Raw genomic sequence first — 57,671 nt, 5'->3', positions numbered from 1 at the left:
TATTATTGCAGCTTTTGCTACATCTTTATAAGGTATTCCTAAACTTTCAGCCATTAAGAAGGAAGCAGCACCCATAATAGGAGGCATTAATTGTCCTCCAGTAGAAGCAGATGCCTCAACAGCTCCTGCAAACTCTGGTCTGTATCTTAAAGATTTCATCATAGGTATTGTAAAGCTTCCAGTACCAACAGTATTAGAAACAGAACTTCCTGATACAGTACCAAACATAGCACTTGTAAGTACTGCTACTTTAGCAGGGCCTCCGTCAAAACCTCCGGCTATAGCATTACATATATCTATAAAAAATTGACCTATTCCGGTTTTATCAAGCAATGCCCCAAAGAATATAAATAAAAATATAAATGTTGCTGAAGCACCAATAGGAGTACCCATTATACCTTCAGTATTATAAAATAAATGTGATACTATTCTTTGAATGGAATATCCTCTATGATTAAGAAATCCCGGTGCATAAGCTCCGAACAATGCATATACAATAAATACTATTGATATTATAAGTATAGGAAGTCCTACTATTCTTCTGCATGCTTCAAATACAAGAAGTATTCCTACTATACCAATAATAATATCAGTTCCTGTATATATTCCAGCACGTCTAACTAAAGAATCAAAATTAACTGTAATATATCCCCAAGAAGCAGCACCCACTATGCCTAAAATTACATCATACCAAGGAAGTTTGTCATTAGGCATATCTTTTTTCATAGGAAATAGTAAATATGCAAGAAGCATAACAAATGCTAAATGTGTAGCTCTTACAACTTGAGCTGTAATTGTTCCTGTAAGTATTGAATATAATTGAAATAAACAAAATAAAACAGATATTGCGATTATTAAATATTTTTTCCAGTCTTTATATCTTCTATATCTCGATTCGCTGTCATATTTGCTCATATAATCGTCAATTTCTTCAGCTGTAATCATATGTATATCATTCTTGTTTTTCATATTGCCACCTATATGTTATTCTTGATAAAAATGATTTAATATATTCAAATATAGATATTCTTTTATACTCTATTTTTACATTTGTTTGAGGTTTAAAAAAATTATCTAATTCGATTATTTTCTCATCTGTCATAATAGTATGATTAGCAGTAACTCCAATAAATAAATATAAATTTTCTATTATTCTATTCATATTATTGATTTCCATATAATCATCAATAATGACAAAATTTTCATTGTCTTCAGGTTCCGGAATTCCAGCACCATAAGAAACAAATCTAGTTTTCTCTAAAATTATATTATTGTCTTTATCTATAATATAATAATCTCGTACTTTACTTTTATTTACAGAATGATCATACGAAATTATAAATTTTTTATTTTTTATATTGAGTATCATATTAACTTTATTGTTTTTAACATTATTTAATACTAATCTTGGAAATAATGGTATAAATAATAAAGCAATAATAATTATAACAGTTGTAACTACGATAATCTTTTTCAGCATGTTATTGATTTCTTTATTAATTATATAAGCGTATTCATATTGTTTTTTGATTTTATTATATGAATACGCCTAATTTTTTATTTTTATTATTGTCCTATACTGTATCCTAATTCTTGATAATATTTTATAGCACCTGGGTGGAATGGTATAGATATTCCTTTAGGTGCATTATCAATATCTAATTCTTCACCTTTAGAATGTGCAATAGACAAGTCAGCTTTTTTATCGAATAATGTTTTCATTAAATTATAAACAACATCTTCTGGTATATTGTTATTAACAGCAATAGAAGCTTTTACTGCTATGGCTGCAGTGTCAGTTGTAACACCATTATATGTATTAGCTGGTATTGTAATTTCTATATAATATTTATATTTGTTAAGTAATTCATCTACTTGTATTTTATCTAATGATATTAAAACTATATCTTTTGATAAAGATAATTCCTGTAAAGCTGCATTAGGTATTCCAGCAACTATGAAACAAGCATCTAATGTGCCGTTTTGTAAACCGTCGCTTGATTCTTTAAATGAAAGATTTGCTTTGTTTATATCATTAAAAGATAAGCCGTAAGTTTCTAAAATTTGTTTAGCATTAAATTCAACACCGCTTCCAGCATCACCAACAGATACTCTTTTTCCTTTCATATCAGCTATTGATTTAATTCCGCTTTCTTTTGAAGCAGCTATTTGTACTATTTCAGGGTATAAAGTAAGCATTGCAGAAAAATTTGTTAGTACTTCATTAGCAAATATATCAGTACCATTATAAGCATAGTCCATAACATCATTTTGTACAAATGCTAAATCTGCTTCATGTCTGTTTAAAAGTCTTAAATTTTCAGCAGAAGCTCCAGTTGATTGTGCGGTAACATTCATTCCTTCTATATTGGCATTCCATATACTTGCTATACTTCCTCCGAATGAGTAATAAGTACCGCTTGTACCGCCAGTAGCAAAAACATAATTATAGTTGTTGCTTTTTTTACATCCAATTATCAGTAAAGAAACAGCAATAATCGATATAATTATCTTTCTCATAATAATACTCCTTTTATTTTTTAATAAAAACTATTATGTTTATATTGATAATACACTTTATAGAATTAAAAGTCAATATTACTGTTTATAATATAGTATAAAGTTAGAATATTATAATTTTTTCTTATTATGATATTGACATTATTTTTAATTTATGATATATATTACTTGTTAGTAATTAATACTATTAAAAAGGAGAGTAATAATTATGCCTAGTTTTGCAAATCCATTTAACGCAAATGTAAATAGAAAAGTAACTAAAGAAGAATTAATACAAGCTATAAGATTAGATATTGCCGGAGAATTAGAAGCTATATATTTATACGATGCTCATGTTATGGCTACTGATGATCCTGTGGCAAAAGCAGTATTATCTGATATAAGAGATGAAGAAAAAGCACATGTTGGGGAGCTTATGGCTTTACTTAGACATTTAGACCCTAAAGAAGCAGAACATTTTGAGTCCGGACAATTAGAAGTTAAAGAGATGATGGAGGAACTTGGAATAAAAGAACCTAATTTATCAGGTCTTACGGTTGGAAGTTTGAAAAAAGACTGATAAAGCAATAATAAAATATTAAAGGAGGAATATATGGATTATTTAGCTAGAGAAAGTTCGCCTTTTGAAGAAAGTTTTTGGCAGAATATAGATAAAGTTGTTGTTGAGACAGCAAGCAGAACACTTATAGGAAGAAGATTCTTATCTATTTATGGGCCTTTGGGTGCTGGGGCTATAAGCGTTCAATATGATAAAAGCGACAGAGAGGAAGTTTTTGAAGATGGTTTCGTAAAGACTTCAGGAAGAAAATCTGTTGAGCTTCCTCAAATTTATCAAGATTTTACATTATTATGGAGAGATTTAGAAAACAATATTTCTAATAAATTGCCTTTAGATTTATCTATTGTATCTCAGGCAGCTCAGACATTGGCTAATAAAGAAGATAATTTAATATTCAATGGAAATGATTTTCTTGAATTAAAAGGCATACTCAATGCTGAAGGAGTACAAAAGTTAAAAATCTCTGATTGGGGACAAGGCGAGAATCCTTATACTGATATAGTAAAAGCTATAAATATGATTAGAGAGAAGGGTATTGTTGGAAGATTTGTACTATGTTTAAGCCAGTCATTATATTTTGATTTACAGAGAATACAGCAAGGCACTGGAATGACAGAGGCACAAAGAATATCCAGTATGATTGGAAATCTTTATAATGTACCTGTTATACAAGGAAAGAAAGCAGCATTGATTTGTTCAGAGCCTCAATATATGGATTTGGCTGTTGGAATAGATATGTCTACTGCATATTTAGAACAAAAAGATTTAAATCATAGCTTTAGAATAATGGAAACTATTATACCTAGAATAAAAGATTCTAATGCAATAGTGGTTTTAGAATAATTTTATAATAATTTCATAATAATAACTCTTTAAAAAATTATAAACCTGCAGGTTATACAAAATCTGCAGGTTTTTTATTTATATTTTATTATTCTTTCTATTATTATTCCTATTAATACAGTTGTTAATCCCAATATAATGAAGAATATCCAAGTATTCATTCTAAAATAAAAATATTCAAAGTATCTTATATACATATTTAGAATAATAAAAAATATTGAGTATTTTACTATAGAATATTTTTTTAATTTGCAGCCTATTATTAGAGTTATGATATTTGATAATAAGAATAATATGCTATATATAATAACATACGGATTTCCATACTCTTTAAGAATTATTGCATAATTATAATTACCAAATGATGACATAAATGCCAATATAATATTCAAATATAATAATCCTATAGTATAGTAAATAGAAGAAAATCTAAAATATTTTGAGCCTAATTTTTTATTGATGTCAGTTATTCCTATTAAAAATATTAATATACTAATAGAAATAAATCTTATATAATTATTAATTTGTAAATCCAGTTCAGCTATTTCAAAGCCTTCAAATCCATACCAAGTAATTATTGATATTATTGCTATAGATAATACAGCATAATTTCTCTTTATATATGCTATTATGAAAAATATTATTATACTTATTAAAGAAAGAATTATAAAATTCTCTCTACTATTTGTTATTATATAAGAAATAGTAAATATATCCGCAGATAAAAATATTGATGAAATGGCTATTATAGCAGAAGAAGTTTTTGGTAAATATATTTCTTTTCTTTTTAAAATTTCATCTATTATAAAGCCTGATAAGAAAAATACAGTAAATAAAAATGCTATAAAATATAGAGAAAAAATATAAAAACTGAAAAAAGATATAAAGCCAATAGATACCATGGCAATGCCTGTTATCATTATAGCTTTTATTATTGGCTGCCAATTTATATAATCATCTCTATACATTTTTGACAGAGTTTCAAATTGTTCATTGGTGATAAGATTATCTTTATTCCACTTTTTTAATTCTTTTAATAAAAATCTGTTTTTACTGCTCATAATATTTGATTATTAATAATTTTTGAATATTTCTTTTCTTATGTATTTTACATTGTCTAATGTGTATCTAGTATAATCATTATTGCCGTCTGGTGATTTCATTGTTCTTAATAATCTAATATACTTAATAAAATTTTTGAAATTATCTTTTAAATTTTCAGGAACAATTTTTTTTATATCTTCTTCTATATCACTATTAAAATTTTCGTTATTTTCCAACATTATCATATCGCATAATTCATTCTTTTTATTTAAGAAACTTTCTAAATCATTATTTTCTAAATATGAAATAAGCTCGTCTAATTTATTTGCCATTAATTTTAAATTTTGTTCACTCATAATATACCCCGATTTTTTATAATTATAATTATACTTTAATATTATAATAAAATAATTGCAATACTACATGGTTATAAAATATTTAAGTAAAATATATTTACAAATAAGGTGTTTTTTTGATTTTTTAAGCTATATTATGTGTTATATGTAGCGTTATATCTATAGTTTTTTATATTGTTAGTAAACTAATTGTAAATTTAATGTAAATATTATTGACAAAATTGATATTTGTACTATACTTATAATTGTAAAGATAATTTACGGTAGCTGATAGAAAAAAGGAGATAAACTATGACTAAAAAATTATTTATTTTGATAATAACTTTAATTTCTGCTTCAAGTCTTTTTGCTGATTGGATAGTTCCTGTTTCATCATTACCTCAAAAATCAAGAAATTTCATAGCTCAGATATATCCTGATGCACAGATATGGGAAATAGAAAGAGATGATGGAAAATTTGAAGTGAAATTATCAAATGGAGTTCAAATAGATTTTTTACAGAATGGACAATGGAGTAGTATAGATGGAGAATATACTGCAGTTCCTTTCAATGCTTTACCTGAAAATGTGGCAAATACAATAAGAAATGTATATCCTCAAACTATGATAATAGATGTAGAAAAAGAGTGGGGCAATTATAAAGTAAAATTAAATAATTTCATGGAATTATTTATATCATCTCATGGACAATTAATGGGACAGAAATATGATGATTAATGGTTTTGATTGGGCAATTATTTTATGAGAAATACTAAATAAAAAAAGAGAGAGCTATTTTTTAGTTCTCTCTTCTTTTTTTATTAATGAAAATTATTATTAAATTTTTTAATAAAGTTTATAAATAATAATATTATTTATTGTCAGGCTTTAATGAAGCTTTTAAATTTGATAAAAATTCTTCTTCGTCCATAGACATTTCTTCAGGCAAATTCTTACTCATTTCCTCCAAAAATACTGAAGGTGTGCATTCAACCTTTCTTCCCATTTTTGTTCTGCTTCTGCAGTATGTTAAAGTTAAATGTTTTTTAGCCCTAGTCATAGCTACATAACAAAGTCTTCTTTCTTCTTCAAGTCCATTTTCATCTAAACTTTTTTGATGAGGCATTATACCATCTTCCATACCGCATATATAAACATAAGGGAATTCTAATCCTTTTGCAGCATGTATACTCATAAGCATTATACCTTTCTTTTTATCCTCATCATCATTTTGTTCTTCTATGCTCATAAGTAATATTCTATCTAAATAATTTTTTAATGTAGCATTCTTATTTGATTTTTCATATTCAAGTATGCCGTTCATAAGAGATTCAACGTTCTCCATTTTTTTGGCACCTTGTTCTTTTGTATCGCTTGAATTTAATACTTCATTATGATATGCAATAACATCTAAAAACTTATTTATATTCTCATAGAGTTTAGGACGTTCTAAATCATTTTTATCAACCGTAAATAAATTATGATAATGTTCTATAACCTCAAGAAAATCTTTTATACCAGCTTTGGCCTTTGGAGAAATTTCATCTATACTTTCATAGTTAAGCAAAGTTTGATATAAAGATACTCCGTTTTTTATACTTGTTTCATTTAAATTGTTTATGGCAACTGCTCCGATTCCTCTTTTAGGTATATTTATAACTCTAAGCAAAGAAACTTCATCTTCAGGATTAACGAATAAATTTAAATAAGCTAGTATATCTTTAATTTCCTTTCTTTCATAAAACTGAAAAGCACCTACTACAGTATAAGGCAAACCTCTAAGTCTGAAAGCTTCTTCAAAGAGTCTTGATTGAGCATTCATTCTAAAAAGTACTGCAAAATCTTCATAATTTAATCTTTTGCTTATAGAATAATTTATTATAGAGTCAGCTACAAATTGAGCTTCTTCTCTTTCATCTTCGCAAGGCATTATAACAGGAGGTATTCCTTCTTCTCCTTCGGCAACAACTTGTTTATTTTTCCTTTGTGTATTATTACTTATTACAGAATGAGCAGCTTCAAGTATAGCTTTTGTACTTCTGTAATTTTTTGTAAGAGTTACTATTTTAGCATCTGGATATTCATTTTCAAATGATAATATATTTGATACATCGGCACCTCTAAATGCATATATACTTTGGTCGTCATCTCCTACAACGGCGATATTTCTGTATTTTGAAGCAAGCAAACTTGTTAATTTATACTGAGCAAAATTTGTATCTTGATATTCGTCTACCATTATATATCTGAATCTTTCCTGATATTTTTCAAGAACATCTGGAAATTCTATATATAAATCTATTGTAAGATTGATAAGGTCATTAAAATCAACTGCATTATATCCTTTTAAATAATGCTGATAAACTTCATATACTCTTTTGGCTATTTTTTCTAAATCGTCATGAGGTTCTACTTCATAAGGCTTCATCAAGTTATTTTTAAATCTGTCTATATACCAAGCAAATAAATTTTCATCATAATTTAGAGTATTGATTTTTATTTCTCTTAAAATATTTCTTATTAAAGTACGGCTGTCTGATGAAGAATATATACTAAAATTATTTTTATATCCTAATTTGTCAATATCTCCTTTCAATACTCTTACACAGAAAGAGTGGAAAGTACTTACTACTAATTGTTTTGGTTTTTCTTTTAATAGTTTTGTTATACGTTCACGCATTTCAGCAGCAGCTTTATTTGTAAAAGTAACGGCTAATATCTGACTAGGTAGAATGCCATGTTTTATTAAATATGCAATTCTCTCTGTTATTACTCTAGTTTTTCCAGAACCTGCACCAGCCAATGCAAGTAATGGGCCGTTTATATGTTCTACTGCCTGTCTTTGTTCTTCATTTAACATTAATGCCATAGTTTAAATACCTCTCATTTTGAAGAGTTATTATATATCATATTAAAATAATGTAAAATTTTTAATATTGAAATTTATTTATTAGCTTATACACTTAAATAAGCATTATTTATATAGGTATATTATTATTTTTTATAAAATTATTATATATAGTAAAAATAATGTATTAAAAATCAAAATAGATTTGCAAAAATATTTGAAAATGATACTATAATAAATACTACTTATCAAAAGCAAATGTATGAGGATATAAAATGAATATAGAAAATATCAATGATATAAGAAAAAAAGTAAAAACTGTAAAAATCGGCGATGTATTAATAGGAGGAAATAATCCTATAAGTATTCAATCTATGACAAATACTGATACTAGAAATGTAAAAGATACAGTTAATCAGATAAAATCTCTTGAAGATGCTGGTGTTGATATAGTAAGGCTTGCAGTTTTAGACATTGATGCGGCAAAAGCTATTAAAGAAATAAAAAAACAAACTAGAGTTCCTTTGATTGCTGATATACATTTTGATCATCGTTTAGCTTTAGAGAGTATGGAAAGCGGAATTGATTCTTTAAGACTTAATCCCGGTAATATAAAAGATAAAGAAAAGGTAAAAGAAGTTATAAAAGAAGCTAAAAATAGAAATCTTACTATACGTGTTGGAGTAAATGGCGGAAGTTTGGACAGAAGTATATATAAAGAAGTAACTCCAGAAAACATGGTTAAAAGTGCTGCTGAACATATAAAATTAATGGAAGATTTAGATTTTACTAATATAAAAGTTTCTTTAAAATCTTCTGACATAAAAACTACAATAGATGCTAATATATTATTTAGAGAAAAATTTAACTATCCTATACATTTAGGTGTAACAGAAGCTGGAACTTTAAGAAGCTCCCTTATAAAAAGTACAAGTGCTTTATCATATTTAATAATGCAAGGAATAGGGGATACTATAAGATATTCTATAACAGGCGATCCAGTTGAAGAAGTTATGGCAGGAAAAATGCTTCTTAAATTTTTAGGTATAAGAAATGAACCTTCTATAGAAATAATATCATGTCCTACTTGCGGAAGATGTCAGGTTAATGTTGAAGAAGTAGCCAGCTTTATAGAAAAACATGTTCAGAATATAAAGAAGAATATTACAATAGCTATTATGGGGTGTGTTGTTAATGGCCCAGGTGAGGCAAGGCATGCTGATTTTGGTGTTGCTGGTACTGCTGACGGTAATTTTATATTCTTTGAAAAGACCAATGAACCTATAAAAGTTTCTAGGGATAATATTATTGATTTCCTTACAAAAAGAATAGAAGAATTTTAATATTTACAGTAAATATATTATATCAAAATCTATTTGGCATTTATTCAAGTTTAAAAAGTATTTTATATGCCCGCCCTTTAGGCTTATTAATTTATTTTGCATTTTGATTTTTTATTTCTTTAAAATCTAATAACAAATAAAAACTCCCGCCCTAAATTTATTTAAATTTCCTGCGTTTCTTTACGCACGTTGAACAAAGCTATATTATTAAGTTAATCAATAATTCTAATTTTTATTATAAGGGAATAATATTTTTACCGTGCGTTGAATAAATTTTTTAACTTAATACAAACTTGGGTGGGTGTACTTTTAAGTTAAGATGTTGAAGAAAAACAAAATATTAATTTGTATTGTGTCTGTGAAGAATAAAGGGCGGGGATTAGAAAAAATCAAAAAAGAAATACTTTATTATTTTTTGTAATTTAAAAAACGATTTAATTCCTTGTGTATGAGAGAGAATGAAAACAGTAATAAAAAGTACTAAAACAGACTGCTTTTTTAAACGCTTGAACTCCTTCTAATTGGAGGGAATATAAAAGTTCTGTATTGTACTAACAATTGCAAACGCTTCAAATCCTATTATTTGAGGGATAATAAAAACGTAATAATGGTACAAGAATGGACTTATTTTTTAAACGCTTCAAATCCTTATTTTTGGAAGGGGAAGAATTGCCAAATAATAAATTAATGCTGATTTTATGAAGTTAAAAAATATTTTTATTTTAGAGTAAGTATTTATAATTTAAGTTTATAAAAATCTAAAATTCTTATTGATTTTAATTTAAAATATTGTATAGTATAATAAATTTATAAATACATTTAAATTTAAATTTAAATGTTTAAATACATTTAAAAAACAATATATTTAATATAGTATTTTATATGAAAATATCAATATAATGAAATAAACATGAAAATGTTTAGAATAAAAAAAATCAAAAAAAGGAGTTTTACTATGAGTAAAAAAATTTCAACAATCTTTTTAAGCCTATTTTTAATAGGTATTTTATCAGTAAGCTGTTCCAATGCTGACAAAACAGGAGCAGGAGAAACTACAAAAGGCATAGAGCAGTATAACGGTAATACTTATGTATCAGAATCTGCTATAATGGATTCTACATATTTATGGGTGTCAATAGAGAATGGTAAAGTTGCTATTACAGGAGCTGATAACACATCAGAACCTTCTTATCAAGGATATATGGATGTAACAGGTTCAGGTACTGCTTATTCTTTTGATCCTAAGGACGATACTGTGGCTGGTGATTTAAAATTTACTTCTAACGGTTCTTCTGTAACAGTTACATTTACAAAAAGTAACCCTGCACCTGAAGTAGTAGGAAAACCTTTTGTATGTAATATAAAAAAATAATCAATCATATTAAAAATTAAATGGCTTTGCTTTAAGTTTTTTGAGTGAAGCCTTTATTTTTTTTAATATAAAAAACTCAAAAATTATGACAGTTTTTGTCGCATTGATAGTGCATGATTAAGCTATAAAAAAATTAATGAGCAAATAAATATTAAAATGTTTAGAATAAAAAAATAAAAAAGGAGTTATAATTATGAACAAAAAATTATTAACAATCTTCTTAAGCCTATTTTTAGTAGGTATTTTATCAGTAAGCTGTTCTAATAAGGACAAAACAGCACCAGATACAGGTACCCCAAGTACCCCAAAAACTATAGATCCAAAATATTCTGGTATATGGTCGTCATCAGTTAATCCCGATGCTGTAGAAATAGATATAAACGGTAATATATACGAATATAAAAATTCGTCACGTGGAACAAAAGGTGAAATCATAGAAGCTAATGGTCCTACTTATAAAGTAAAAATTTATAATGACGAAGTTACGATAAAATTTACAGATGAAAATAATGCAACTGTAACTACTAAGGACGGAGAAGCTCCATATACTAAAACATCAAAAGGCATACAACAAATCAACGGTAATAGTTATGTATCAGAATCTGCTATAATGGGTTCTCTATATCTATGGGTATCAGTTAAAGACTCCAAAGTTGGTATGAGTGGCGGTAATGACCAAACATCAGAACCTCAATATCAAGGATATTTCTCTGTAACAGGTTCTGGTACTGATTATAGTTTTTCTACTGACTATTATGGACAACCAAATGCAATTGAAGGTACTTTAAAATTTGCTTCTGATGGTTCTACTGTTACAGTTAATTATAGCAAAAATCCTGCAATGTCTAGTATTGAAGGTAAAAATATAGTTTGTAATATAAAAAAATAATAATCAATCATATTTTCATTTAAATGGCTTTGCTTGAAATTTTCAGGTAAAGCCTTTATTTTTGCAAAAAATCAAAAAATTAAAAATTATGACAAATTCTGTCGCAGTCATATTTTATAATTAAATCATAATTAAAATTTAAAGGAGGCTTTTTATGGCTCAAAATTTTTACTGTGAATATTGCGGTGCTAAATATTCTTCAATTGCTTCATTAACTAATGGGTATTGTCTAAAGCACCCGAACGGTCCAAACAAGGGCAAGCATAAACTTTATGAAGGCGGTGAAAAGTCAGAATATTTTTGCAAGTATTGCGGGGCTAAAAATAAATCTTTGCAGTCATTAGTAAACGGTTATTGTCTCAAGCATCCTAATGGTCCTAATAAAGGAAAGCATTCGCCTGCTTTATAATTCGCACGGTGACTAAAACTAAAAAATAAAATTAGATGCTGTTTTATTTTTATTAATAGTTAAAAATAAAATTAATCGTGCGTTGAATAAGTTTTAAACTTAATAAATACTTGGGCGGGTGCTTTATTTTCTAATTTAATTAAAAAAAGAAATTGAAGTTAATATTTAAAAATCGGCAATATATATTAAAGGGTGGGGTATGTAATAAAAGTTTTAAAATTTAATTACATTTGCCCGCCCTTTATATTTATAAATTTAATTTTGTATTTCTGTATTATATTTATTTAAAGCCAATTCTGATATTATAAATGCCCGCCCAAGCGTTATTTAAATTTATAATATTTACTCCGCACGCTGAATGCATTTTTTATATAAGCTGATAGAATAATATAATTTAAATTAAATAAAAAAATCTGCTTACCGTGCGTTTAATTTTAATAAAGTATAATTAAAAAATAATTTGTATTTATCTATTTAATTAATTATTATTTGGTTTATAATATGATGATAAGTTTAATTAAATAATAGGTGTTAAAAATATAAATGGCTAATCATATAGGAACAGACCTCACAGAAGCAAAAGTTGTTCCCACATTATTAAAATTGCTTATACCAATATTATTATCTAATATGCTTAATGTTGTATACAATATAGTAGATAGTATTTGGATAGGTAATATTATAGGGCCGCTTGGACTTTCTGCAGTTGCAGTAAGTTTTCCAATAATGCTTATAATGGGTTCTTTTGCCTTCGGTGTTAATATGGCTAATGGTGTTATAGTATCACAATATTATGGTGCTAAAGATTATGATACAGTAACTCATGTTATAAGAGTATCTACCACTTTGGGTGTTATAATACTTGTTACAGTTGGTTCTTTAATGCTGATATTTTCAAGAAACATACTTGTAATTATGAAAACTCCAGAGAATGCTATGGATATGGCATTAATATATTTAAGAATATCTATTTTAGGCATGCCTTTTGCTTATACTTACTTCTTTATTTCTTCTATATTAAGAGCTGTAGGAGATAGTGTAAGACCATTAATATTTTTAATCGTATCATCTATACTTAACATAATACTAGATCCAATACTTATAAAAGGTTTTTGGATAATACCAGCAATGGGACTTCAAGGTGCTGCTATTGCTACAGTTATAGCTCAATTTACTTCTGTATTTATTAGTACAACATATCTTAGAATGAAAAATAGTTTTATAAAAATTAATCCTTTTATATTTACATTCGATTTGAATATGACTAAAAAATTACTTAAATTAGGTATTCCTATTTCATTCAATCAATTTATAGTAGCTTTTGGCTGGTTAATTATAACAAGATTAATAAGCAGTTTTGGAGAAGCAGCAAGTGCAACAGTTGCAATAGTTAATAGAGTAGAATCCCTTTTTATAATGCCGGTTGGTGCTTTGGGAAATGCTGTTATGACAATGTCGGCACAGAATATCGGAGCTAAAAAATTAGATAGGGTAAAAGAAGTTTTTAAAAGCGGAATCATTATAGGTCTTATAATTTCTTCTGTTATGAGCATTTTTTCAATAACTAATCCATACTTGCTTATAAGAATGTTCACAAAAGATATGCAGGTTTTTGAATATGCTAAAAGTTATATTTATACTATAATGCCTATATTTATCTTCTATTCTGTGATGTTTGTATGTAATGGTATTATAAACGGAGCAGGAAAAACTATAGTTATAATGGCATTTAGTACAACAACCACACTTGTTTTAAGAACTATTTTAGCCTATGCTTTATCTCCTAATTTTGGACTTGTAGGTATATGGCTTTCTATGGGTATATGCTATATAATCAATACTTTCTTTAGTATGTATTATTTAAAATCCAACAAATGGCAGAAGAATTCTAATATCACATTATAGGGTAATTATATTAGTATTAATATATCAATACAAAAATATTGTAATTATAAAACAATATCTAAATTTTTTTGTATTTTTTATTAAAAATATGTTTTTTTTTGTAAAAAAAGAATTATACTTATATACTGAATAAATAAATATTTAAGGAGTTTTATATGGGCGGAACTATAGTAATAATCATAGTAGTTCTATATTTGGTAGCTATGCTTCTTATAGGAGTATATTCCAGTAAAAAAATCAGCAACAGCAACGATTTTGCATTGGCTGGAAGGAATTTAGGCCCTGTACTTTTGGCAGGAACTTTGGCTGCTACAAATATTGGAGGAGGTACTTCATTAGGATTAGCAGAACAAGCTTTCGGTAAATGGGGACTTTCTGCATTTGGTATGTAATAACAGCTTCTATTGCATATCTTGTTTTAGCATTTTTAGCTCAAAGATTCAGAAATGCAATGTTACTACTGTATCAGAATATTTTTATAAAAGATATGGTAAAGCAAATGCATTAGTTACTTCTATTATAATGGGCTTCCTATGATAGGTATAACAGCCGCTCAAATAATAGCTTCAGCAAGTATATTAACTGTTATGACTGGTTGGAATTATAAATTATCAGTAGTAATTGTTACAATAGTAGTTACTGCTTATTCTTCTATGGGCGGACTTTGGGGAGTTGCTTTTACAGATTTAATTCAAGGTTCATTAGTATTTATAGGTAGTTTAGTTGCTATACCTTTTGCTTTGAATTATGCAGGCGGTTTTGAACATGTAGTTGCAAATTTAACGCCAGCACAGAAATCTTTTACTGCTGGTATGGGCTGGCCTACTATAATATCATTAACTATAATGTATATCGCTTCTTATTCTGTAGGCCCTGAAATTAGTCAGAGATTCTTTTCTGCTAGGGATTCTAAATCTTTAATGATAGGTTCTTTAGTCGGCGGATTGGTATGTATATTATATTCTTTATTCCCAGCATTTTTAGGTTTTATTGCTTCTAGTGTTGTTAAAGACGGACTTCTTACTTCTGAAGGTACTAGATATATACTTCCTGTACTTGCTATACATACAATGCCTCCTGTAATAGTTGGTTTATTATTCTCAGCATTAATATCAGCTACTATGTCATCAGCTGACTCTGATATGCTTGCAGTGTCTGTAATAGCTACAAATGATATATACAAAAAATACATTAATAAAAATGCCGCTGATAAACAATTACTTTTCCTTGGAAGAGCATGTATGATTGCAGTAGGACTTATATCTATGTTTATAGCTTTCAAGGCTTCAAACTTAATAACAATATTGATGTTCTCATTTAGTTTGAGAGCTGCCGGAGTATTTATACCATATTTATTTGGTAACTATACAAACAAAAAACTTTCAGCGGTTGCAAGTATGGGTTCGTTAATAGCCGGAAGTGTTGTTACAATATTCTTCCAATACAATAAAAATATTAACTTATTTGGTGTTGACCCTATAATACCTGGTATAGTTGCAAGCTTAGTAGTACTCTTAGTTCTTTCTGCTATAATACAGCCTAAGCCAGATGCTTCAGATACTGAAGAAGCTAAATAATAAAAAAATAAATATATAATAAAAAAGCGTATAGAAAAATATATAAATCTTTTATACGCTTTTATTTAACGCACGGTTAATTGATTATTTTTTTGATAATAAAATTAGAATTATAAATCAGCTAAATAATATAGTTTTATTTATCTTGCGGTGTAGACGAGCATAACAATAATAAAAAAAATAATAATTTTTTAAAACTAGAATTTAAATATAAAAGCGAGTCGAAGCCAGCTAGTGAGTTTACTCACTAGCTTAATGCAGGCGACACCTCATGCTTCGCAAGGTGGACTTCGTCGACGAGCATAACAATAATAAAAAAAATTATTTTAAATCCCGCCCTTTAAGATTTTCTGCTATTTTAGATATTATAATTTTATTTTTTTATAATACTAAAACAGTCAAAGCATACCCGCCCAAGTTTTTATTAACTTTAAAAAATTATTTAACGCACGGTAAATGTATTTTTTTATTTTGTTTAAATTATGATTATTGATTGAATAATATTTTTAATTTTATTTTGCGTGCGTTTAATTATGTAAAGCATTATTCAAAGCAAAATCATTAGCACTATCTCTGTCTTTTTTATCATAATCTTTAAGAGGTATTTTATTTCTTATAGCTGCATATATAGTAGGAACTATTATCAAAGTGAATATGGTAGACACTGAAAGTCCTCCAAGTAATGCAATAGCTAAAGGCTTATACATTTCATTTCCGCTTCCAATACCAAGAGCCATAGGAAGTATTCCTAGTATTGTTGTAAGAGTAGTCATAAGTACAGGTCTTAATCTTCTCTTTCCGGCAAGTAATGCAGATTCATCTCCATTAATATGCTTTTCATGCATAAGCTGATTCATATAATCGATAAGTACTATTCCATTATTAACAACAATTCCAATCAAAACTATACAGCCAATAGCACTGTAGGCACTTAATGTTGTATTGGTTATAAATAAAGCAAGAAGCGAACCAGCAAAACCAAAAGGAATTGCAAATGCTATCACAAAAGGAGCTATTAAAGATTCAAATTGACTAGCCATTATAGCATAAACTAAAACTAAAGCTAAAATCAAAGTTTGTATTAATTGACCAAATGCTTCGTTCATGTCTTCAAAATCACCGCCGTAATTTACTGATATTCCATTTGGTATGAATACATCTTTATCTATATTATTTTTTACTTCGGCTATTATTTCATTTAAAGGCCTTCCATAGGTGCTTGCTATTACAACAGTAAATCTTTTTCTATCTTTTCTTTCTATTCTGTTTGGGCCGTAACTTTTTACTATATCAGCTATTGAGGATAAAGGTATTAAAACTCCTTTAACTGGTATGCTTATTTTTTCAACATCTTCAATTGTCACTTTGTCAATATTTTCTAATTGAACATTAACATCTACATCGGTAAAATCAGAATTTTCCGGTGTTATTGTAGTGGCAGTTCTTCCTGCAAAACTTGTATTTATAATTCTAGCAACATCATTGATTTTTAGTCCCATTTTGGCAGCTATATTCCTATTAACATAAACTTGAAGTTCTCTGTTTGATTCATCAATATCTACCATTGCCCCTCTTATTCCTTCTATATTTGATATTGCACTTACTATTCTGTTTCCAAGTTCTTTTGCCTGTTCAACATCATCTCCAAGCATTTCTATTCTTATAGCTTCTCCTCCGCTTGAGCTTGACATTGAACCTAATATTCTTACATTTATTTTTGCAGGATATAATTGAAGTTTTTCTCTGGTTTTTTCAGAATAATAATTTATATCTCCTGTTCTTCCTGCATTTTTAGGTTTTAACTGCACTCTTATATTTGCACTGTTAGCTTCATCTCCTTTTCTTATCCTTGATTGAAGTCTTTGCAAATCGTCTTTTACTATTTCTTTTATATCATTTTCCATTAATTTAACAAATGATTCAGTTTGTTCATATTTTGTACCTATAGGCATAGTTACATTTATCATAAACTGACCTTCATCAGTTCTTGGAAATCCTTCTTTTCCTATGAATTTTAATCCTAATATAATTATGGCAAATACTAATAACATAGATGGTATTAATACAGTCTTTTTTCTTCTTATGGCGAAAGTTAAAAGTTTATTGTAAATATTAATTATATTGTTATGTATATATTTATTTGTTAAAGATTCTAATTTTGCTAAGAATTTTAATTTTTTATTTGTAACGAGTCTGGCTCCAAACATAGGTACTATTAAAAGAGCAACTAATAAAGAAGCTATCATTGATATTGTAACTGTAATACATAAATCTCTAAATATTTGACTTACCATACCTTCAAGATAAAGAAATGGTAAAAATACAGCAATAGTAGTGAAAGTAGAAGCTGAAATAGCAAGAGATACTTTTGAAGTTCCAATAACAGCAGAAGAATATTTTCCAAATCCATTATTTCTGTAGTAAAATATATTTTCAAGTACAACAATAGAATTATCAACCATCATTCCTATTCCAAGTACAAGCCCAGAAAGAGAAATAACATTTAAAGTAATTTTCATAAAATACATAAGCGTAAAAGTGACTATTATAGAAAGAGGTATTGATATTGCTATTATAGATACGGTTCTTATATTCCACATATAAATCATAAGTACAATAACAGCAAAAAGTCCTCCCTGCCAAGCAGCGTCAAGTACACCTGCTATAGCTTCGTTTATACTGTCGGCAGTATTAAACATTATTTGATATTTTACGCCGTCAGGAAAATTGTATTCTTCAAGATTCTTTATTACATTTTTGGAAACTTCAACTGTATTAGCTCCGGATTCTTTGCTTACAGCTATTGATATGGAATTTTCACCATTAACTCTTATTATATTAACATCATCATCATATCCTTGATAAACTTCCGCTAAATCTTGTATCTTTATTATTGATTTATTTTCACCATCACTTTTTAAAGTAACAGCAGTATTTTTAATGTCGTCGATACTGGTTAATTCTCCCATAGTTCTGATAGTGTATTTATAAAATCCTTGATCAGCTTGTCCTCCAACTATAGTTTTATTATCTCTTGCAAGTGCAGAAGCTATTTCATTAATATTTATATTATATGCTTTTAATCTATTTAAATTGACATCTATTTTTATTTGACTTTTTAATCCGCCTAATACTTCAGCCTGAGCTACACCTTTAGCCTGCTTTATTTGAGGCGCTATTTGATTGTCGGCAATATTATATAAAGCGGCTTGATCATCAATACCATAAATAGCAACTTCCATTAATGATGTATCGTCCATATTAAATTTTATTATTACAGGTTTATCCGCATTATCAGGAAGTAAGTCTATAACTTGTTCTAAAGCCTCTCTTATATCTTCGGCGGCATCGGTTAAATCTGTACCCCAGTTAAATTCTATTAATACATTTGATGAGTTTTCTCTTGAAGTTGATGTTATATTTTTTATATTATTAACGGTAGCCACAGCACCCTCAACAATTTTTGTAATTGATTTTTCTATTTCTTCAGGTCCTGCATTATTATATCTTGTATGTATGCTTACATAAGGCACTTGCATACTTGGCATGAAGTCTATTGAAAGTCTTGATAAACTAATAAGCCCTAATATAAGTATTGAAACTATCACCATAAGTATAGTTACGGGTCTTTTTACAACTATCTCTATTAATTTACTCATAAAACAATTTCTTAATTTTTATTTTTTATCTTTTTAATAACATAATGTGTATTTAGTTATTATATCATATTAGACGATAAAATGTAAAAAAAGTTTTAAATTCAAAAAACGGCTGTTATGCCAATCCTATAAAAATTATACATTAGATTTGTTTTTACTAGATTTGTACACTAAATAAAAAATATGATTTATTTTATAGTATTTATAAGTCATAATTAGATTTATCAAAAATTAATAAAACACAATTGTTTATTATATAAAAATTCTACTGCAGTTTTTATGTTTCTTTATTTATTTCATAAAAAATTATTTACTTAATATACACATAAAGTTACACTGTAATAACTCATAATTTTTTTATTTCTTCTATACTTAAGCCTGTATTTTCGCTTATAATTTTCATATCTATACCTGCATTTTTGAAACTTTTAGCTATAGATATTTGCTGTTCCTTTTTACCTTGTTCTATACCTTGTTCTATACCTTGTTCTATACCTTTCTCTATACCTTGTTCTATACCTTTCTCTATACCTTGTCTAATACCTTCTTCAATGCCTAATCTTCTTTCTTCTTCCAGCATTATTTGATTGCCATATAGATATGCCTGTCTTTTATCGTATTCATTCATCATAAGTCTGTCTTTAATAAAATTATTATATCTTTTTTGTACTTCTTCCATTATAGGTTTTTCTTTTACTAATTCTGACATTATAAGCTCCTTATTATCTTTTTCTTTCATAGTGAAAAATTTAATCCAGCAATTTAAATCAGGTTCAAGAAGATTATATTTAAACTTCCTTAATTCTATTATATGTATTTGTAAATGATCTGTAAGCAATCTCTTGTTATTTGTGTCGTAAATCATATAGCAAGAGTGTACATTATCATTATCATCTAAATTGAAATTAAGAAGATTAATACTAATTACTGGAGTTAGAGCATCGTATTTTTCACCATGTTTTAATAGCTTACTGTAGTTAGATGCCCAATAATATAATATTCGTTCTGGAAATCTTGAATTACCTTGCAGCTGTATTTCTATTATAACAACTGTGCCATTTTGAGTTATGCATTTAACATCTGCAATAGTCTCTTTGTCTTCATAATTTTCTTTATAGTTAAAAGGTGTTAAAATCTCTACACTTCTAAAAGTTTTCATGTTAGAATCAAGCATTATAGAATTAATAAAATCTAATAATATCAAATTACTGTCTTTAGATGAAAATAAATATCTCATAAAATAATCATTTAAAACATTAATACATTTTCTCTTCATAATGATATTATACAAAAAATAATTATAAAAGTAAAGTTTTGTATATACCTAAACAAATATAGTTTGTCAAAAATTAATTTTTTAATTTAAAATATTTGCAGGGCTTTGCCCTTACGAAGTACACGAGTGACCACTCTGTGTGCTACACAGCACCCTCAACAATTTTTGTAATTGATTTTTCTATTTCTTCAGGTCCAGCATTATTATATCTTGTATGTATGCTTATATAAGGTACTTGCATACTTGGCATGAAGTCTATTGAAAGTCTTGATAAACTAATAAGCCCCAATATCAATATTGAAACTATAACCATAAGTATAGTTACGGGTCTTTTTACAACTAATTCTATTATTGTTTTCATATAATCAAACTGTTTTCTTAATTCTTATTTCTATAATAGATAATTTTCTATTATAGCATATTAGACGAATAATGTTTTAAAAAGTTTTAAATTTTTCAAAAATATTAGATTTAGTATGATTTGTGTTATGTAAATTAGAGTTTATTATCAAAAATCTAAAAGACTTTATTTATTAAAAAAAATCTAAAAGAATGTTGACTTTTGTATAGTATGCTTTATAATAAAATAAATTCTTAATTACATTTAAATTTGTATTTAAATGTAATAATACATTTAAAGAAAATCGCATATTTGGTTTAATTTTGGTTTAGTGAGAATATATTAACATCACAAAATGTTAATAAATAAATATTTTATAAGGAGTTCTAACTATGAACAAAAAAATCAAAACAATTCTTTTTACACTTTTTGTAGCAGGTCTTTTGACTGTAAGCTGTTCTTCTAAGGACAAAACAGGACCTGGTGATAACGTAGATAATGGCGGCGGTACTACACCTCCTACATCTGGACTTCCAACTGGTATACAAGATGGTGAAGGTACAAAGAGTAGTTATAGACAGTATAAATATGCTCCTGAGGATGGAAAACCAATTATCTTAATGGCTGATGGTCAAAAAATTACTTTTACTACTGAAAATGAATTTCAGTTAAGTGTTGCTGATGGAAGTAAATATGATGAGCCAAATTTAAACGGTGAATATGTAGGCGGTATATTAATAAAAATGCCTAAATTAAAAGATTTAGGATTTACATCAGATGTTATAAGAGTACTTCCAAAAAATATAAGAGATAATAATTATAGCGGAGTGGATATACATGCCGTTTATCTTATAAATGATACAGATGAAAAATTAGAATATGTTGAATTAAAAACTACAGGAATACAATTTAATCATAATTTTATAACTATGAATAGTGATATTACATTTACAAAAACTACAAAAGAAAAAAAAGATGGTAAAACTACAACAATAACTTATACAATACCAAAGGAAGGTAATGATATAAGAAGAATTGAAGTAGCTAATACTGTAACTCCTATTCCTGTAGAAGGTAATGTAATAGATCCTAATAACAAATGATAAATAATTACTGTCAATTATATTGAGATTAGACTTATATTTTTTTAATAATTCTTTATCGAAAAAGGGTTTTACTTATCCACGCCAAGTAAAGCCCTTTGATTTTTAATAGTAATAAATAATGGGTTTTAATATAAAAAACAAGCATAAATTTTAAAAAGGGTTAATGATGAACAAAATAAATTTGCACTTTATTTTTGCTTTATCTTTCATATTTTTATTTTCTCAAATTTCTTATGCTCAAAATAATTCTATTATGGTGCCTGAATATGGTACTGGAATCAATAAAAGTTGGGGCGATAGATTTTGTGTGGGTTTTGTGGAAGTAACTAAAAACGGCGATTCTTTAGGACAAACACAAATGAGCGTTTTGGGTTCAAGAAATACATACAGAAATAAAGGTTCTTTACTTATTAAATTACCTTTATTTAATTTGAATATCAATTCTGAAATAGAAGCAAAAAATATAGTTGAGGTTTCTTCATCAGAATTTTCTATACAAGCAGTAATGTATGCTTTAAATAGTGATACTCCTATTTTATTTAAAACTTCAACTTTTAGATATCAAGGGGCTGAACTTTATATAAATGCTCATCTAATAATAGAAAAGGATATTTATTTTGTAAAAGGTACTTTAAAACATAATCCTAAATTTAGAGAATAACAATTAGCTATTTATAGGGGTTAATGCCATATTTTTATAAGGTTTGTTTTATATAAACAGACCTTATAACTAAAAAAATTAATAAGGAGAAAATATACAATGAAATCTAAATTATTAATAATAATATTTTCAATATTAACAATAACATTTATTTCTTGTCAAAGCAAAGACGACAGTTGGTTTAAAAATGTAGGAAATAAATTTTATACTAATACTAAAAGTCAATCTATATTATTTATAGCTGACAGAGTTCTAGTGGGAGATGAAAAAACTGTGATTGATCCTGTAGGTTCATTAATTACTTTAGCAACAACTTCTGTAAAAGAAATAAAAAGTAAAAATGAAGCTGTATACACTATGGAGTTTTTTGGAAATCAGGATTTCAATTTCAAATTAGAAGGAAATACTCTTAATGCTGTTATTAATGGGGAAGATGTAAAATTCTATTATAATGATGAGCTTACAAAAAAATATAATACTAATATCACAGCTATGCAGGAATGGATTGAAGAATATAATGCTACTAATACCCAAAATTAATTTATAATATAAGCTATATAAACAACTATATTTTGTATAAAAATATAGTTGTTTAATTATTGAGTATATACTAAAAATTTTTAAGTTTGCCAATTTTTTTGTTGTTCTTTTTCCCGCCGCATACGCTCTGCGGACTTCGTCAAAGAACCTTATATCCTCGACAGGCTCGGATACGCTTCGCGAAAGTGCAAGGATAAAATTAGTACTAAATCATACAAAAAATGTTTTACATGTAATATAAATTATCAATTTAAGCTAAAATATAGCCTTTTTGCTTCTTTGTGGCAACAAAAGAAGTGGGGTATGGGGCAAAGCCCCATATATAAAAAAAATATAGTTGTTTAATTATTGAGCTTAAATTAATTAAAATTCTATATAATTATTTTTAGCGTCTATTAAACCTGTTTTTATTTCGCAGTTGAAAAATTTTGATAATAACTCACTCAATTCATCTCTTGCCTTAATAGCCTTATCATCATTAATGCCAATGAAAGCATCTATTGGAAATATTATATTTGAAGAAGTTTCAATAATTTTTCCATGTTCGCTTTGTCTCCATATCCATCTTCTTGTTCTTACATCATTGGAAGTAACATATACTAATTCATTATTATCAACTTCTTCTGTATTAGTTTCTCCAAATGGAAGAAATATATCACCATTAACAGAGTATCTTATATAAAAATCTTCTTTCATAGAATCCAAATCATGAGCTCCCATTGGAAGTTTATATTTGATAGATACTGCATTTACTAAATCTACTACTGCATTTATTTCAGGCATACCTTTCTTTTTTGATATTCTAGTAAGAAGTGCCTCTATAGAACACATAAATTTATTAGGATTAATATTAAGTTTTTGAAAAGCTTCTCTGTAGCATTTTATATATTCGCTTTCTTTTACTTTTATATTTTCAAAGTCTTTTTCAGCATTTGTTATACTATCTTTAAGCATAGAAGAAATTTCATCTATTTTTTTGCTATTGTCTATTTCTTTTGCAATTATAACAGCAACACACATATCATTTAAAGTTTCAAATACTTTATTTTCTATAATGAATTTCATTTACGAACTCCTAACATAAAATTATTAGATTAATTTCTTTTTTATCAAATGTTTTTATTTATCGCTTTTTTTAATTAAAGATTTAATATATGAATATGTATTTCTTTCCCAGAATACTCCGTCCATAAAACCTTGTATAGTTTTATTTGTATGAGATCTTTCCAGTCTATACTCTGTAAGTGCAGCATAATATTTATCCATTTCTATAGATACATATTTTCTATTTAATTTATTTGCAACAACAGGAGTAGTTCCGCTTCCGCAAAACGGATCAAAAACTATATCATTTTCTTTGGAGCTTGCAAGTATTAATTTTGCAATTAACTTTTCAGGTTTTTGGGTAGGGTGAGTGGTATTTTCTGACATAGACCAATAAGGTACACTAATATCGTCCCAAAAATTAGAAGGGTGAGTTAATCTAAATTTACCTTCTTGAGTTTCTTCCCAATCTTTTGGCTTTCCTTCTTCTCTGTATGGTGCTATAACTCTTCTTTTCATTTTCACTGCTTCTATATTAAAATAATATTCATTAGATACAGTGGCAAACCATACATCTTCAAGAGAATTTTTCCAATTAAATTTAGCTCCTCTGCCTTTTTCTCTCTGCCAAGTGATTCTATTTCTTACTATAAAATATTTATTGAGTACATCATAAACAGCAGCACTGGAGAATAAATCGCAGCAAACATATATGGACGCTGTTTTTTTTAAATGAGGTATAATCAAACTTATAAAAGAATCTATATATTGAAGATAATCATCATCAGATTTCTTTCTAAAATTAAGATTGCCGAAATCTTTATTTAAATTATATGGCGGGTCTATAATAGTTAAGTCTATAAAATTATCCGGGAGATATTCTATAGACTTAAAAAAATCATCACATATTGTCTTGTTAATAATAAATTCAAGACTTGTTTTTTCTTTCAAATTTACTAAACGCTGAGAAAAGCTTTGAACATCATTTTCATCTAAAATTATAGTTTTATTCTTAGACGAACGTCGTCGATCCATAAATTACTTTTTCAAACCATAACGTTTTTTGAATTTATCTACTCTACCAGCAGTATCAAGAATTTTCTGCTTACCAGTAAAGAAAGGGTGGCAATTATGGCAAATATCAACGTGTAAACTTTTCTGTACTGAGTGAATTTTAAAATTAGCACCACAAGCACAGTTTACATCTGTTTCAAAATATTGTGGGTGTATATCTTTTTTCATTTGTTATTCTCCATTAAAGTATATAATTCTTCGTAAGTATATATTATACAATAAACTTATCATTTTTGCAATAGTATATAAAAATAAATTCTACTTATTATAAATATTGATTTAGTTATTTTTTATTATATTTCAATACAGTATAACATGATTTGAATAAAATTAAATATTTGCCGCACGCAGAATAAAGCTAAAAATATGAATTTATTTGCAATTCAAATTCAACTATATTATAAATTTTGTTCACCGTGCGTTAGAAATATTTTAAATTTAAATAAAACTTGGGTGGGTACTAAAATTTCTGATTAAATAATTAAGATAATATAAACTAAAATTTAAAATGGGGTAATAAGGATAAAAGGGCGGGGTATGTGAATAAAATATTTAAAGTATAAAAAAAGAAGTAAGAATATAATAACTATAAACTTACTTCTTTTTTATATTTTATTTTTATAATTTAATTAATTTACAACTGTATCATAATAGTTTACAATGTACCAATATTGTCCCATTTGTCTTAAAACGAAAGTTCTTTTTACAACAGGATCATATACATCACCAGTATCAGCATTGAAGTATCTGTGATGTAATCTTGTTTCTACTTCAGCTCTTGGTAAGCCATATTCTTCAATAATAGTTACTTTATCAATAGTATAGTTTAATAATGTATAAGTAACAGCCGGTTCGTATTCATTTTTTATCATATTAAGTACGCTTGTATAATGTGCTTTTAATTTAGCATCTTTAGTAGACATTATATCTCTTTGAAGTTCTGCTACAAAAGCATTTCTTACTTGTCTGTCATAAGCTGATGCCAAATATTTTTTAAACTCATCAAATAAAGCTTTTCTATCTTCAGGTAGAGAAGTTCTATAGAGAATATCAAATCTTATAGCAAGTTCTCTTATATTGCTTGATTTATAAGCCATTTCTAAATTGTTTAAGAAATTATTTCCAAAGTTAGTTCTAAGCATTTCAGCACTTATATTATCAGAGAATTGATTTCTTAAAAATGCTTCAAAACTTAATCTTCTAGCTTTTTGACGAACACCAGTATCTGTAAAATCTTCAAGATAAGTATTGCTGTAATTATTTCTGTAAGTTTCATAATATCTTTGGCTTATGCTTATCATAGAAGGCATATGCATATATTTGAAATAATTTGTCCAATCTTTATTTTTCATAGAGAATAAAGTATTTGATATAACAGTTGTAGGTGAAAATTGTTCTAATTCAGATACATTAGTTATAACATTATAATTAGCAGTACTATTGTTTTGATTATAAGTTCTAACTCCATCTAATAAGAAATAAGCAGTATCTGCTTTCATAGAAAAATTATCACTTATTTCCGGCATAGGGTTAAAACTGCATTCTACTCTATATCTTCCTGTTTTATCGAAATAGAACCAATTATTCAAATCTACGAAATATGAAAAACTTTCGCCTTCATTCAAAGTTACAACTCTGTCTTTAGAATTATCTAAAGTTCTTTCATTTTTATATTTCCAAAGTGTGTAATTATCTGAAGATACAACAGGGTTATTATAATTATCATAAACTGTAAAGCTGTAATTATTAAAAGGATTTGCTGAGTTTGTAAAGCTTATTGTTCCTTTTTTAGCATATATTTTTATTTCCATAGTTATAGGTTCATTTAATCTATATCTATTCAAATCAAAATTCATGCTGATAACATAGCTTGATGGTGCTACTACATTATCATTAGGATAAACCCTTTTAATTTGATCTAGCATGATTGTATCTAAAAAATTGTCATTTTGAGCAAATATACTAGAAAAGCTCATTATAAATAAAAGTAATAATATTCTATGTTTCATACGTCATTACCTTAAAAAATACTACTATAGTTCTTTATCGGAAAAAATATAAAATAACATAAGAAAAATTATATATGATTTTTCTTATTATAAATTGTATAAAAACAATAATTTAATCAAATATATTTTGACAAATTATTGACATTTTTACTTTATAATTTAGAATATATAAAAAACTTTTAAAGGTAAATATTATGCATACAGCATACAGCATACAGCATACAGCATACAGCATACAGCATACAGCATACAGCATACAGCATACAGCATAACTCTCAATTAAAACTATCACAAATATCAAAAAAATTACCATACAATCTATATAACTTAATAATACATTATATTTCTTTTGGCATTGCACAAATAAAAAAAATTAATACATTAAAAAATCTAATTAATATCATTTTATGCCTCACAGCAGTAATATTTGCAGTAAGCTGCGGAGGAAATAATGATTCACCTACAAATCCAAATCAAGGAGAATTTACTGTTAATTTTGAGTCTTATCCAGAACCGGCAAACAAAACAATAGGAACTTCATCAGAAAAAACTTCTTTCACAAAAGAAGGAAAAATTAAATGTTATCCAGGTACAGAGGCTAAAGTTGAGATAAGTAAAGTTACACCTGTTACAGCATCTGGAAGCGTGTCATTAGAGCCTACAGATTTTGAAGTATTAACTCCTACAGTATCAGCAACAGCAAATGAGATAAGAATAGTATTATCTGCATCAGGAATTGAAAAAGTAAAAACAGCAGCAGCTGGACAAGTATATGAATATACATTCTCATTCTTATTCACAAGAACATCAGATAATAAAACAGCTACATCAGAAACTAAATTAAATGTTGCTAATATAGATATAATAAATCAATCTGATATAGAAACAGCGATGAAAAATGTAGAAAGTGGCGATGCAGGAAAAGGAAATCTAGTTGTAAGCGAAAACCCTGTATGGAAATTTGATTTATCTAAGTTTGCCCTAAATAAAACTTCAGGATTTACAGCTACAGCTGCAAGTGCTTCTGGAAGTGTGTATGTTAGTAATGCTGAAAGTGCTATTTTTTCGCAAGCTAAAGGAACAGGTTTTTTCTTTAGTGCTAAAGGTGTTAAAGATAGTAGTAATAAGCAAGCAACACTTACAATTACTGTAAAACTTAACAATAACGGATATATGCTTGATGATGCTGTAAGCTATGTAGCGACAGACGGTTTCAAATTAATTTTAAGTCTTGGAAGCAACGACGGAACTTGGAAGCAGCTATAAATTAAATCAATCAATAATAAAAGCCTGTCTTAATACTTTATTAGGACAGGTTTTTTTATCTATAAAGTCATATTACCACGCGTTGAACTAGCTTTAAAAATAAAATCAATCAATAATTAAACATTTACTATAAATTTAAATTATGCTTACCGCGTGATGTTAAAGCTTACAAATTTAAAAAACGTTTGGGTGGGTGTGCTTTTTCTTGATAAGCTATAAACGTAAATAAAATGTTCATTACAAAATAAAGCTTAAAACTTTAAAGGGTGGGGGTATGTAATAAAATTTCTTTTGAATTTTACTCTAATTTCCTGCCCATTATCTTTATTAATTTCTTTCGAAATAGAAATTTAAATTTGTTTTTTAGCTATTATAGTAATTTTAACGCCCGCCCTAGATTTTTTTAAATTTATAATGCATATACCGCACGGTGAGCAAAGTTTAAAAATATTATTTTGTTTTGAATTCTAATTTTTATTATATTGAAAATTTAGCTAAGCGTGCGTGTAAAAAGTTTTATTCTAATTCTTTGTTTATCTTTATCAATGCACGCTCTATTATATAATGGTTAAAATCAATACTGTCTTTCATAGCTTCATACAATTTAAATGAGCTTATTATTGATTTATGCATTGTATCATCTTTAAAATCAAAACCTTCTGTTATCATTTTAATTGTTTTTTGCATAGTAATACCTAAAAACTCATTTACTTTACTTATAGTTAGTATTTTTGCATCAGATTCATCTAATTTAGCAATGAGTTTATCTACTTTTCTGTTTTTGGATAAATCATTATTAATTGTATGGCATAAATTAATAGCATCATCAACATAAGGCTTTAATGATAATATTTCTTTATCTATTTTTGTTAATCCATTTTTTATGCTTTCGAGAATTTTTGTTTTGTCATCTGTATTTCTATCATTTTTATCTATTTGTATATTAATATCATCAAATTTATCAATGAGTTCTTGTAATGTAATATTCTCCATTGCTTTTATTATAACGCCGCCTTCTGTGGCATTGTAGAATTTTACATTTTTATTGTTTGCACATTGAGATTCATACCAGTTTCTGTACATATCAAATCTTGAATCAGTGAATACACTCTCACCATAAACATTCTTTTCTTCTCTTAAATTTCCAGCAACAAGTACTTTATATATTCTGCTGTCATAAGAATCAAGTTTGCCTATTTCAGTAAAGAAATTTTCTTCATGATAGCTTCCTTTTATATGTGTTTGATGATTAGGAAAAGAAAGATCTAAACCTACCATTATTATTGGATTAGCTCCTATTCTTATAGCAAAATCATAAGCAGCAGTGGATACGCTTCCGCCCATAGTAATATCGCCTCTGCTTCCTAAAGGATTCATAAAATATTTAGCTAGAGGGAATATAGAATCTATAAAGTATTCAGCTCCATTGAATGATTCTATTGCTTCATGATCAACTGAAGATTCTGCAATTAATACAGTGTCTTCAAAATGTATATTTCTAAAATATTTAGAGTTTTTCTTTTGAGGGTCTATTGTTATAACAAAGTGAGGTGATATTCCATGCGATGATAAAGGCTTCATTGCAGTATCAACAGCTATTATAATCGCCTTATTTTTCATCTCTTTTAATTTTCTTATGTTTTTTTCAAGTGAAGGACCAGCTGATACTATAACAGCAGGTATGTTTTTATATTTATTGAAGAATTTATTAACACCATAATGTGTGGCAATCTCTACCACATTAGAAGCTATATTATAAGCCCAAAGTTTATCAAATCTTGAAATAGTATTTATATTTATTATTTTTTTATCCACTATAGATAATACTTTAGATTGATAATGTAATGCTTCCTCAGCAAATAGGGTAGCATAAGACCTAGTAATAAAAAATTTCACCTTTTTTGTTGTTGTCAATGATATAAATTTCTCTATATCCTCATCATCATTTCCGCCTATAAAGAAAGTGATTTTATTATTTTCTAATATAGTATCTAATTTGAAATTATCTATTAATGTATTAAAAAAATCTGTAGAAGGCTCAATCACAGCAACAGGTATATGCAATTTTCTAACAGCATTAACTAAATAACCAGCTCCAATACCAAATACAAACACTAAATCCAGCTCTTCATCATTTTCAATTTCTTTTATTAAGGTATTAGCCTCTTTTATAGGGTCATAGGCACTATGAAGTAATATTTGTTTTCCGTTTTTTATAACTTTACCAGATGGTTTTTGGGATTTTGTTTCTATAACTTCTAAAGTAATGTTTGACTGTTTAGAGTGTTCAAGCATATCAATAAAATTATATGGATATGCTTTTATGTTTTTATTTATTGCTTCTAAATTGATTTTTCTAATTTCGTTCATAATATATTATAAATTTCTTCTTATATTTATTTTTTCTTTTGTTATCGGCGAGTTATAAAAAGAGTTTAACTATTTGTAAAAATATATATTTATATAGATGTTTTTATGTTATATTAAGTATTTGTTTTGTAATTCTCTAACCATATCTATATACATATTTTTAGCTTTTTTATAATTTTTAGCTAACAGATCTTCATATATTACAGAAATAAAATCTTTATATATATTTTTGTATATGTTTTTACTATTATTGTTTTTATTAATACTTTCTACTATTTTTGGTGCTATATTATAATATTCTTTTATTAATTGAAGTCCGTCATAATCATTTATTAATATATTATCCCTGTATCTTCTAAACTCCATCAATTCATCACAGTCATCATTTTTTCCTAAAGATAAACATACTGCTGTGGTAATGAAACATTCAGAACTTGTTCCATATAAATGTTTACGTGCAATATCTCTATTGTGATATGCATCGTTATAATTAGGGTCTAATTCAATACATTTATCATAATCTTCAATAGCTTCAACACATCTTCCTAATTCAAGTTTAGCATTTCCTCTGTCATTATAGTAATATGCCGTATTATGATCTAACTCTATAGCTTTATCATAATCTTTAATAGCTTCTTCATATCTTCCTAGTTGTTTTTTAGAATCACCTCTGTTGCTATAATAATATGCATCATTAGGATTCAATTCTATAGCTTTATCATAATCTTTAATAGCTTCTTCATATCTTCCTAATTTGTTTTTTGTATATCCTCTTTTATCATAGTAATACTCATGATTAGGATTCAATTCTATAGCTTTATCATAATCTTTAATAGCTTCTTCATATCTTTTTAATTTATATTCAGCATTTCCTCTGTCATTATAGTAATATGCATTATTAGGATTTAATTCTATAGCCTTATTATAATCTTTAATAGCTTCTTCATATCTTTCTGATTCTAATTTAGCATATCCTCTGCTGTTATATGAATCTGAATTATTAGGGTCTAACTCTATAGCTTTATCATAATCTTTAATAGCTTCTTCATATCTTCCTAGTTGTTTTTTAGAATCACCTCTGTTGCTATAATAATATGCATCATTAGGATTCAATTCTATAGCTTTATCATAATCTTTAATAGCTTCTTCATATCTTCCTAATTTGTTTTTTGTATATCCTCTTTTATCATAGTAATACTCATGATTAGGATTCAATTCTATAGCTTTATCATAATCTTTAATAGCTTCTTCATATCTTTTTAATTTATATTCAGCATTTCCTCTGTCATTATAGTAATATGCATTATTAGGATTTAATTCTATAGCCTTATTATAATCTTTAATAGCTTCTTCATATCTTTCTGATTCTAATTTAGCATATCCTCTGCTGTTATATGAATCTGAATTATTAGGGTCTAACTCTATAGCTTTATCGTAATCCTTAATAGCTTCTTCATATCTTTCTGATTCTAATTTAGCATATCCTCTGCTGTTATATGAATCTGAAATAGCTTCTTCATATCTTTCTGATTCTAATTTAGCATTACCTCTGTTGTTATATAAATATGCATTATTAGGTTCTAGTTCTATAGCTTTATTGTAATATTCAATTGATTCTTCGTATCTCTTTTCATTATATAATTTTTTGGCTTCTTCATAATAGTTTCTTAAATTGTATTGATTAGCTTCCTCGGTTTCCTGCTGTTTTTTTAATTCTAATTCTTCAAAATATTTTTTTATTATTTCTTCTGCTTTATTGGTATCTTTAAAAAATATTAAAGTTAATTCTCTTACTTTATTATCTAAACTTGTATTTATATCTATAGAAGAAACTTTATCTTCTAACTCTTTTAAATTGTGAATAGAAAGCCATCTTTTTAATACGCCTTTATCAAAAAGTTCAACGACATCATTAATATTGAAGTTATCCCTTAATTGTTCTATATTAAAGCAAGTTTTTCCGTTAATTTGTAAATTAAATTTAATCTTTTTCATAAATTAAAATTCCATTTTTTTATATACTTGTACAATGATTATAAAGAATTTATTTATATTTTCAATATAGTTTTAAATTATTTAAATTAATTTATACTTTTATAAAATCAATTCAGCTATAATTCTTTAGCTTTATTAAAATCTTTAATGGTCTCATTTTATAATCCTAAAGTATTTTTAGTAATTGCTGATTATATCAGAAGATATAAAAACTGCTTTTTTTAATTATATAATAATTTTTAATTAATGTTCTATTTGTATTGTCCCGCCCTATATCCTTTTAATCTTTCGTGTATTTTGATGTTATTTTTCTTTTATGATTTTACATATATTTTAACTGCCCGCCCAATTTTTTTTAATTTATTGTATATTGACCGCACGCAGAATAAGCTTAAAAATATAGATTTATTTTTAATTCAAATTTTATTATATTATAAATTTAGTTCATCGTGCGTTAAATGAATTCACAATATAATTAACATTTGGGTGGGTGCTAAAAATTCTGATTAAAGTATAAAATATAATTAAATTGGAATTCAAAATATAGTTATAAATAATAAAGGGCGGGGTATGTAAATAAAATTTATTTTGTAATTTAGAATTTCTAATTGTATATTGATATATAAAGTTTAAATAAAAAAGATATTTAATTAATGAAAATAATTTTAAAATAGGTTACAAAAATATCATTATTTTTTTATTTTTTGGTTAATAAAATTATAAAAAATGTATTCAAAAATTATTTATTATGTTAAATTATATTAATAAATGGAGGAATTTTATGGCTACATTATTTGATATAATAGGTCCTGTTATGATAGGTCCTTCAAGTTCACATACTGCAGGAGCATGCCGTATAGGAAAACTTGCTAAAAAAATTTTGGGAGAAGATGTAAGGGAAGCAAAGATATATCTTCATGGTTCTTTTGCTTTGACTTGGAAAGGTCATGGAACAGACAAGGCGCTATTAGCTGGACTTTTAGGTTTTGAAACAGATGATCATAAACTTAGAGATAGTTATTCTTATGCTGAGAAAGCTAATCTTAAATATGAATTCATACCTACAACATTAAGAGATGCTTTTCACCCTAATAGTGTTTATATTGAAGTAAAGGGAGATACTAACGAGGCTAATATTTTAGCTTCTTCTATTGGAGGCGGTTCTATAGTTCTTGATAAAGTTAATGGTATTGAGGTGCATTATAAAGGAGATTTCCCTACTATTGCTATAGTAAATAAAGATGTTCCTGGTATCATAGCTCAAGTTACTTCTATTATATTTGAAAATGACATTAACATTGAAAATATGAGTGTAACTCCTCAGTTTGAAGGTCCTAATAGGGGATATGCTATTATAGTTATAGGAATGACTAATGTTATATCTAAGGAAATTGAGAATAAAATAAGAAGTATAGAAAATATAAGAGATTTTGTATTTTTAGATAAATTATATTAAAAAATAATATGGAGTATAAAGTATGGATATAAAATCTATAGAATCATTGGTGGCTTTAGCTACAGAACAAAATAAAAAAATAAGTGATATAGTAATAGATATAGAAGCTAGAAGTGAAAAAATTGACAGACAAGTTATTATAAATAAAATGTCAAGTTATTATGATATAATGAGAGAATCTGTTGAAAATGGAAAAAAAGAAAAATTTAATTTCGTAACAGGTTTACAAAATGAATGTGTTGAAATAGTAGAAAAATTTTATAAATCTAAAAAAAGTATATTAGGCGAAACAGTAGGTGAGGTTGTAACTGCTGCAATGGCAGTTAGCGGATATAATGCTTGTATGGGTAAAATAATAGCTGCTCCTACAGCAGGAAGCTGCGGAATAATGCCAGCAGTGTTAACAGTATGTGAAAATAGAGGCTATAATAGAGAGGATATAGTAAAGTCAATGTTTACTGCTGCTGGACTTGCTGATATAATTGCCCAAGTAGCTACATTTGCTGGTGCAGGCGGCGGATGTCAGGCTGAATGCGGAAGTGCTGCTGCTATGGCTGCTTGTGCTTGTGCTGAGATTATGGGCGGTACTCCTGAACAATGTGCTAATGCTTTTGCTTTATCTCTATCTGCTATACTTGGTTTAGTATGTGATCCTGTGGCAGGGTTCGTTGAAGTGCCATGTATGAGTAAAAATATTATGTCATCTGTACATGCTATAGTGTCTGCTGAATTGGCTTGTGCTGGATTTAAAAGCGTTATTCCTGCTGATGAGGTTGTACTTGCTATGAAAGAGGTTGGAGAAGGAATGGACGAAAGATTTAGAGAGACTTCTCAAGGGGGACTTGCTAATACTCCTACCGGACGTGCTATTGCAGAAAAACTTTTAGGAAAAATAAATAAATAAAATAAATAATTTTTGTGTATTATAAAAAGCTTACAAATATTTTTGTAGGCTTTTTTAATACATGCTTTAAAATTTTTATTACACTTTCCCGCCCTTTATACTTTCAATGCTATTCTGTTATTTTTATATTATTTTCTTTTGAAATTTTTATTGTTATTTTTACTGCCCACCCAGAATTTTTTTTAAAATTTATTGTCTATTATACGCACGCAGAATAAAATTAAGAATATAGATTTAATTTTTATTCAAATTATTATTATATTATAAATTTAGTTTACCGTGCGTTAAATAAATTTTTAATCTAATTAACACTTGGGCGGGTGTTAAAAAATCTAATGAAAATAAAAAACATAATATGAATTAAAATTTATAATATGGTAATAAAGAAAAAGGGTGGGGATTAAAAGAAGCTTCATATATAAAAAAGGGCCATACTTAAAATTAAGTACAGCCCTTATTATTTTTAATTGTAAATTATACTCATTATGTATCTTATAAACTCAGCTACTAGAAATATCATCACTATAAAACCAAGGAATATCCAAGATTTCAAAGTACGTCTTCTAGTTTCCTTTTTGTTAAATTCTCTTCTAAAAGGATCGTTATTATTATTTTCCATAATAAACTCATCATACTTTTTTCAAATATTTTTGTGTATCAACAGCAACAGCAGCTATGATGATAGCACCTTTAATTATGTATTGCATGTATGGAGAAATACCAACGAATGTCATACCATAGTTAATAACTTGGAATATTAATACACCAGATACAATACCTAATATAGAACCAATACCGCCAGAGAAAGAAACCCCACCAACTACACAAGCAGCGATAGCATCAAGCTCATAACCATTACCCAAATTATTAGTAGCAGAACCAACGCGAGCAACCTCTAATGAACCAGCTATACCATATAAAGCACCAGCCATAGTATAAACTATCATAAGAGTAACAGGAATATTTACACCAGAAACAGCAGCAGCTTCAGGGTTACCTCCTACCGCAAATATGTTTTTACCTAATTTAGTTTTATTCCACACAACCCACATTATAGCTGTTATTATGATAGCAAATATAATTAAATATGAAATAGTTAAACCTCCCAATTTAATACCGCCTTGAGCTAAGTTAGTAAATCTAGGATCAAGTCCTCCAATAGGCTGAGCACCATAAGGAGGTCTATCAAAATAAGTACTAGTTACACCATAAAGTATAAGCTGCATACCTAAAGTAGCTATGAATGGAGTTACATAAAGTTTAGAAATTATAAAACCATTTATAAGTCCAAATACCATAAGTATAAGCATAACTAAAAGTATAGGAAGTATAACAGGAAGTACAGGTAAATCAGGATACATTCTAGTAGGGTTAGTAGTAGATTGTAATAATGAAGCACTTACAACAGCAGCAAGTCCTACAGCTCTACCGGCACCTAAGTCATTACCTTGAGTTACAAGAAGTGTTCCAATACCTACAGCTATTATCATACGAGTAGAAGCCTGAGCAAATATGTTTAAGAAATTACTCAATTTGAAGAAACTAGGGTCTTTAATGATAATACCTATAATTATTATAAGTAATGCTGCAAATATAGCATTGTTTAATATAAATGATTTAATAGTTTTAATGTTTATTTTATTTTTGTCCATAATTCTTCCTTTTTAATTAAATTATAAATATTTAGCAGACAATGCCATAATTTCTTCTTGATTAGTATTTTTAGTCTCTACAATACCAGCTACTCTACCATTACTCATAACCATAATTCTATCGGTTATGCCAAGTAACTCAGGCATTTCAGAGCTAACCACTATTACAGCTTTTCCAACAGTAGCCAAGTCAATAATAAGTCTATATATATCATACTTAGCACCAACGTCTATACCTCTTGTAGGCTCATCAAGCATAAGAATATCAGGTTTACTCAAAAGCCATCTTCCTAAAATAACTTTTTGCTGGTTACCGCCAGATAATGATTGTATAGCAGTTTTTTCAGAAGGAGTTTTTACCTGCATACTTTCTATTACCCATTTTGTGTCTTCATGCATATTTTTATTATCTAAAAATCCAAATTTATTTTTATAATGATCTATATTGGCTATTATAGAATTGAAATTAATAGATAACATACCAAATATACCTGTTTGTCTTCTTTCTTCTGTAACCAAAGCGAAACCATTTCTTATAGCTTTTCTAGTAGAAGAATTATTAACTTCTTTTCCCATTTTTATTACAGTTCCAGAAGATATAGTTCTCATACCGAATATACTTTCTAGTACTTCAGTTCTTTTAGCACCAACAAGACCAGCTATACCAAATACTTCTCCTTTTCTAACAGAAAAATTAACATCTTTAAGAGAAGGCTGATATAAAGCAGTAAAATTTTTAATTTCTAATATATTTTCACCAGGAACATTAGTTTTTTCTGGGAAACGATTAGTTAAATCTCTACCTACCATTTGTTTGATTATCATATCAGTAGTTAATTCTTTAGCAGGAGTTGTGGCAACATATTTACCATCTCTCATTATAGTAACTTCATTAGAAATTTGTAGAATTTCTTCCATTTTGTGTGAAATATAAACCATTCCAACACCTCTGCTTTGAAGCTTTCTAATGATTTTGAATAATTTAGCTACTTCCTTTTCAGTAAGAGAACTTGTAGGCTCATCTAATACTAATATTTTAGAATTATAAGAAACAGCTTTTGCGATTTCAACCATTTGCATTTCTGATACAGACAAAGTAGATACTTTTGTCCTTGGATCTAGAGGTATTTCTAAATCATCAAAAATTGCTTTAGTATCGTCATACATTTTCTTTTCATCAACAATTCCAAATTTAGTTGGGTACTTACCAAGCCAAATATTATCTTGTATATTTCTCTGTCTAACTTGGTTAAGTTCTTGGTGAACCATTGCTACACCATTATTTAATGCTTGTTTAGGTGAAGTGAAATTAACTTCCTTACCATCTAAAAATATTTCTCCGCTATCTTTACGATATATACCAAATAAACATTTCATTAAAGTGGATTTTCCAGCTCCGTTTTCACCCATAAGGGCAACAACTTCGCCTTCTTTTACAGTGAGTTGTACATTATCCAATGCCTTAACACCTGGAAAAGACTTTGAAATACCTTTCATTTCAAGAACAATCTTTTTATTATCCATTATTAAAAACCTCAATAAATTACAAATACCTATTTACAAAACAGGGATATTTGTTTAAATATCCCTGTTTATCAAAAATAAATTATTTATTATTTGTATGCTTCTTCAGCAACATTTACATTATTTTTAGTTATAGGAACATAAGGAACGCGAACAGCTTTAACTTCGTCTAAAGTCCAAGTAGTTCCATCTAAAGGATCTTTACCAGCAGCAACATTTAATGTAATGTCAACTAGAGCTTGAGATTGTCCAACTGGGTCATTAAGAACTGAACCAACTACAGTTCCTTTTTTGATTTCGTTGATCATTTCTGGAATAGCGTCAACACCAACTATAGGTACATATTTAGTAGTATCGCCTTCTTTGTTGTAGCCTAAAGACTGTACAGACTGTAAAGCACCTAAAGCCATAGCGTCATTGTTACAGAAAATATATTCTATTTTATCACCATGTTTTTGCATCCAAGCATCAACTATATCTTTAGCTTTTGCAGTATCCCACATAGCTGTTTGTTCTGGTTCTAATCTTTCGATTTTTAAACCATTGTTAGTGATGAATAAAGTAACGTGACTAGTTCTAGCTTCAGCATCTGGGTGGCCTGGTTCACCTTTTAATAATACATACTGTATAACACCGTCACCGTTTTTGTCCCAAGTTGGGTTAGCTTTCCAAGTGTCTACAACAACTTGTCCTTGCATATCTCCAGATTCTTCAGGAGTAGTACCTACATACCAAGTTTTATCATAGCTAGCCATAGCTTGAGCACTAGGCTGTTTGTTGAAGAATACAACAGGTATATTTTTAGTTTTAGCTTTGTCTATTATAGTTTGAGCAGCTTGTGGGTCTACTAAGTTAATAGCTAAAGCTTTAGCATCTTTTTGTATCATTACATCAACTTGGTCATTTTGTTGAGCTTGGTTATTTTGAGAGTCATTGATAATTAGATTAGCTTTTCCGCTGATTCTACTTTCAATGTTTCTTCTATAGAAAGACATAAAGTTATCGTCATAACGGTAAATTGTTACACCGATAGTAGGACCGTTAGCAGCAGCTGAAGAAGAAGAAGAAGATCCGCCACCACATGAGATTGCGAAAATTGAAGTCATTATTAACAATGCTCCAGTAACGATAAGTGATTTTTTCATATTAGAAAACTCCTTAAATTAATTAATATTCTCTACCTAATTAGTATATAAATTTATTTTCTTAAATCAAGTAAAATGACATTTTTTACATGTTCATAACAATTATATGACCAAAAATTCTTAATTAATTTGCATTATTGACATTTTATATATGTTTTTTATTATGTTATGTTGATATTTTGGTACTTAAAATTTTATATATAGTTTATATTTTGCAGAATTTTTTATATATTTCATTGTTTTAATTTTTTATAGCTTGCTTATTGTATATATAATTATATAATTTGTTATTTGATAAAATATGAAATTATAATGATTTATTATATAAAAATAGTTAGATTTTAGTGAAAATTTTTAAGTTGTACTGTTTTAAGATATTAAAAAATTGTTTTATGAGTTGTATATGTTTATAGATTTTTTATTTAAAAAAATAATAACAATTAAATTCACATATTAATAATAAATATGTGAATCTAATTGTTTAAATATTTTTATTTATTTCTTATTTATAAGCTTCTGCTGATTCTTCTATATTTTCTAATGTAATTGCTCTGTATGGAACTCTTACAGCTTTAACATCATCTAATTTATATTCAGTTCCATCAAGTACATCTTTTTCATTAGCAACATTTAAAAGCATATCTACTATAGCTTTAGCTTGATCTTTAGGGCTTTGTAGTACTGTACCAACTACAGTTCCTTTTTTAATTTCTTCAATTACTTCAGGTATAGCGTCAACACCAACTATAGGAATAAATTTAGCTGCATCGCCTATATTGTATCCTTGTTTTTGTATTGATTTTAATGCACCTAAAGCCATAGCATCATTATTAGAGAATATAAACTCTATTTTGTTTCCAAATTTTTCTATCCAAGCATCAGTAGCATTTTGTGCTTGAAGTATATCCCAGTTAGCAGTTTGTTCGTCTAATTGTTCTATATTAATACCATTATCAGCTAATACTGCTTTAATTCTTTCAGTTCTAGCTTCAGCATCTGGGTGTCCTGCTTCACCTTTTAATAGTACATACTGTATAACACCATCACCATTTTTATCCCAATTAGGATTTGATGTCCAAGCTTTAACAACTAATTCACCTTGTATGTTTCCTGATTCTTCACTTAAAGTACCAACATACCAAGCTTTGTCATAACTCAACATATCTTCTTTGCTAGGCTCTTTGTTGAAGAATATTACAGGAATTCCAGTAGGTTTTATTTTGTTAATCATAAAACTTGCTGATGCTGGATCTACTAAGTTAATTGCTAAAGCATCAACATTTCTTTGAATAGCGGCATCAATTTGATCATTTTGTTTTACTTGATCGTTTTCAGAATCATTCATAATAAATTTAACTTTGCCGTTTAACATTGTTTCAATATTTCTTCTCATAAATGAAATGAAGTTATCGTCATATCTGTATATTGTTATGCCAACTTCTATTTCACCATCAGCTGATTTGGAATTATTTCCGCAGCTAACTGATACCAACAATAACAAAGATGCTAAAAAAGTAAAAATTACTTTATTCATAAAAAAGCTCCTATTTTTTAATAGTTATATTTTAGTTTATTAAAAAAAAACTTATAAGTCAAATAAAAATATGTAAAAAATACAATTTATTCATATAATTTTATAGCTTTATCTATATTAGATATAGTTACAGGTATATACGGTATTACAACATATTTGTTATTATAAAAATTAAAATGTGTGCCGTCTAATGGTGCTTTTCCGCTAATTAAATTTTTTGATATTGATGTAAGAAGTTCAGCTTGAGTAACTGGGTTCTGTAATACTGTAGCAAATATACCATAATTTTGTATTTCTTGTAAGCATTCAGGTATTCCGTCAGCACCTATTATAGGTATATAATTAAGCATTCTGCTGCCTTTATTCATTCCAAATTTTCTTAAACTATCCAATGCCCCTAATGCCATATAATCATTATTGCATATAATGTACTCTATTTTTTCACCATATTTAGAAATTAAATTTTCCATAACTCTTGAAGCATTTTCTCTTTTTCCCATTGCAGAAACTTCAGCTAAAATATCTAATTTTATATTGTTTGAAGCTACATATTTTTTCATGTATTCAGTTCTATTTATTGTATCATAATCATTTAAATCGCCTTTTATTATTACACATTGTATTTTACCGTCTTGGTTTTTATCCCAATTCATGCGTTTTTGCCAGCTTTCTGCTATCACTCTGCCCTGAGCACTTCCTGCTTCCTGAGCTGTTCCTCCTATATACCATGCTTTATCATAAGTTTTCATCGATTCAAGGCTTGGTTCTCTATTAAAGAATATAATAGGTGTATTTTTAACGCTTACTTTATCTATTACCTTTTGGGCTTGACTTTTATCTACTAAATTTATTGCTAATATATTAACATTCTTTTTCAAAAGCATTTCTATTTGAGCATTTTGAGTTGATTGACTATTGTATGAATCAACCATTAATAATGAAGCACTTTTATTAACGCTTTTTTCTATATATTGCTTTAAATATTCTATATATTTATCATCATATCTGTAAAATGCTATACCTATAGAATTACTCTTTTTTTGTGTATATAGCATTAAAGTAGATGATAATAAAACTAATAATAAAATAAAAATTTTTTTCATTATGCACTCCTAATAATAACTTTTAAATTATAGTTTAATAGTTTTTATTGTCAAGTAAATCAATAATTTAAATATATAAAGCTTTTATGAAAGTTTGTATTTTTATTTAAGTTTATATAAAAATTTAATATAAAACTTTTATCTTTCTAACTTTTTTATTTTTTAAAAATGATTTATAATGTAAACATAATATTATTAATAACGGGTATGAATGATGATGAATAGAGTAGAAGTAAAAATTAATAATGATTCAAATAACTTAATTAACTATTATATTTTAGTTGAAAAAGGAATCATAAGCAAAACAGGTGAATTAGTAAAAAATATATTAAAGAGTACAAGAGCATTAATAGTTACTGATGATATAGTATCAAAATTATATGCTGATACAGTAAAAGAAAGTTTAGAAAAAGAAAATATAATTGCATCTGTATGTGTACTTGAAAATGGGGAAGCTAATAAAAATATAGAAACTATTTCAAATATTTACTCTCATTTAGCAAAAAATGAATTGAGCCGCAAAGATATAATAATAGCTTTAGGCGGAGGTGTAGTTGGCGATATGGCTGGATATGCTGCTGCTACTTGGATGAGAGGCATTGATTTCGTACAGATACCAACAACATTGCTTGCATGCGTTGATTCTTCTGTAGGCGGAAAAACTGGGATTAATATAAAGGAAGGTAAAAATTTAGTCGGAGCTTTTCATAGTCCTAAACTTGTAATAATAGATAGCAATACTTTATTGTCGTTGCCGAAAAGAGAATTTAATTCTGGTATGGCTGAAGTAATTAAGCATGCTTTACTATTTGATGATGCACTTTTAGAATTGATAGAGGCTAATTGCAATAATAATTCAAATTTAGATATGGATTTTGTTCTTAAAAGAAACTGCGAATTAAAAGCCCGTATTGTAGAGATTGATTATAAAGAACAAAAGGAAAGAATGTTTTTAAACTTCGGACATACTATAGGGCATAGTGTTGAGAACGCAGCTGGTTATGGTGTTTTATTTCATGGGGAAGCCGTTGCTATAGGAATGGTTTATGCAATTGAATATGGAATTAAAAAAGGAATAACCAAAGATAAAAATTTACTTGAAAGAACAAAAAAAATATTAAGTAAATTTTCTCTGCCTATATCAGTTCCTGAAAATATAAATTTGAAAGATGCTGTTAAATTAGATAAAAAAAGAAGTGATGATAAAATAAATTTTGTATTCTTAGAATCAATAGGCAAACCTTATGTTGATAAAGTAAATATTGAGGATATTATCAATGAATAATATTTTTTATAAAATTATTGTATTTATGGTGTTGTTAGTATCATGTTCTGAAACTAATAATTTAGATAATAATATAAAAAAAACTGCTGATTTAAAAGATTCTGAATTAGTCAATAAAAATATAGTGGAAGCTAGTATTGAATTTGATGTTACTAAAATTCCTTTTGGTATAGTTGATTTGAAAAATGGCGGATACACTAATATAGATAATGAAGTAATAAAAACTCTTAATGCTTATAAACCATGCACAAATAGTGTTATTGATATTAATGGCAATAAATATTATGTTTCAAGTGTTTATACAGTAAATATAGATGATGAAAATTTTTCTGATATAAATGAGCATTATATTTATGTGAGTTTATGGGGATTATATAGAGATAATGCATATTTTGCAGCTGGATTTTATCCTTTTACTAGACATTCTCAAAATATTAATATAAAACCTACTGTTAATAATGGTACACTTGAATTTGAGGTTTTAAGATATGCTGATGAATATGAGTACACAGATATTTATAAATTTAGAATAGAGGAGAGTCATAATATTACTCATTTTTATCTAACCAATTTTATAGAAGAAAGTTCTGAAGAAGGTACAAATAAAATCACTTCTTATTCATTTGGAAAAGATGATATAAATATGAATGATATAACTATGCTTTTTGAAATTGATAAAAGATAATAAAAATTAAATTTTATACAATAAAAAGAAGGCATTAATAAATATTTATTAATGCCTCTTTTTGTCTTAGGATTTTCCAACTTATGCTTTCATTAATGCTTCACCTAAACTTACACATTGATTTATAGCATCATCATCAGGAGATAAATTTACTATTAAACCATCTTTTACTAAAGAACCTCCTACACTGCTTACATCATCTTGCCAGTTTCTCATCCATTCACCATCGCCCCAATCATAAGAACCGAATAATGCAACTTTTTTGCCTGATAAACTATCTCTTATAGAGTCATAAAAAGGCTGAAATTCAGATTCTTCCAAAACTTCAGCTCCCATAGCCGGACATCCTAAAGCTAATTTTGAATAATTATTTATATTTCCTATATCGAAGCTGGATACATTAAAAATATCAGCATTTCCTCCAGAGTTTTCTATTCCTTTTTTTACATTTTGAGCCATAGTTTCTGTATTTCCAGTACCGCTCCAATATATTATTGCTATTTTATCATTCATATATAAACTCCTTATATAATATTTTTTCTTAATACATACTTTTGATAATTGTCCATTATTTCCAAAATGCCTTTGCCATTCAAGAATGTACTAATATAAAAATCTCTGCATTTATTGTAATTATCAAAAATTTTAATAGCTTCATTCTTATTATGGTATACTTTCCAATATCCAGTATATAAACTATTTTTTCCATAATTATTTATAAAGCCATTTATATCAATAAGAGGATATCCTAAAAATATACCTATTTCATGAGGGAAACTTTCAGCATATTGCATTCTTGTTTTTAAGAAATCTATGCTTTCATGTATATTTCTAGACTTATATCCGTAATTCTCTAAAAACTCAAAAATCTCATCATCTAATAAATAATTCTCTAACTCTTTCTCATTATAAACATAAATTATAGCCTTATTAGCATTATCTTTAATTATAGATACCTTTATGTTTTTAAAGCTAAGAATATCATTGTATGAAGAAACTTCTTTCTCAAGCTCTTTTTTAGAGTCATACTGATAAGTAAATATATTAGCTATCTTTATACCTGAAAGGGCAGGTGCACAGTGATTAATAATTAACTCATCAAATGTATATTTATTCATTGTTAGAGTATTCTAACATATATTTTTAGAATGTCAATACTTTTGTTAGTGTATTCTAACTTTTTTATTATTTTTTATTAAAATTATAATATATACCTAAACAACTATATTTTGTCAATTTTTAATTTTTTGTAAATGTAGTTTTTGTTTATTAATAGTATAAAATATTATTAAGTTTTGTTTGAAATGTGAAGTAAAACCAAGATTTGTGTCAAAAATGCAGTCTTTTTGGTTCTTTGTGCCAACAAAAGAACTGGGGGTGTGGGGGCTAGTCCCCACAAATAACCTAAATTAAAAATTGTATTTTTTGACAAACTTAAAAATTTTCAGTATATATTAAAAATAATTATACTAAACTAACAACTATACAGAATATTAAAGACATTATTATTTGTAATGATAAGAACCCTGACAGAAATTTATTAACTTTTTCATCATTAGTATACATTAATAGTATAAAAGGTGATGGAGAAAGAAAATATATAATCATAGATTTCACAAATATAGAATTAACAGTTATTATTTTAGATATTGCAAATAAAGTTAATGATATTAATACAGCCATTGTGGCAAATCTTACAAAGAATAATTTAATTGCTTTTTTGAATATATCAAGTTCAAATTCAAGTTCGGCACCTATACATAATAGTATCATAGGAGATAAAGGCTCTGTTAAAAAAGATATTATTCTATTGTATGTTCCGGTAAAATTAGAATTATCTATTTTTTCACCCAAATTGAATAATGCTCCTATAATTCCTAATATAAGGCTTATTATTATTGGGCTTTTTATTATAGAGTTTATTACTTGCTTTGTAGTTTGCTTTTTGCCTGATATTAAAGTTAATCCTGTTGTAACTACGGTAAAAACAAATATATTATTTACCATATCCATTTGTATTATTGGAAATAAATTTTCTTTGCCTATTATTATATTGAGTATAGCCAAGGCAAACATTCCGCTTTCTATACATGTATTGGCATAAGGTACATATTCTTTTATATCATTACTGAACAAAGGTTTAAAAAGAAACCCTAATAAATATGCTCCGAATACAATTACAAATCCGGCAATTATTAATATTATAGAATCTTTATTGAATGTTCCATGAATAATTATATTAAAAAAAGTAAATGGAAGAAATAAATTAACTGCTAAATTTTTTATAGTTTTTATTCCTTCTATGCTTATTATATTAAAATGTTTTAATATTTTACCAAAAGCTATTAAAATAAATATAGGAAGAATTAATTCTATAATAGTATACATTTTTTTACCCAGTCATAGTATTATATATGTTATATTATATTTTACTATATTATTACTGCAATAGTTTTTATAGTTAAAATAATTGCTTTTTTTATTTTTTATTATAGAATATAGATATTATATTTTGACGACTTTTATTTATTAGACTTTATATATTCACTTTAATACTTTTATAAATTTATCTTTAACCTGTAAAGAATTTTAAATAATTAAACGAAGGAGTTTATTATGGCAGAAAAACAAATACTTAATTTTGAAGCCGAAACTAAACAAATATTAAATTTAATGGTGCATTCTATATACACTCATAAAGAAATATTTTTAAGAGAGCTTATATCAAATGCAAGCGATGCATTAGATAAGGCTAGATTTGAATCTATAACAAACGGCGATAAATATACTGATATAGATAATTTAAGAATAAAAATAGAAACTGATGAACAGAATAGAGTATTAACTATTCAAGATAACGGTATAGGTATGACAAGAGAGGACGTTATTAATAATATAGGTTCTATTGCAAGAAGCGGTACTAAAGCATTTTTAGAAAGAATACAAAAAGACAAAGAAGCATCTAAAGAAAGCGGTATTGATTTAATAGGTCAATTTGGTGTAGGTTTTTACTCTGCTTTTATGGTTGCTGATAATATAACAATAGAAACTAAGCATGTTGATAGTGAAAAAGGCGTACGCTGGGAAAGTAATGGTGATGGTTCTTATTCTATAGAAGATATTGATAAACAGGATAGAGGCACAAAAATCATACTTAAATTAAAAGCTAAAGAAGAAAAACAAGATGATGATGGTTTTATAGATGATGACTATTGCAATAAATATACATTAGAGCGTTTAATACATAAATATTCTAATTATGTTCATTATCCTATAGTTATGGACATGCCTATACCTAAAAAAGATGATAAAGAAGTTCAGCAATACGAAGAAAAAACTATTAACTCTATGATAAGTATTTGGCAGAAATCTAAAAATGATGTTAAGCCAGAAGAATATAATGAGTTTTATAAAGAGCATTTCCATGATTATGCTGATCCATTTGAAGTTATACATACAAAGGCTGAAGGTACTATAGAATATGTTGCTTTATTATTTATACCTTCAAAAGCTCCTTTCAATTTCTTACATCCAGATTTTGAAAGAGGATTAGAGCTTTATTCAAGAAATGTATTTATAATGGGTAAATGTAAAGACTTGCTTCCTGAATATTTAAAATTTGTCAGAGGATTAGTTGATTCTCCAGACTTCTCTTTAAATATTTCAAGAGAGATTTTACAGCATAACACTCAATTAAAAAGAATAGCTTCTAATGTTGAAAAGAAAGTGCTTGATACTTTAGAGAGTTTACTTAAAAATGACAGAAAAAAATATGAGAACTTCTTTAAAGAGTTTGGTGAGTCTATAAAAATAGGTATATATTCAGACTTCAGCAAGAAAGATAAATTATCTAATCTTTTATTATTCCAATCTTCAAATACTGCTGAAGGCGAATATACAACATTAGCAGAATATAAATCAAGAATGAAAGAAGGTCAGGAGTATATATATTATGCTGCTGCTAAGGATAAAGCTGCTATAGAAAAACTTCCTCACATGGAAGGCATGAAAGATAAAGGATATGAGGTTCTCTATTTTACTGACAGAGTAGATGAATTTATGGTTAGCATGATGAGAGAGTTTGACGGTACTAAACTTCATTCTATACTTCAGGCTGATCATAAGGATTCTGAAAATAAAGATGAAAACAAAGATTCAGTTAATAAAGATATACTTAATGCTATAAAAGAAGTATTAGGAGAAAATAGGGTAGCTGAAGTAAGAGAAACTGACAGACTTAAAGAAAGTGTTGTATGTTTATCAAATAAAGAGGATTCTATCAGCTTTAATATGGCTAAAGTTCTTGCTGAAACAGGTAATAATATGTTTGGAATGAAGCCAGAGAGAGTATTAGAAATTAACACTTCTCATGAAGTTTTCAAAGCTATAGAAAAAGAATATCAAGCTAATAAAATTTCTGAAACTTTCAAAGAATACAGCGAACTTCTTTATGATGAAGCTTGCATACTTGAAGGACTTCCTCTTGAAGATCCTAAATTATTTGCCAGCAGAATGAGTAAATTAATGCTTAAATAATGATTAAGTAAAATATTTATATTATGAAAAGGGCTGTATTAAAAATACAGTCCTTTTTTATTTAATTTTTTTAATAAAACTTTTGTATATTATTATTTTTTATTTAACTTACTTCAAAATATAAATAAAATATATATTAAATAATCTAAATATCTTGGTATATACCTAAACAACTATATTTTGTCAAAATTAAAATTATATTTTCTTTTTAATATATGGGGCTTTGCCCCATACCCCACTTCTTTTGTTGCCACAAAGAAGCAAAAGGGCTATATTTTAGCTTAAATTGATAATTTATATTACATGTAAAACAATTTTAGTATTATTTAGTACTAATTTTATCCTTGCACTTTTTGGTTCTTTTTGCGGCGGGAAAAAGAACAACAAAAAAATTGACAAACTCTAAAATTCTTAGTATATACCTAAACAACTATATTTTGTCAAAAATAATTTTTTTAAATTTTAAATATCTGCAGGGCTTTGCCCTTACGAAGTACACAGCGTGCAGCACCCCACTTCTTTTGCGACCGTAGGGAGTGCCTTTGGCGTGACCCAAAGAAGTTATATCCTCGACAGGCTCGGATACGCTTCGCGAAGGACTACGTTTTTTACTAAAATTTAAGGTATTAAACTACTTTTAATATATATTTTTAAAATATAAGGCTGTAGTATATGCGTTTTTTGCAACTTTTTTGAGCGACAAAAAAGTTGATAATATATTTAAAAAATATAAAAATTGACAAAGTTATTTGTTTAGGTATATATTAATAGCTAACAATTTTTATTAGTAATAATAAATTTATAGATTCAATAATAATATTTTTAATCATCAAATTTCTGACCTAAAAGCTGACCATTACTAGCATCTATATAAAGCTCCATCATATTATTTAGTTTGACTTCGTATAGATTCCATTTCTTTTTGATTTTTGTTATTACTGTATTAGGATAAGTTTTAGTAACAGTATTTGCTACAGATTTTGGAAGTATATTTAAAGGCAATGCTATATAATTTCCTTCTATTTCTTTTAAATCTCCATTTCTTAGAAACTCTATTTCAACACCATTATCTAAACCTATTTCATAACTTTTTCTGTCCATCTCAGCATATACTATTGTTGAATTTGGAAAATATGAATTTATAAATTGTATTATATTAGTAGGTAATTGTCCTGGAGGTACATACATACCATCAGCGTATAACATAGCTGTTAACATTAATAATAGTAAAAGTATTGTTTTTTTATTCATGTTTCCTCTTAAAATATATTAAGTTAATAATGTGTTTTTTGACCTATAAGCATTCCTGCAAAATCGATAAATACATTTATATAATTATCCAAACTAATAATATACATATTCCAGCTTTTTTTTATTTTCATAATAGCGGCATTGGGATTGGTTTTTTTTATTGTATTTATTACATTTTCATCAATAAAATCAGTAGGTATTGGAGCAGAATTTCCATCTACTTCTTCCCAAACTCCGTCTAAATCAAAATATATTATCTTACCATCACTAAATACCACTTTATAAAAATCATTTAATTTTTCTACATTTATTATATTTTCATAATCGAAATAATTTTTTATAAAATTTATTGACTTTTTCGGTAATATATCACTATTTGAAAATAAATCTTTTTGTATTATAATAAATAATGTGAAAAATATTAATATGTTAAGTTTTTTTATCATTTTCATATATTATAAAAATAATTAGATATATTTATAATATAACAAAAAATCATATAAATATCAATAAAAAAATAATTAACTAAAAAAATAAAAATTATCTGGTAAATAAATAAAAAATAGTATAAAATAAAGGGTGTAATATTTTTATTTATTGGATTAATAATATGATAGTAGATTTAAAAAAATATATGACAGTAAGTCCTTCATATATAAAAATGTACATCAATAATATCATAGAAAGACAATTAGATGTTATACTTATTAATGAAAGCGGTGTATTTAGTTTTGTTCCTTTTGATAAAGTTGAAGAAATATTTAATTCTCTGGAAAATAGTGAATATATTTCAAAATGTTCCATTTATATACATAAATCTTTCGGCACTATACTTGGAACCCAAAATAGTATAGATATAAATAAACAGCATGCTGATATTCATGATATTAATCTTTTCTATAATGTTTATAAAAATTGTCAATTTGAAAATGATAAAGAATATTATGAGCAGCATTTCAATGAACTTATATCTATAAGGAATGTTGATAGAATAGAGTATTTGAGGAATATATTTAATAGATTAAAACTTTTTGTTACTCAAAGTAAATTAGATGTTGAATTAGCTAAATTAATAGGTACTATTTTAACAGATGTTGGTATTATAGAGAGATTAAATCTTATATATCATTTAAATTATATTAAACAAAATAGTATATCCAATTTAAAAGATTATCAAAATGTTAAGAAAGATGATTTAATATTTGCAGATATAATAGGTACTATAGTTAACCTATTAGAAAAAGAATATGATGGTTTTGGTATATTTAATAATCTTTCTGCTTTTAATGATCATAATATAATAGCTCATAGTAACAGGGTATTTATTATGATGGTTGAATTTTTATATTTCTATAATGAAGAGATATCAAGAGGTATAGCATCTAAATTAAGAGTAGAATATAAGAAGAAATACCATTCTTACTATAATAAAATAGGGGAGAAATATAATTTATTTACAAAAGCAGATAGGATAGAAGATATATCTAAAGTTGGATTTAGAAAGATAGGTCAAAATGAAATAAAATATTATGCCAGAGCAGCATTTTGGCATGATATAGCATTGGTTGATGAACTTCCTAACATTCCTATTATTCAAAATAATATAGGCGATACTCATTCTATACTAGGTTTTAATCTTTTGAAATATTGTATGGCACAAAATGAGTATACATATACTACAGTTGGGCTTCATCATGAATATTATGGAAATGGATATGGTATGTTTATTAATATGTATCATAAGCAGTTTGCTAATAAACAGTATAATACTATAGAAAACATATTAACTTATGATCCTAATGATATTAATAATATGTTGGCATTATCATATTTTCCAGCTAAAGTTTTAGAAATTATAGATTCTTATGATATTTTATACACTAATTCTATAAAAAATAAGACTGAAGGTAATGTAATAAATGATGTTATTTCATATATGTATGAAAATTTCTTGGAGGAAACTATAAAATTAGATCCTATACTTTTCCATTTGTTTATAAGATATTTGGAAAAAGTTAGGAATGCATCTATATTTGATTGTCCTCTGTAATTATTTGAAATTAATTATTTAAAATACCTTGACAATTTGCAAAAATCTTATATCCTTATATAGGATTTTCTGCTTTTTAATTTATAAAATGTTTGTATTTTAGGGAAAGTAATTGTTAAAAAAAGATATTAATCAAGAGTATAAGGGTCCTGTTAGCGTATATTTAAAGCAAATAGGTGAAATAAGAAGACTCACTAAAGAAGAAGAACTTGAATTATGGCAGCGTCTTGAGGTTTGCCGGGATAAAAAGGCTTTACTTTTAGAAAAAGATGATGAAGAATCTAAAAAAGAATTAGAAGATTTAGAAAAAGAAATAGATTCTATACAGCATAAACTTGTAAAGTCTAATTTAAGATTAGTAATAAGTATTGCAAAAAGATACTATAATAGCGGAGTACCTTTTATTGATATTATAGATGAGGGAAATATCGGACTTATAGAAGCTGTAAAAAGATTTGAATATAAAAAGGGTTTTAAATTTTCTACTTATGGTGTTTGGTGGATAAAGCAAAGTATAGTTAAAGAAATATCAAGCAAAAGACATATTATACGTTTCCCTATGCATATAGCTAGATTAATTAAAAAAAGTATACAAACTTCAAAAACTTTAACACAGCAATTGGGCAGAGAACCAACTATAGATGAAATAGCTAAAGAAATGAAAGTGGATAGAAAAACTCTATCATATATAATGATATTTACTCAAGATACAGCTAGTGTTGATTCATTTTTCAAAAATTCAGATAATAATGACATGACTTCAGTTATAGAAGATAGAAATTTTCCATCTCCTCATCAGAAAGCATTTATGGATAGTTTAAGAGATACTTTAACAGAAGCATTAAAATGTTTAGATGAGAAAGAAAGAACTGTTATTATTTCAAGATATGGTCTATATGGAAAAGAAGCTAAAACTTTAGAAGATACAGGCAAGGAATTAAATATTACTAGAGAAAGAGTAAGACAAATTCAAATCAAAGCTATAAAAAAACTTGCAGGTCTTAATTTATCTAAAGAACTAAAAAGTTTCTTGTGGGATTAATTTTATTTATCAAATCGTACAAATTATTTTGTTTTTTTATTAAATAATTTCTATTTTATCCGAAAAACTAATATATAAAAAAATCATGGGTGGAACTTTATGTCTAACGAAATGAAAGCTAAATTAAAACCAATTATTATTATAGTAATAGTTCTTGTTGTAGTTGTGGCAGGATTTTTTATTGCTAAAAGTTTATTAGGAAGCAAAAATATACCTTTATTAGATTTGGGCGGAAATGAAACTAATGATATGCCTGAAGATACTATCACTACAGATGATATATTTGGTGATAATATAAGCCCAGAAGATAAAGACTTTTTGGCTACTAACAACACAATAACAGTAGATAATAATACTAATACACAAACTAATAAAGATTCTTCTATCAATTTATCTGATAGCGGATTATATGAGGTTAATGATAGTAATATACCTGATGTAAAACCTTCTACAAAACCAAATAGTACAGGCGGAAGTTCTGCTTATACATATAATACTGACAATACAGTATTAGTAACTACTTCTAATACTCTTAGACCTAACAACAATATAGCTGATACAACATCAAATGATGCTAATCAGCCTGTAAGAATAAGTTCATTTATAATCAATTATAATGATAGATTTGTGGCTACAAGAGGAAATCCTCTTTTAATAACTTTAGCTGTTAAGGCTCCTCAAGAAGCTAGATATGCTAAAATAAGAGTATATGCTAGAAAAATAGACAATAATTATAATATATTAAGCAGAGATTTAGTGTTCTACTTGCCTAAAATATATGTATTAGACGGACAAGCTCAAACACAATTCTATTTTGCTGGAAGAATGTCATCAGGAAACCGTTACCTTCCAAAAGGCAGATATTTATTATATGCTGAGGCAGAAATCACTGATGCTAATGGTAAATCAGTTGGTAAAGCTGGCAGATATCCGCTTCCTAAATGGAATTATGTGGTTACTTTACAATAGTATTTAATTTCCAATTAATATATATTAAAAGCTCTGGTGTATAAATATGCCAGAGCTTTTTTATTACTATTTCTATGAAATTTTATTACATACCCCGCCCTTTATTCCCTATTACTATATTTGAAATTTTAGTTTGTATTATATTTTTGGCTTGATTAGAAATTTTAACACTCGCCCAAGTTGAAATTAACTTAAAAATGCATTTAACGCACGGTTAACTAAATTTATAATATAATTAAATTTGAATTATAAATAAATCTATGTTGTTAACTTTGTTTAGCGTGCGGTGAAAATACAGCAAATTTAAAAAAATTTTGGGTGGGCAGCTATAAAAACAGTTAAGATTTAAAAGAAAAATAATATATAAATATGAGAAAATATTGAAAGGCTAGAGGGTGGGCAAGTGTAATTAAAGTTTATAATAAAAAATCGGTATACTTAATAATAAAGCATACCGATTTTTATTTATTATATTATTATTTTTTGAATATAAAGAATACTGCCATTATTAGACATAAGAAACCTATAAAATGATTAATTTTTAAAGTTTCTGTTTTAAAGAATACAACAGTAAATATAGTAAATACTGTCAAAGTTATAACTTCCTGCATAACTTTTAACTGCATAAGTGAAAATAGTCCGCCGTTTCCCTGAAAACCTATTCTGTTAGCAGGAACCTGAAAACAATATTCAAATAAAGCAATTCCCCAGCTAATTAAAATTATAAAAGGAAGTGATAATTTAGCAAATCCTTTCATTTCACTGAATTTTAAATGTCCATACCAAGCAAATGTCATAAATGTATTAGACAAAATAAGCAATAATATAGTTGTTACAGCTTTCATAATAATTTTTTTATTCCTCCGTATTTTACGAAAAATTATTTTTATTGATAAACTATTATAAGTTATAAAAAATTATTTTCTATAGTTATTTTAAAAAATATTACTGTAAACAATAAAAAAATAGCCCTATCTTGAGCAGATAGGGCACAGTTTAATTAAATGAAGGTTATAAAATATATTGTATCAATTTAGGGATACAAAGTTGTTGACTAAATAGTTTGTATATGTTCTCTAACATTTGTTAGTATATTCTAACATATTAAGTATTTTTGTCAATACTGTTAATAAAAAAAATCAATAATACTAAAAAATAATATTATTGATTTTTATTTATTGTTATTTTATATTATTATTAAATTAATAGTTAGGTGCTTTTGAAGTGATTTTTACATCATGAACATGACTTTCAGCCAAACCTTGATTAGTAATTCTAATGAATTGTGCTTTTTTCTGTAGAGTATCTATATCTTTAGCACCGATATAACCCATTCCGGAACGTACACCGCCTACAATTTGATATACAACATCAGAAACATGACCTTTATATTCTGTAACTCCTTCAATACCTTCAGGAACGAATTTAGATTTATTTACAACTTCACTTTGGAAATATCTGTCTTTGCTTCCATGTATCATAGCACCAACAGAACCCATTCCTCTGTAAGGTTTATATTTTTTTCCGTCTATTATAATAACATCACCAGGAGCTTCATAAGTAGATGAGAAAAGTCCTCCAGCCATAACAGCATCAGCACCTATAGCAAATGCTTTTACTATATCGCCGGAATATTTAATTCCTCCGTCAGCAATAGAACCAACATTATTCTTTTTAGCAACTTCTGATGCATCAGCTATAGCAGTAAGCTGAGGAACTCCTACACCAGCTATTATTCTTGTAGTACATATAGAACCGGCACCTATACCTATTTTTATAGCATCAACACCAGCATCAATCAATGCTTTAGCACCGTCAGCAGTAGCTATATTTCCTGCTATTACTTCAACTTCTTTATATTTGTCTTTTATTTCTTTTATAGCAGTAAGTACATTTTTAGAATGACCATGTGCTGTATCTATCACTATTAAATCAACTCCAGCTTGTATAAGCTTTTCTATTCTCTCATATCTATCTTCAGATATACCTATTGCAGCAGCGGCTATTAAAGTGCCGTTACTTGTTAATGTTGCCTTTTCTTTATTTTCTATGTCTTTGAAGTTTTTAACGATTTCTACTTCTTTTGCCTGCTGTTCTAATGACATGTTTTTATGTATAACACCTAATCCACCGCATAATGCCATTGCTATAGCCATCTGTGATTCTGTTACAGTATCCATAGGGGAGCTTATTAATGGTGTATTTAATGTTATTTTATTTGTTAATTTTCTTCTTAAAGAAACGTCTTTCGGAAGAATATCTGATTCTTGTGGAACTAATAGTACATCATCAAAGGTTAATGCTTCTCTCATTTGTATAGACATAAATTTTTCCTCTTTTTATTAGATATGATTTGATATATAGATATTTTGATAAACTATTCTATAGTAAAAGTACTTTAATTGCAATTATTTTTTATATTTTAATTATAATTTTTTGTATACTATATATTTCTGTAGAAAATGTATTATAATCATTATCAGTATTGTAAAAAATATTTATAAAATATTAATTTATCAGTAAATTATATTTACAAAATTCCTATAATATATTATATTATCAATGTAAAGGAAATTTACTATTTTTCTTTAAGGAGGTTGGATTATGACAGTTATGATGAAAGATGATGTATTTAGTATGTATAGAAAGTATGTAGAAGAAGACAATATTATTTTTGGAAAGTTTATAAATAGTAAATTGAATTATATTTTAGTGTCAATAATGGAAGAAGTAAAAATTATTGAAAAAAAACAATATGAGAGTATATCTGAAGATGATATAAATAATATTGTTGGCATATTGATGAAGCTTTCTTTGATTGCTAGAATTGATTTGATAAAATGTATGGAAAGCATAAATGGAAAGGATTTATCATTTATAAAGCAATTAAAATACTCAAAACAAATTATAGATTATTCTTTAAAAATTATAGTAAGACTTTTGATAAATATAAAGAATGAAGATATGAATTTTGATAATATTGAGGCATTAAAAAATAATGACAGTATACCGCATTCTAATAGGGTATTTTTCAATATTATAAAATTTATCAAGTATTATAATAAAAGTATAAATAATAATTTAGTTATTGATGTTAGAAATAACTTTAAGGATAAGTATTTAAAATATTATAAGAATATATTTAAAAAATTTCATATAAAAAAGAATATATCTCAATTAGAGCATGTATATAAATATGGTTTAAGAGAGATTTTATTTAATGAGATTGTTAATATTTCTATAGCAGCTTTTTGGTATGATATAGTTAATTTAAAAGCTTTAAACGAATGCAGTAATATGAAATGCTATTCATATTTGAAGAATTTTATTAAGTATAATGATGAAGTGTCATTAATAGTAGGATTACATAATGAATATTACAGACATGGACATGGAATATTTTTGAATTATTATAATAGCATTATAAATAGAAAACCATTTTTAAGTCCTAATTATATTATTAGCTTTGATTATAATGATGCTTTAAAATTGAGCAGCATATCATATTTTCCTTCTAAGGTACTTGAAATAGTTAATCTATTTGACAATAT

Annotated in this window: 50 protein-coding genes and 1 pseudogene (1 of these 51 running past the window's edge); 23 read left to right on the top strand and 28 right to left on the bottom strand. The window is 27.0% G+C overall.

All coding sequences use genetic code 11. The features are described from left to right. From R4K56_RS01545 to R4K56_RS01535, 3 genes are all read right to left on the bottom strand, one after another. Window positions 1–969: the 5' portion of a TRAP transporter permease gene (locus tag R4K56_RS01545; protein WP_335758293.1), read on the bottom strand. Its footprint begins 1,005 nt before the window's first position; 969 of the gene's 1,974 nt are visible here — the first part of the coding sequence; the start codon lies at window positions 967–969; its stop codon lies off the left edge, out of view. Further along, entirely contained in the window at window positions 953–1,480 is a 528-nt protein-coding gene (locus R4K56_RS01540) for a DUF1850 domain-containing protein (protein ID WP_335758294.1), read from the bottom strand. The genes R4K56_RS01545 and R4K56_RS01540 overlap by 17 nt, the downstream gene beginning before the upstream one ends. An 86-nt stretch (window positions 1,481–1,566) precedes the next feature. After that, window positions 1,567–2,520: a TAXI family TRAP transporter solute-binding subunit gene (locus R4K56_RS01535; RefSeq protein WP_335758295.1), complete on the bottom strand. Its 954-nt coding sequence runs from the start codon at window positions 2,518–2,520 to the stop codon at window positions 1,567–1,569. A gap of 208 nt (window positions 2,521–2,728) precedes the next feature. Here R4K56_RS01535 and R4K56_RS01530 point away from each other — a divergent pair, with 208 nt between their 5' ends. Further along, window positions 2,729–3,079 (top strand): demethoxyubiquinone hydroxylase family protein, encoded by a 351-nt coding sequence (locus R4K56_RS01530; RefSeq protein WP_297298758.1) that lies wholly within the window; start codon window positions 2,729–2,731, stop codon window positions 3,077–3,079. A 33-nt stretch (window positions 3,080–3,112) separates the two neighbouring features. Further along, window positions 3,113–3,922, top strand: coding sequence for a family 1 encapsulin nanocompartment shell protein (locus R4K56_RS01525; protein WP_335760333.1), 810 nt, complete (start codon window positions 3,113–3,115; stop codon window positions 3,920–3,922). Between the two features lie 74 nt (window positions 3,923–3,996). Here the strand turns inward: R4K56_RS01525 and R4K56_RS01520 are convergent, their stop codons facing one another. Then, a complete protein-coding gene (locus tag R4K56_RS01520) occupies window positions 3,997–4,983 on the bottom strand; it encodes a DUF2157 domain-containing protein (RefSeq protein ID WP_335769617.1) in 987 nt (328 codons plus the stop codon). 12 nt (window positions 4,984–4,995) lie between these two features. Beyond that, window positions 4,996–5,322, bottom strand: coding sequence for a hypothetical protein (locus R4K56_RS01515; protein WP_335771751.1), 327 nt, complete (start codon window positions 5,320–5,322; stop codon window positions 4,996–4,998). Window positions 5,323–5,613: 291 nt separating this feature from the next. Between R4K56_RS01515 and R4K56_RS01510 the strand changes: the two genes are divergently transcribed. Beyond that, window positions 5,614–6,039 carry a PepSY-like domain-containing protein gene (locus R4K56_RS01510; RefSeq protein ID WP_335758299.1) on the top strand — a complete coding sequence of 142 codons (426 nt, stop codon included), beginning with the start codon at window positions 5,614–5,616 and terminating at the stop codon, window positions 6,037–6,039. A 133-nt stretch (window positions 6,040–6,172) separates the two neighbouring features. On the opposite strand, the gene R4K56_RS01505 is transcribed toward R4K56_RS01510, so the two are convergent. After that, window positions 6,173–8,170 (bottom strand): ATP-dependent helicase, encoded by a 1,998-nt coding sequence (locus tag R4K56_RS01505; protein ID WP_335758300.1) that lies wholly within the window; start codon window positions 8,168–8,170, stop codon window positions 6,173–6,175. Window positions 8,171–8,424: 254 nt separating this feature from the next. Between R4K56_RS01505 and ispG the strand changes: the two genes are divergently transcribed. From ispG to R4K56_RS01470, 7 genes are all read left to right on the top strand, one after another. After that, window positions 8,425–9,492 carry a flavodoxin-dependent (E)-4-hydroxy-3-methylbut-2-enyl-diphosphate synthase gene (gene ispG, locus R4K56_RS01500; protein ID WP_335758302.1) on the top strand — a complete coding sequence of 356 codons (1,068 nt, stop codon included), beginning with the start codon at window positions 8,425–8,427 and terminating at the stop codon, window positions 9,490–9,492. Window positions 9,493–10,447: 955 nt separating this feature from the next. Next, window positions 10,448–10,864, top strand: coding sequence for a hypothetical protein (locus R4K56_RS01495; RefSeq protein ID WP_335771750.1), 417 nt, complete (start codon window positions 10,448–10,450; stop codon window positions 10,862–10,864). A 193-nt stretch (window positions 10,865–11,057) separates the two neighbouring features. Then, window positions 11,058–11,753, top strand: a complete 696-nt coding sequence (locus R4K56_RS01490; protein WP_335771749.1) for a hypothetical protein — start codon at window positions 11,058–11,060, stop codon at window positions 11,751–11,753. Between the two features lie 154 nt (window positions 11,754–11,907). Then, window positions 11,908–12,162: a hypothetical protein gene (locus R4K56_RS01485; RefSeq protein WP_297299885.1), complete on the top strand. Its 255-nt coding sequence runs from the start codon at window positions 11,908–11,910 to the stop codon at window positions 12,160–12,162. 543 nt (window positions 12,163–12,705) lie between these two features. Next, the gene (locus R4K56_RS01480; protein ID WP_335771748.1) at window positions 12,706–14,067 is read left to right on the top strand and encodes an MATE family efflux transporter; all 1,362 of its coding nucleotides are present in this window, start codon (window positions 12,706–12,708) and stop codon (window positions 14,065–14,067) included. Window positions 14,068–14,222: 155 nt separating this feature from the next. Continuing rightward, window positions 14,223–14,459 (top strand): hypothetical protein, encoded by a 237-nt coding sequence (locus tag R4K56_RS01475; protein ID WP_335771747.1) that lies wholly within the window; start codon window positions 14,223–14,225, stop codon window positions 14,457–14,459. Between the two features lie 141 nt (window positions 14,460–14,600). Beyond that, window positions 14,601–15,644, top strand: a complete 1,044-nt coding sequence (locus tag R4K56_RS01470; protein WP_335771746.1) for a sodium:solute symporter family protein — start codon at window positions 14,601–14,603, stop codon at window positions 15,642–15,644. Between the two features lie 527 nt (window positions 15,645–16,171). Here the strand turns inward: R4K56_RS01470 and R4K56_RS01465 are convergent. The 3 genes and pseudogenes from R4K56_RS01465 to R4K56_RS01455 form a co-directional block, all read right to left on the bottom strand. Beyond that, window positions 16,172–19,303 carry an efflux RND transporter permease subunit gene (locus tag R4K56_RS01465; protein WP_335771745.1) on the bottom strand — a complete coding sequence of 1,044 codons (3,132 nt, stop codon included), beginning with the start codon at window positions 19,301–19,303 and terminating at the stop codon, window positions 16,172–16,174. Between the two features lie 346 nt (window positions 19,304–19,649). Next, window positions 19,650–20,579: an Rpn family recombination-promoting nuclease/putative transposase gene (locus R4K56_RS01460; protein ID WP_335771744.1), complete on the bottom strand. Its 930-nt coding sequence runs from the start codon at window positions 20,577–20,579 to the stop codon at window positions 19,650–19,652. A gap of 145 nt (window positions 20,580–20,724) precedes the next feature. After that, window positions 20,725–20,940: pseudogene (locus tag R4K56_RS01455) on the bottom strand (efflux RND transporter permease subunit); the annotation flags it as partial. Window positions 20,941–21,311: 371 nt separating this feature from the next. Between R4K56_RS01455 and R4K56_RS01450 the strand changes: the two are divergent. The 3 genes from R4K56_RS01450 (at window position 21,312) to R4K56_RS01440 (ending at window position 23,226) form a co-directional block, all read left to right on the top strand. Further along, entirely contained in the window at window positions 21,312–22,022 is a 711-nt protein-coding gene (locus tag R4K56_RS01450) for a hypothetical protein (RefSeq protein WP_335771742.1), read from the top strand. A gap of 169 nt (window positions 22,023–22,191) precedes the next feature. Further along, the gene (locus R4K56_RS01445; RefSeq protein ID WP_335771741.1) at window positions 22,192–22,686 is read left to right on the top strand and encodes a hypothetical protein; all 495 of its coding nucleotides are present in this window, start codon (window positions 22,192–22,194) and stop codon (window positions 22,684–22,686) included. Between the two features lie 99 nt (window positions 22,687–22,785). Further along, window positions 22,786–23,226 (top strand): hypothetical protein, encoded by a 441-nt coding sequence (locus R4K56_RS01440; protein ID WP_335771740.1) that lies wholly within the window; start codon window positions 22,786–22,788, stop codon window positions 23,224–23,226. Window positions 23,227–23,589: 363 nt separating this feature from the next. Here R4K56_RS01440 and R4K56_RS01435 read toward each other — a convergent pair whose 3' ends face one another. From R4K56_RS01435 to R4K56_RS01420, 4 genes are all read right to left on the bottom strand, one after another. Beyond that, complete coding sequence (locus R4K56_RS01435) at window positions 23,590–24,291, bottom strand: B3/B4 domain-containing protein (protein ID WP_335773174.1); 702 nt, start codon at window positions 24,289–24,291, stop codon at window positions 23,590–23,592. 54 nt (window positions 24,292–24,345) lie between these two features. After that, the gene (locus R4K56_RS01430; protein ID WP_335773173.1) at window positions 24,346–25,305 is read right to left on the bottom strand and encodes a DNA-methyltransferase; all 960 of its coding nucleotides are present in this window, start codon (window positions 25,303–25,305) and stop codon (window positions 24,346–24,348) included. Window positions 25,306–25,308: 3 nt separating this feature from the next. Further along, window positions 25,309–25,512 carry a 50S ribosomal protein L31 gene (rpmE, locus tag R4K56_RS01425; RefSeq protein WP_020004042.1) on the bottom strand — a complete coding sequence of 68 codons (204 nt, stop codon included), beginning with the start codon at window positions 25,510–25,512 and terminating at the stop codon, window positions 25,309–25,311. Between the two features lie 461 nt (window positions 25,513–25,973). After that, a complete protein-coding gene (locus R4K56_RS01420) occupies window positions 25,974–27,353 on the bottom strand; it encodes a hypothetical protein (RefSeq protein WP_335758866.1) in 1,380 nt (459 codons plus the stop codon). Window positions 27,354–27,998: 645 nt separating this feature from the next. On the opposite strand from R4K56_RS01420, the gene R4K56_RS01415 reads away from it, so the two are divergent. Further along, the gene (locus tag R4K56_RS01415; RefSeq protein WP_335786879.1) at window positions 27,999–28,619 is read left to right on the top strand and encodes a hypothetical protein; all 621 of its coding nucleotides are present in this window, start codon (window positions 27,999–28,001) and stop codon (window positions 28,617–28,619) included. A gap of 516 nt (window positions 28,620–29,135) precedes the next feature. Here the strand turns inward: R4K56_RS01415 and R4K56_RS01410 are convergent. Continuing rightward, window positions 29,136–30,989 carry a motility associated factor glycosyltransferase family protein gene (locus tag R4K56_RS01410; RefSeq protein ID WP_335772636.1) on the bottom strand — a complete coding sequence of 618 codons (1,854 nt, stop codon included), beginning with the start codon at window positions 30,987–30,989 and terminating at the stop codon, window positions 29,136–29,138. Between the two features lie 108 nt (window positions 30,990–31,097). Then, entirely contained in the window at window positions 31,098–32,984 is a 1,887-nt protein-coding gene (locus tag R4K56_RS01405) for a tetratricopeptide repeat protein (protein ID WP_335772635.1), read from the bottom strand. A gap of 781 nt (window positions 32,985–33,765) precedes the next feature. Between R4K56_RS01405 and sdaAB the strand changes: the two genes are divergently transcribed. After that, complete coding sequence (sdaAB, locus tag R4K56_RS01400) at window positions 33,766–34,440, top strand: L-serine ammonia-lyase, iron-sulfur-dependent subunit beta (RefSeq protein WP_335772634.1); 675 nt, start codon at window positions 33,766–33,768, stop codon at window positions 34,438–34,440. A gap of 22 nt (window positions 34,441–34,462) precedes the next feature. Beyond that, the gene (gene sdaAA / locus R4K56_RS01395; RefSeq protein WP_335757924.1) at window positions 34,463–35,344 is read left to right on the top strand and encodes an L-serine ammonia-lyase, iron-sulfur-dependent, subunit alpha; all 882 of its coding nucleotides are present in this window, start codon (window positions 34,463–34,465) and stop codon (window positions 35,342–35,344) included. A 463-nt stretch (window positions 35,345–35,807) separates the two neighbouring features. Here sdaAA and R4K56_RS01390 read toward each other — a convergent pair whose 3' ends face one another. The 6 genes from R4K56_RS01390 to R4K56_RS01365 all read right to left on the bottom strand — a co-directional run bounded on the left by R4K56_RS01390 (window position 35,808) and on the right by R4K56_RS01365 (window position 42,302). After that, window positions 35,808–35,963, bottom strand: coding sequence for a hypothetical protein (locus tag R4K56_RS01390; protein WP_297298093.1), 156 nt, complete (start codon window positions 35,961–35,963; stop codon window positions 35,808–35,810). 10 nt (window positions 35,964–35,973) lie between these two features. After that, complete coding sequence (gene mglC, locus R4K56_RS01385; RefSeq protein WP_335757925.1) at window positions 35,974–36,996, bottom strand: galactose/methyl galactoside ABC transporter permease MglC; 1,023 nt, start codon at window positions 36,994–36,996, stop codon at window positions 35,974–35,976. A 21-nt stretch (window positions 36,997–37,017) separates the two neighbouring features. Then, window positions 37,018–38,520 (bottom strand): galactose/methyl galactoside ABC transporter ATP-binding protein MglA, encoded by a 1,503-nt coding sequence (gene mglA / locus R4K56_RS01380; protein WP_335772633.1) that lies wholly within the window; start codon window positions 38,518–38,520, stop codon window positions 37,018–37,020. 89 nt (window positions 38,521–38,609) lie between these two features. Beyond that, entirely contained in the window at window positions 38,610–39,665 is a 1,056-nt protein-coding gene (locus R4K56_RS01375) for a galactose ABC transporter substrate-binding protein (protein WP_335772632.1), read from the bottom strand. A 502-nt stretch (window positions 39,666–40,167) separates the two neighbouring features. Then, entirely contained in the window at window positions 40,168–41,199 is a 1,032-nt protein-coding gene (locus R4K56_RS01370) for a galactose ABC transporter substrate-binding protein (RefSeq protein ID WP_335772631.1), read from the bottom strand. An 86-nt stretch (window positions 41,200–41,285) separates the two neighbouring features. Then, window positions 41,286–42,302 (bottom strand): galactose ABC transporter substrate-binding protein, encoded by a 1,017-nt coding sequence (locus R4K56_RS01365; protein WP_335772630.1) that lies wholly within the window; start codon window positions 42,300–42,302, stop codon window positions 41,286–41,288. 217 nt (window positions 42,303–42,519) lie between these two features. Between R4K56_RS01365 and aroB the strand changes: the two genes are divergently transcribed. Both aroB and R4K56_RS01355 read left to right on the top strand, forming a co-directional pair. Then, window positions 42,520–43,587: a 3-dehydroquinate synthase gene (gene aroB / locus R4K56_RS01360; RefSeq protein WP_335772637.1), complete on the top strand. Its 1,068-nt coding sequence runs from the start codon at window positions 42,520–42,522 to the stop codon at window positions 43,585–43,587. Beyond that, entirely contained in the window at window positions 43,580–44,272 is a 693-nt protein-coding gene (locus R4K56_RS01355; protein ID WP_335772629.1) for a hypothetical protein, read from the top strand. The genes aroB and R4K56_RS01355 overlap by 8 nt, the downstream gene beginning before the upstream one ends. An 81-nt stretch (window positions 44,273–44,353) precedes the next feature. On the opposite strand, the gene R4K56_RS01350 is transcribed toward R4K56_RS01355, so the two are convergent. From R4K56_RS01350 to R4K56_RS01340, 3 genes are all read right to left on the bottom strand, one after another. Continuing rightward, the gene (locus R4K56_RS01350; protein ID WP_335760688.1) at window positions 44,354–44,785 is read right to left on the bottom strand and encodes a flavodoxin; all 432 of its coding nucleotides are present in this window, start codon (window positions 44,783–44,785) and stop codon (window positions 44,354–44,356) included. A gap of 11 nt (window positions 44,786–44,796) precedes the next feature. Continuing rightward, a complete protein-coding gene (locus R4K56_RS01345; RefSeq protein ID WP_335772628.1) occupies window positions 44,797–45,390 on the bottom strand; it encodes a DUF3793 family protein in 594 nt (197 codons plus the stop codon). A 346-nt stretch (window positions 45,391–45,736) separates the two neighbouring features. Beyond that, window positions 45,737–46,660: an AEC family transporter gene (locus tag R4K56_RS01340; protein ID WP_335772627.1), complete on the bottom strand. Its 924-nt coding sequence runs from the start codon at window positions 46,658–46,660 to the stop codon at window positions 45,737–45,739. 228 nt (window positions 46,661–46,888) lie between these two features. Here R4K56_RS01340 and htpG point away from each other — a divergent pair, with 228 nt between their 5' ends. Further along, window positions 46,889–48,808 (top strand): molecular chaperone HtpG, encoded by a 1,920-nt coding sequence (htpG, locus tag R4K56_RS01335; RefSeq protein ID WP_335772626.1) that lies wholly within the window; start codon window positions 46,889–46,891, stop codon window positions 48,806–48,808. 822 nt (window positions 48,809–49,630) lie between these two features. On the opposite strand, the gene R4K56_RS01330 is transcribed toward htpG, so the two are convergent. Together R4K56_RS01330 and R4K56_RS01325 are read right to left on the bottom strand one after the other, a co-directional pair. Continuing rightward, on the bottom strand, window positions 49,631–50,059 hold the full coding sequence (locus tag R4K56_RS01330) for a PepSY-like domain-containing protein (protein WP_335758292.1): 429 nt from the start codon (window positions 50,057–50,059) through the stop codon (window positions 49,631–49,633). Window positions 50,060–50,082: 23 nt separating this feature from the next. Continuing rightward, the gene (locus R4K56_RS01325; RefSeq protein WP_335758291.1) at window positions 50,083–50,505 is read right to left on the bottom strand and encodes a PepSY-like domain-containing protein; all 423 of its coding nucleotides are present in this window, start codon (window positions 50,503–50,505) and stop codon (window positions 50,083–50,085) included. 164 nt (window positions 50,506–50,669) lie between these two features. Here R4K56_RS01325 and R4K56_RS01320 point away from each other — a divergent pair, with 164 nt between their 5' ends. From R4K56_RS01320 to R4K56_RS01310, 3 genes are all read left to right on the top strand, one after another. Then, window positions 50,670–52,109, top strand: coding sequence for a hypothetical protein (locus R4K56_RS01320; RefSeq protein ID WP_335773051.1), 1,440 nt, complete (start codon window positions 50,670–50,672; stop codon window positions 52,107–52,109). A 112-nt stretch (window positions 52,110–52,221) separates the two neighbouring features. After that, window positions 52,222–53,151 carry a sigma-70 family RNA polymerase sigma factor gene (locus R4K56_RS01315; RefSeq protein WP_297298065.1) on the top strand — a complete coding sequence of 310 codons (930 nt, stop codon included), beginning with the start codon at window positions 52,222–52,224 and terminating at the stop codon, window positions 53,149–53,151. A 99-nt stretch (window positions 53,152–53,250) separates the two neighbouring features. Next, window positions 53,251–54,120 carry a hypothetical protein gene (locus tag R4K56_RS01310; protein ID WP_335773050.1) on the top strand — a complete coding sequence of 290 codons (870 nt, stop codon included), beginning with the start codon at window positions 53,251–53,253 and terminating at the stop codon, window positions 54,118–54,120. A 476-nt stretch (window positions 54,121–54,596) separates the two neighbouring features. On the opposite strand, the gene R4K56_RS01305 is transcribed toward R4K56_RS01310, so the two are convergent. Continuing rightward, window positions 54,597–54,965 carry a DMT family protein gene (locus R4K56_RS01305; protein ID WP_335760824.1) on the bottom strand — a complete coding sequence of 123 codons (369 nt, stop codon included), beginning with the start codon at window positions 54,963–54,965 and terminating at the stop codon, window positions 54,597–54,599. A gap of 357 nt (window positions 54,966–55,322) precedes the next feature. After that, complete coding sequence (guaB, locus tag R4K56_RS01300; protein WP_335758286.1) at window positions 55,323–56,444, bottom strand: IMP dehydrogenase; 1,122 nt, start codon at window positions 56,442–56,444, stop codon at window positions 55,323–55,325. A 280-nt stretch (window positions 56,445–56,724) separates the two neighbouring features. On the opposite strand from guaB, the gene R4K56_RS01295 reads away from it, so the two are divergent. After that, a partial coding sequence (locus R4K56_RS01295; RefSeq protein ID WP_335773049.1) for a hypothetical protein occupies window positions 56,725–57,671 on the top strand: 947 nt, incomplete at its 3' end.

Source organism: Brachyspira pulli, assembly GCF_036997785.1.
GTDB lineage: Bacteria > Spirochaetota > Brachyspiria > Brachyspirales > Brachyspiraceae > Brachyspira > Brachyspira pulli.
Note: the sequence above shows the minus strand (reverse complement) of the source record. Positions and strands in the feature narration are given on the sequence as shown.

Coding starts and splice junctions, on each gene's coding strand:
- R4K56_RS01540 (WP_335758294.1), bottom strand. CDS start 1,480: ATGCTGAAAAAGATTATCGTAGTTACAACTGTTATAATTATTATTGCT.
- R4K56_RS01535 (WP_335758295.1), bottom strand. CDS start 2,520: ATGAGAAAGATAATTATATCGATTATTGCTGTTTCTTTACTGATAATT.
- R4K56_RS01530 (WP_297298758.1), top strand. CDS start 2,729: ATGCCTAGTTTTGCAAATCCATTTAACGCAAATGTAAATAGAAAAGTA.
- R4K56_RS01525 (WP_335760333.1), top strand. CDS start 3,113: ATGGATTATTTAGCTAGAGAAAGTTCGCCTTTTGAAGAAAGTTTTTGG.
- R4K56_RS01520 (WP_335769617.1), bottom strand. CDS start 4,983: ATGAGCAGTAAAAACAGATTTTTATTAAAAGAATTAAAAAAGTGGAAT.
- R4K56_RS01515 (WP_335771751.1), bottom strand. CDS start 5,322: ATGAGTGAACAAAATTTAAAATTAATGGCAAATAAATTAGACGAGCTT.
- R4K56_RS01510 (WP_335758299.1), top strand. CDS start 5,614: ATGACTAAAAAATTATTTATTTTGATAATAACTTTAATTTCTGCTTCA.
- R4K56_RS01505 (WP_335758300.1), bottom strand. CDS start 8,170: ATGGCATTAATGTTAAATGAAGAACAAAGACAGGCAGTAGAACATATA.
- ispG (WP_335758302.1), top strand. CDS start 8,425: ATGAATATAGAAAATATCAATGATATAAGAAAAAAAGTAAAAACTGTA.
- R4K56_RS01495 (WP_335771750.1), top strand. CDS start 10,448: ATGAGTAAAAAAATTTCAACAATCTTTTTAAGCCTATTTTTAATAGGT.
- R4K56_RS01490 (WP_335771749.1), top strand. CDS start 11,058: ATGAACAAAAAATTATTAACAATCTTCTTAAGCCTATTTTTAGTAGGT.
- R4K56_RS01485 (WP_297299885.1), top strand. CDS start 11,908: ATGGCTCAAAATTTTTACTGTGAATATTGCGGTGCTAAATATTCTTCA.
- R4K56_RS01480 (WP_335771748.1), top strand. CDS start 12,706: ATGGCTAATCATATAGGAACAGACCTCACAGAAGCAAAAGTTGTTCCC.
- R4K56_RS01475 (WP_335771747.1), top strand. CDS start 14,223: ATGGGCGGAACTATAGTAATAATCATAGTAGTTCTATATTTGGTAGCT.
- R4K56_RS01470 (WP_335771746.1), top strand. CDS start 14,601: ATGATAGGTATAACAGCCGCTCAAATAATAGCTTCAGCAAGTATATTA.
- R4K56_RS01465 (WP_335771745.1), bottom strand. CDS start 19,303: ATGAGTAAATTAATAGAGATAGTTGTAAAAAGACCCGTAACTATACTT.
- R4K56_RS01460 (WP_335771744.1), bottom strand. CDS start 20,579: ATGAAGAGAAAATGTATTAATGTTTTAAATGATTATTTTATGAGATAT.
- R4K56_RS01450 (WP_335771742.1), top strand. CDS start 21,312: ATGAACAAAAAAATCAAAACAATTCTTTTTACACTTTTTGTAGCAGGT.
- R4K56_RS01445 (WP_335771741.1), top strand. CDS start 22,192: ATGAACAAAATAAATTTGCACTTTATTTTTGCTTTATCTTTCATATTT.
- R4K56_RS01440 (WP_335771740.1), top strand. CDS start 22,786: ATGAAATCTAAATTATTAATAATAATATTTTCAATATTAACAATAACA.
- R4K56_RS01435 (WP_335773174.1), bottom strand. CDS start 24,291: ATGAAATTCATTATAGAAAATAAAGTATTTGAAACTTTAAATGATATG.
- R4K56_RS01430 (WP_335773173.1), bottom strand. CDS start 25,305: ATGGATCGACGACGTTCGTCTAAGAATAAAACTATAATTTTAGATGAA.
- rpmE (WP_020004042.1), bottom strand. CDS start 25,512: ATGAAAAAAGATATACACCCACAATATTTTGAAACAGATGTAAACTGT.
- R4K56_RS01420 (WP_335758866.1), bottom strand. CDS start 27,353: ATGAAACATAGAATATTATTACTTTTATTTATAATGAGCTTTTCTAGT.
- R4K56_RS01410 (WP_335772636.1), bottom strand. CDS start 30,989: ATGAACGAAATTAGAAAAATCAATTTAGAAGCAATAAATAAAAACATA.
- R4K56_RS01405 (WP_335772635.1), bottom strand. CDS start 32,984: ATGAAAAAGATTAAATTTAATTTACAAATTAACGGAAAAACTTGCTTT.
- sdaAB (WP_335772634.1), top strand. CDS start 33,766: ATGGCTACATTATTTGATATAATAGGTCCTGTTATGATAGGTCCTTCA.
- sdaAA (WP_335757924.1), top strand. CDS start 34,463: ATGGATATAAAATCTATAGAATCATTGGTGGCTTTAGCTACAGAACAA.
- R4K56_RS01390 (WP_297298093.1), bottom strand. CDS start 35,963: ATGGAAAATAATAATAACGATCCTTTTAGAAGAGAATTTAACAAAAAG.
- mglC (WP_335757925.1), bottom strand. CDS start 36,996: ATGGACAAAAATAAAATAAACATTAAAACTATTAAATCATTTATATTA.
- mglA (WP_335772633.1), bottom strand. CDS start 38,520: ATGGATAATAAAAAGATTGTTCTTGAAATGAAAGGTATTTCAAAGTCT.
- R4K56_RS01375 (WP_335772632.1), bottom strand. CDS start 39,665: ATGAAAAAATCACTTATCGTTACTGGAGCATTGTTAATAATGACTTCA.
- R4K56_RS01370 (WP_335772631.1), bottom strand. CDS start 41,199: ATGAATAAAGTAATTTTTACTTTTTTAGCATCTTTGTTATTGTTGGTA.
- R4K56_RS01365 (WP_335772630.1), bottom strand. CDS start 42,302: ATGAAAAAAATTTTTATTTTATTATTAGTTTTATTATCATCTACTTTA.
- aroB (WP_335772637.1), top strand. CDS start 42,520: ATGAATAGAGTAGAAGTAAAAATTAATAATGATTCAAATAACTTAATT.
- R4K56_RS01355 (WP_335772629.1), top strand. CDS start 43,580: ATGAATAATATTTTTTATAAAATTATTGTATTTATGGTGTTGTTAGTA.
- R4K56_RS01350 (WP_335760688.1), bottom strand. CDS start 44,785: ATGAATGATAAAATAGCAATAATATATTGGAGCGGTACTGGAAATACA.
- R4K56_RS01345 (WP_335772628.1), bottom strand. CDS start 45,390: ATGAATAAATATACATTTGATGAGTTAATTATTAATCACTGTGCACCT.
- R4K56_RS01340 (WP_335772627.1), bottom strand. CDS start 46,660: ATGTATACTATTATAGAATTAATTCTTCCTATATTTATTTTAATAGCT.
- htpG (WP_335772626.1), top strand. CDS start 46,889: ATGGCAGAAAAACAAATACTTAATTTTGAAGCCGAAACTAAACAAATA.
- R4K56_RS01330 (WP_335758292.1), bottom strand. CDS start 50,059: ATGAATAAAAAAACAATACTTTTACTATTATTAATGTTAACAGCTATG.
- R4K56_RS01325 (WP_335758291.1), bottom strand. CDS start 50,505: ATGATAAAAAAACTTAACATATTAATATTTTTCACATTATTTATTATA.
- R4K56_RS01320 (WP_335773051.1), top strand. CDS start 50,670: ATGATAGTAGATTTAAAAAAATATATGACAGTAAGTCCTTCATATATA.
- R4K56_RS01310 (WP_335773050.1), top strand. CDS start 53,251: ATGTCTAACGAAATGAAAGCTAAATTAAAACCAATTATTATTATAGTA.
- R4K56_RS01305 (WP_335760824.1), bottom strand. CDS start 54,965: ATGAAAGCTGTAACAACTATATTATTGCTTATTTTGTCTAATACATTT.
- guaB (WP_335758286.1), bottom strand. CDS start 56,444: ATGTCTATACAAATGAGAGAAGCATTAACCTTTGATGATGTACTATTA.